We start from the raw sequence: 56,812 nt of genomic DNA, 5'->3' as shown, positions 1-56,812 counted from the left end.
TTCCGGCATCGCCAGGCGGCTGCGCTCGGTGACCACTCGCAGGTCGGCGCCTTGCACCAGGCCCATGCCGCCGCCGAGGACAAAGCCGTCCATCAGGGCCAGCACTGGCTTGCGGTAATGGTGGATGGTCAGGTCCAGGGCGTACTCCTCGACGAAGAAATCCTCGTGCAGGGTATCGCCGCTCTGGTAGCTGTCGTACAGCGAGCGGATGTCGCCGCCGGCGCAGAAAGCCTTTTCACCGGCGCCGCGCAGCACCACCGCGTGAATCAGCGGGTCCTGGGCCCAGGTATCCAGTTGTTGCTGCAAGGTACGCACCATCGACAGGGTGATGGCATTGAGACCGGCGGGGCGGTTGAGGGTCAGGTGACCGATGTGGTTGCGCACCTCGACCAGTACTTCGCCGGGGGTGGCGTCGAGGTCCTGTGTCGCCTGGGATGAAACCTGAGCAGTCATCACTAACTCCCTGCTTTTATTGTTTTTTATATAAGGCTCGCGCGCGAGCATCGACGGATCGTAACAGTGCAATTTTGCCCAGTACAACCCCGAAAACTGCAGGTTGACTGTGCATTTTTGCATGTTGAAAAAGCCGCCCTCAATCTTGCGCCAGCGCTCTGGCCCGCAGCGCCCGTACCGATCCGGCGAATGTCCGCGGCCTAAGGGCACGACGGCGCGAGCGCCGCTACAATGGCGCTCGAATTTTTTTGCCGGCGAGGCACCATGGACATCGATCTGGCCCGCACCTTCCTGGAAATCGTCCGCAGCGGCAGCCTGATCGCCGCCGCCGAACGCCTGCACCTGACCCAGACCGCCATCAGCGCCCGGGTGCAGAACCTGGAAGGCCAGCTCAACTGCAAACTGCTGGTACGCAACCGCGCCGGCGCCCGACCCACCGCCGATGGCGAGGCCTTTATCGCCTATGCCAATCAGCTGGTGCAGACCTGGGAGGCCGCCCAGCGTGACCTGCCGTTGCTGGCGGGCTATCGCAATGTGCTGCACATCGGCGGTGAGTTGAGCCTGTGCAATCCGCTGATGCTCAATTGGGTTAGAGGCCTGCGCCAGGCACTGCCCAACCATGCGGTACGCACCCAGATTGCCGAAGGCGCGAGCCTGCAACGGCAACTGGAGTTGGGCGTACTGGACGCGGCGCTGGTGTTCCAGCCGCTGTATTGCGCGGGATTGCAGGTCGAGCAATTGCTGGAGGAGAAATTGATCCAGGTGCGCCTGGCGGGGCGTCCCGAGCCTTATGTGTACATCGACTGGGGCGATGATTTTCGCCGTCAGCACGACGCCGCATTGCCGGAACAGGCCAAGGCCGCGGTGGGCTTCAACCTTGGGCCCCTGGCGCTGCAGTTCATCCTCGACGCCGGTGGCAGTGGCTATTTCCGCACCCGGGTGGTGCAGAGCTACCTGGACAGCGGTGTGCTGGAACGAGTGGAGAGGGCCCCGGAGTTCAGTTTTCCCACTTACCTGCTGTATGCCCGGGAGCGCGACTCGGCGCAGCTGCAGCAGGCTTTTGCGGTATTGCGCGAGGTGATCGAACAAGACCACGACTGGTCCCAGCGCTGGTCGCCGATGGTTTGAACCAACTGACTTGAGCCTGGCATCGCACTTGAGCGCGCCTGCGCTGGCCAGCCAGTGGCTGCGCCTGGCGCGCAATCGACGATGCCTTTGCAGGAACCGGCTTGCCAGCGAACAGGCCCTTGAAGCGTGCGCCGCTTCTGAAGCTGTCTTGGCTGGCAAGTCAGCACCAGCGAGGGCGAAGGTTAGGGCGCTATCAGGGCCGCGAGGACAGGACCTGGCCAATGCTGCGCCGGCGGGCGTGGGCTTCGCTGGCGTGGATCAGTTGCTCAAGGTCTTCAGGGGTGACGTCGAAGAATTCTTCCATCTCGGCCAGGGCCTGCTTGAGGTCTTCGGCGGTGATCGCCAGGCTGTCGGCGGGGGCCTCCGAGGGCAGCAGCATTGGTGTATCGCTCGGGCCCTTGGGGTAACGAATCCGCGTCAGGTTGTTGTAGGCCAGGGCACTGGCCAACAGGCTGGCCGCCGCGAGCATCACCGGACCCAGTTCCCGCCACTCCAAAGCGACGCTGGCCGGGTCTGCCAGCACCAGGGTCAGGGCCAGGGCGCCGGCCGGGGGATGCAGGCAACGCAACCAGCACATCAGCACCAGGGCCATGCCCGCCGCGAGGCAGGCGCTGCCCAGGGTCCGCCCCAGGACATGAGCCACCAGCAAGGCCACGACCCCGGCGCACAGGTAGCCGCCGAGGATCGACCAGGGCTGGGCCAGGGCCCCGGAAGACACGGCAAACAACAACACCGCCGAGGCCCCCAGCGGACCGATCAGGTGCAGCGCCACCGGCATGCCGAACACCTGGGCGCAGAGCCAGACACTGAACAGGGTGCCCAGGGCCATGCCGATGGCGGCGCGGCTCCATTCCAGGGGGCGGGTATTGATGGCGGCGGGTTTCCAGCGGGCAAACATCGGCAAGAACGGTCCAGGGCTGAACGACGGGCAAAAAGAAGGGCTTGCCTGGATCACCAGAAAGCCCTTGAACGTTCCAACATTTGGGGGAGGAACGGGCACAGTGTGCCGAGCATTGGTGCCGCTGACAAATTCATAATAATGCCGTTTAAGTGCATTTATTTTGCTGTATGACGCACCGGCTTGCCGGCGAAGGGAGCTAAGAGGGCTTGGAGTTGGGGGCGGGTCTTGAGGGCGCTTTCGCTGGCAAGCCAGCTCCATAGCCAGCTGTGGCAGTGCGTTTTTTACAAGGTCAGGCGCATGGCGCAGCGGCGTGATTCGGGCAGACCGTGCTGTGTTTCGTCGGCCAGGACCTGGCGCAGGCGCGGGCTCAGTTGTGCAGGTTGCAGAGTGGCAAAGCCCTGGCGCTGGTAGAAAGGTTCGTTCCACGCCAGTTCGCGGAAGGTGCTGAGGGTCAGGGCCGTGAGCTGCTGTTCCAGGGCGAACTCGCGCGCCGCCTGCAACAGGCGCTTGCCAATGCCTTGGCCCTGGTGGCCAGTGGCAACGGAAATTTCCCACACATGCAGTTCCTGGTCGCAGACCTGGGCAGTGAGAAAGGCGCAGCGGGTGCCGTCCTTTGTCAGCGCAACCCAGACCGGGTGCTGTTGGATGTTTTCTCTATGGCTCTGGGCATCGGCCACCTCGGCGTCGGCCAGCCAGGCCAGTTGCGGATCACTGCGAAACAGTGCCGCAGCCGAGGTTTCAATGGCGGGGAGGAAGGCCGCGTCAGCCACCCGCGCCCGGCGGATCTGGATAGTCATGGGCGCGAGTGTAAGGAGCCGCCAAGGGGTTGCGCAACGCTTTCAGGGTGGCGTGGCAGCGCTCTTGGGCAGGTGCAGCAAGACGAAGTCGTTCTTGTCGAAACGCCCGCTCAGCACCGGAGTCAGCCCGGCCAGGGGCGTGCCTTGCAGGCTGGGCAGGTCGCTCTGATCAAGAATCACCCAGGCCGGGGCCGGCACTTGGGCCAGGGCGGCAGCCTGATCGGTGAACTGTGGCTGCAGGTCTCGATCCAGGTTGACCATGAACTTGATCGCCTTGGCGTCCTTGCCCATGCGGTGCAGGACTAGCGGTGCCGGGTCGGCCTCGATCAGTTGCATGGCGCCGAGGCTGAAGGCGCGAGTGTCATAGAGGCGGTGCTCCACCGGTTCGAAGACCCCGATGTAACAGGCCCAGACCGCCAGCACCGCGCTGTAGGCCAGGCCCACGGCGCGCCACTGGCGCTTGAACAGCAATCCCAGTGACAGCGCTTGCAACAGGCCGAGGATCAGCAGCATGGGCAAGAGGTGGGTGAGCTGTTCAGGGAATTTGCGCCGCAGTACCAGCAGTCCCACCATCAGCAACCCGGGCAGCAGCACCCACAGGCCCTGGATCAGCACCCGCAGCCAGCCCATGACCCGCCCGCGTCCGGCCTGGAACGGATAAGCCGCAACGATCGCCGCCATGGGCAGCATCGGCAGCAGGTAGCGGGCCTTTTTCGCTTGGGGAATCGACAGGCCGATCATCACGATCAGCCCGGCAGCAGTGCACAGACGCAACAGTTTCAGGGCCGGGCCCTGTTCCGCAGGGCGATTGAGCAGCACCGCAACCCAAACCAGGATCGCCAGGGGATAGGCCAGGGCGTAGTTGCCCAGGGAACTGGTGAAGTAGTAGAAGACGTCGCTGGAGCCTTCGCTGCCGTCCATGCGTCCCATGAACTGCATGCGGATCACCTCGTCGACAAAGGCCTGGCCACCGCTGAGCTTGGCCAGCCACAGCAGCAGGCCGACGCAGGCCACCAGCAGCAACAGCGCGCTGAAACCGACGCCGAACAAACGGCGCCATTGACCGCCCAGCAGGTAGTAGCTGCACAGCATGCCGGTGGGAATCACCAGGCCGATGGGGCCGCGAATGGCAAAGCCCAGCACCAGCAAGAGGAAGATCCAGCCCAGGTGCCGACGGGCACCGAAATGGTCGTGGGCATAGCCGAGGTAGAACACCGCCAGGGATACCGCGGCGAGCATCTGGTCCAGGGAGACGGCACGGGTTTCGCTGATAAAGGTATTGCTCAGCAGCAGCAAAGCCACGCTGAGCAGGGCCCAGGTGCGGGAGTAGGGTGCCAGCAGGCGATAGATCAGACTGACGATCAGCGCCGAAGCAATGGCCGTCGGCAGCCAGGCGGTAAAGCTGGTGACCTGCCCGGTGGGCAGGGAAAACAGCCACACCAGCAGGGTCGAGGCACTGGAATAGTCAGCGTAGGGCTGGCCATAGGTGGTAGGGAAGAACCCCGGCCCATGGCGCAGCATCTCATTGGCGAAGAGCACAAAGCGCGAGTCGAAGCCGATGACCGAATCGTGGCCGGCGCCGGCGCAGAACAGCAGCAAGGCCAGCAGCCCCAGCCCCAACGATTGCCAAAGTATTGTGTTCGCAGGGGAACTGGAGTGCGGGTTCATTCAGGCCTCGGTGGACCACTGCTGGTGCGGAATCGGCAGGTTGCGCGATTCACCGCGACCGATCGGGAAGTAGGTGAAACCGTTGCGCGCCAGGCGCTCGGCGTCGTACAGGTTGCGTCCATCGAAGATCACCGGGGCCTTGAGACGCTGCTGGATCAGGTCGAAATCCGGCGCCTTGAACTGCTGCCATTCGGTGCAGATGATCAACGCGTCGGCGCCATGGAGCACCGATTCCGGAGTGCCCATGAGCATCAGGCGCGATTCGTCCGGGTACAGACGCTGGGTTTCCTGCATGGCTTCCGGGTCGAAGGCCCGGACTTCAGCACCGGCCGCGAACAGCGCGTCCAGCAGCACCCGGCTCGGTGCGTCGCGCATGTCGTCGGTGTTGGGCTTGAACGCCAGGCCCCAGAGGGCAAAGGTCTTGCCTTCAAGGTCGCCTTTGTAGAACGCCTTGATGCGTTCGAACAGCTTGTGTTTCTGCCGCTCGTTGATGGCTTCCACCGCTTGCAACAGGTCACTGGAGCAATGGGCTTGCTCGGCGCTGTGGATCAGGGCGCGCATGTCCTTGGGGAAGCAGGAGCCGCCGTAGCCGCAACCGGGGTAGATGAAGTGATAGCCGATCCGCGAGTCGGCGCCGATGCCCAAGCGCACCGATTCGATGTCCGCCCCCAGGTGCTCGGCCAGCTCGGCGATCTGGTTGATGAAGCTGATCTTGGTGGCCAGCATGCAGTTGGCCGCGTACTTGGTCAGCTCGGCGCTGCGCAGGTCCATGAACATGATGCGGTCGTGGTTGCGGTTGAACGGCGCGTAAAGGTTGCGCATCACGTCGCGCACTTCCTCGCGTTCACAGCCGATGATGATCCGGTCCGGACGGCGGCAGTCGGTGACGGCCGAGCCTTCCTTGAGAAATTCCGGGTTGGAAACGATATCGAACTGCAGCGGACGGCCGTCCAGGACCTTCTCTATGTGCGCCTTCAAGGTGTCGCCGGTGCCCACCGGCACCGTGGATTTTTCCACCAGGATCACCGGCTTCTCACGGTGGCGGGCCACTGCGTCGCCTACCGACAGCACATAGCGCAGGTCCGCCGAGCCGTCTTCGCTGGACGGCGTGCCCACGGCAATGAACAGCACCTGGCCGTGTTGCACCGCGAGCTTTTCATCGGTGGTGAAGTGCAGGCGCTTGGCTTCGAGGTTTTCCTTGACCAGGCTGGCCAGCCCCGGCTCGAAGATGCTCACGTAGCCTTGTTGCAGCTGTTTGACCTTTTGCTCGTCGATGTCCATGCAGATGACATCGTGGCCGACTTCAGCCAATACGGCGGCTTGTACGAGGCCGACGTAACCACTTCCAAATACACTGATTTTCATGGGGTATTCCTGGGACTTGTTGCGGGTGCAGATCGAGAGTTGATGGTGATGACCCCAAGGATGACCAGGGCCACCCCGAGGCTTTTGCCAAGCGTGAAGGGTTCGTTGAACAGCGGCAGGCTGGCGGCCAGCAGGTAGACCAGGGCGTAGCTGATGCTGAGCAGCGAATAGGCCCGGCCCAGCGGCAGGTCGCGCAGGGCCAGGAGCCAGCAGAGCATCGACAGGGCGTAGGCACCGATGGCCGTGATCACCACCGCCAGGGCGGCGAGATCGACGTTGCCAATACTCAGCGCCGACAGCCACTGATCCGGGGCGGGCAGGCGGGTCATGCTCCAGCGCATGCCCAACTGGGCGCCGCTGACCAGCGCCACACTGCCCAGGGCGAAGGCAAAACCCTTGACCCGGCTCATGCGTGGCGACTCAACAGCAGCACGCCACCGATGACCAGGGCCACGCCGAGCCAATGGCGGCGGTCGATGGGCTCATGGAAGACGAAGCGGGCGATCAGGGTGATAAACACGAAATTCAGGCTGAGCATCGGGTAGGCCACGCCCACCTCCATGCGTTGCAGCACCAAAAGCCACACCAGCAGGCCCAGGCCGAGGCTGAACAGGGCCAGCCACAGCCAGCCCGAACGCAGTTTTTGCAGGATGCCGGAGGGCTGGTCACGCCAGCTTTCCACGGCGAACTTCTGCGCCACCTGGCCCAGGCAGGTCAGAGCGCAGGCGAGCAACAGCAACAACAGGCTCATGGCTGACTCTGGGGAATGATGAAGATCACGATATTGCCTTGCTCGTAGCGCTTGGCATCCTTGGGCAGCAGCTCGACTTCATGTTCCTCGTCGCTGCTCTTGACCCGCATCACCACGCCGATCGAGCCTTGCTTACGGGCTTGCTCGATCCACGGCTGGACTTGGTTCAGGTCGACCTTGCGCGCCGCAGTGTCCTCGTAGCCCAGGCCGTACTTCACTTCGCCCTGGGTGTTGTAAAGGGTCACGTCGGGGCGACGCAGGCGCCAGGCCAGCGCAGCGGCAGCGCCCAGGTCGTTGCTCAGCAGGGCCTTGGCCTGGCCCAGTTCGGCCACGTGATCGATGATGAACTGGTCGGGAATCTTGTTGTAGACCACCTTGTTCGGCAGCGCCGCCGGGGCCAGGGCCACCAGCAGGAAGCTGCCCAGGGCCGGGGCGGCCCACAGGCTCAAGGGGCGCATGGCCTGCAACAGGTTGCTGATGATCCAGCCCAGCAACAGGATGTACACCAGGACCAGGTGCTGGGGTTCGTCCACATACACCGGCTTCTTCAGCTGGAAGTACACCAGGGCCAGCAGGGCCATCAGGCCGGCCAGCAGGTTGAGCACACCATTGAGGCTGAGGATCCGGGTCGTGCCGGTGGCCAGACGGTCCGTCAGGGTGTGCCCCATCAGCAGGGCCACAGGCAGCAGGCAGGGCAGAATGTAGGCCGGCAGTTTGCCTTTGCTCAGGCTGAAGAAGGCCAGGGGCAGCACCAGCCACAGCAGCAGGAAGCCGCTGCTGTTCAGCCGCCGTTGTTCCCAGGCCTGCTTCAGGCTGGTCGGCAACAGCAGCACCCAAGGCACGCAGAAGCCCACCAGCAACGGCAGGTAATACCACCAGGGCGAGGCGTGCTGCGCGTCTTCACCGGCAAAGCGGCGGATGTGCTCATGCCAGAAGAAGAACCGCCAGTAGTCCGGCTCCTGGGCATGCACCGCCAGGGCCCAGGGCAGGCTGACCAGAATCGCCACCAGCACGCCGATGCCGCCATAGGCCAGCAGCGAGCGCAGGCGCTTCTGCCAGATGGCATAGGGCAGGGCCACCAGCACCGGCAGCAGCCAGGCCAGAAAGCCCTTGGTCATGAAGCCCATGCCGCAGGCCAGGCCCAGCAGCACCCAGGCGCCGATCTGTCCGCGTCGGCTCTGGCAGTCGAAGGTGAACCACAGTGCCACCAGGCTCAGGTTGACCCAGAAGGTGAACTGCGGATCGAGGTTGGCGTAGCCGGCCTGCAGCGCCACCACGCTAAAACTCATGTAGAGCAGGGCGCTGGCCAGGCTCTTGCGCGGGTCGTTCCACAGGCGCCGGGCCAACAGGTAGGCCAGGACCACGCTCAAGCCGGTGCTCAGGGCCGACGCCACGCGCACGCCAAACAGGTTGTCGCCAAACAGCGCCTGGCCGATGGCGATCATCCAGTAGCCGGCCACGGGTTTTTCGAAATAGCGGATGCCCATGAAGTGCGGCGACGCCCATTTGCCGGTCAGGAGCATTTCCTGGCTGATCTGTGCGTAGCGGGTTTCATCGGGAATCCACAGGCCGTGGCTGGCCATGGGCAACAGGTAGAACAGACCGAAAGCGATCAGCAGCAGCGGCAGGGCCCAACGTCTGGTCATGCGCCTTGCACTCCCAGCCAGCCTTCCCGGCCTTGCAGTGCGCCACGCACGACCTTGCCTGCCGGCAGGCTGGCCAGATCCGCCGGGAGCATCTGCCCCAGGGGTTGAAAGTGGATGTCGCGTTGCTTGGCGCTGGCCAGCAACTGGCGGAAATCATTGGCCATGAGAATCCCTTCTACTTCTGCATGCACGGTGTAGACATTGAGGTTGTCCGGACTGAACCGGTCGAGGATGTAGCGGTTGAAATCCTTGGCGGCCACCACCGGCCCGACCACTTCGTCGAAGGTCGGCAGGTCCACCGGAATCTGTGGGGCGCCCAGGCTGCCGTCCGCCAGTCTTGGCCGGAACAGGCTCTGGCCACGGCAGTCGCTGTTGTAGCGAAAGCCGAACTGTTGCTTGGCTTCGATGACGCGTTCATCGGCGCGCCAACCGGCAGACGCCGAGCAGCTCACCGCTTGCCCGAGAATATCGTTGAGGCTGTCGACGCCACGGCGGATCTGTTCGATCAGCTGTGCCTGACTCCAGCGCCCGGTGTTGGCCTGCCAGCCGTGATGATCCCAGGCGTGCAGGCCGACTTCATGACCGGCGGCCAGGGTCTGGCGCATCAAGTGCCCCAGGTCGCGGCCGATGGGTTTGCCCGGCCAGGCCGTGCCGGCCAGGAGAATGTCCCAGCCGTACAGGCCCGCGGCATTGGAGCGCAGCATTTTCCAGAGGAACTGCGGACGGATCAGGCGCCACAGGTGGCGCCCCATGTTGTCCGGCCCGACGCTGAAGAAGAACGTGGCCTTGACCCCGGCTTCCTCCAGCGATTCGAGCAGCCGTGGCACCCCCTCCCGGGTGCCGCGGTAGGTATCGACATCAATGCGCAGACCTGCTTGCATCAGCGAGCTTCTTCTTTGGAACGATCGGCGATTTCCAGCATGGCTTCGCGCAGGAAGAAGTCCAGGGTGTTGCCGATGGTTTGGCTCATCTCCACGGTCGGCTCCCAGTTCAGCAGGCGCTTGGCGTTGGCGATGCTGGGCTTGCGGTGTTCCACGTCCTGGTAGCCGGCACCGTAGAACGCCTTGCTCTCGACGTCGCGGAAACCGGCGAACGGCGGGAAGTTGCTGCGCAGCGGGTGAGCTTCGAACTGACGCAGCAGTTCTTCGCCCAACTGGCGGATGCTGGCTTCGTTGTCCGGGTTGCCGATGTTGATGATCTGGCCGTTGCAGCAGTCGTTGTCGTTGTCGACGATGCGCGCCAGGGCCTCGATGCCGTCGGCGATGTCAGTGAAGCAGCGCTTCTGCTCGCCACCGTCGAACAGACGGATCGGGGTGCCTTCCACCAGGTTGAGGATCAGCTGGGTGATGGCGCGGGAGCTGCCGATACGGGCCGAGTCCAGGCGGTCCAGGCGCGGGCCCATCCAGTTGAACGGACGGAACAGGGTGAAGTTCAGGCCCTTGGCGCCGTAGGCCCAGATCACACGGTCCAGCAACTGCTTGGACACCGAGTAGATCCAGCGCTGCTTGTTGATCGGACCCACGATCAGGTTGGAGCTGTCTTCGTCGAAGTTGTTGTCCTGGCACATGCCATAGACTTCCGAGGTCGATGGGAAGATCACCCGCTTGTTGTACTTGACGCAGTAGCGAACCAACTTGAGGTTCTCTTCGAAGTCCAGCTCGAACACGCGCAGTGGGTTGCGGGTGTATTCGATCGGGGTGGCGATGGCCACCAGCGGCAGGACCACGTCGCACTTCTTGATGTGATATTCGATCCACTCGGAGTGGATGCTGATATCGCCTTCGACGAAGTGGAAGTTCGGATGGCTGCGCAGGCGCTCGATGGCGTCCGAGCCGATGTCCAGGCCGTAGACGTCGTACTTGTCGTCACGCAGCAGGCGCTCGGACAGGTGGTTACCGATAAAACCGTTGACACCGAGGATCAGCACACGGGTGCGGCGTGGCTTGCGGCCGGACTCGGCACCGCGCAGCAGGGAGCCGTCCACCAGACCCAGCTCATTGGCCAGTTGCGGGCCACCCAGGTACAGGCCGTTGGCGTTGCGCTGGCCGGAGGTGATCACCAGGGAGTCTTCGCCACAGGCGATGCGCAGCGGGTCGACGCTGATGACCCGCCCCGGGGCCTGGCCTTCGTTGCCCTTGGCAACTTCGGCGCTCCAGACGATCAGCTTGTGCTCGCCGACGGCGCAGAAGGCGCCCGGGTAAGGCTGGGTCACTGCGCGTACCAGGTTGAACAGCTCTTCGGCGGGGCGCTTCCACTCGATCTTGCCATCGGCTGCGGTACGGCGACCGTAGTAGCTGGCCTTGGATTCGTCCTGGGCGGTCTCGGTGATCTTGCCCTGGGCCAGCGCCGGCAGGGTGTCGCCTAGCAGGCTGGCAGCGGCGTCACGCAGTTTGTGGTGCAGGCTCAGGGCGGTGTCGCTGCGTTCGATGGCCACGCGCTGCTGGGCGATGATGGCCCCGGCGTCGGCACGCTTGAGCATGCGGTGCAGGGTCACGCCGGTCTCGGTTTCGCCCTTGACCAGCACCCAGTTGGCCGGAGCACGGCCGCGGTAGCTCGGCAGCAGCGAGCCGTGCAGGTTGAACGCACCTTTGCGGGCGGTGGCCAGCAGGGGTTCGCTCAGCAGATTGCGGTAGTAGAAGGAGAACAGGTAGTCCGGGTCGAGTTTGCTGATGCGCTCGATCCACAGCGGGTGGTTGGCATCTTCCGGGGCATGCACGGCAATGCCTTTGCGGGCGCACAGCTGGGCGACGGAGCCGTAGAAGGTGTTCTCCTTGGGATCGTCGGCGTGGGTGAACACGGCAGCGATCTCGTAGCCTGCATTGAGCAGGGCTTCGATGCCCGCACAGCCAATATCGTGGTAGGCGAAGACAACAGCTTTATTGCTCATGGCGAAACCTGATCAGTATGAGTGGAAGTTAAACCGTCGACAGTGACAGCCGGGGCGGGGACCGCCGGCTGGCTGCGCAAGACTTTTTCGATGAAGAAGCGCGGGCGGGCCCGCACGTCGCTGTACATGCGTCCCAGGTATTCACCCAAAAGACCCATGCCGATGAACTGGCCACCGGTGAACACGAACAGCACCGCAAACAGCACGAAGGTGCCGTCGCCGGCCCAGGTGGCACCGAAGATCAGCCGCAGGATGATCAGCATCAGGGCAAACAGCGCGCCGACGCCGGCCATGCCGAAACCGATGATGCTCAGCAGCCGCAGGGGGGTGGTGGTCATGCAGGTGATCAGATCGAACATCAGATTGATCAGGCGCATCGGGCTGTACTTGGAGTCGCCGTGCTCGCGCTCGGCGTGCTCTACCAGCACCTCGGTGGTGTGCCGGGCGAAGCTGTTGGCCAGGATCGGGATAAAGGTGCTGCGTTCGGTGCAGGCCAGCATCGCGTCGATGATGGTGCGGCGGTAGGCCCGCAGCATGCAGCCGTAGTCGCTCATGGCCACACCGGTGGAGCGCTGCACCGCGAGGTTGATCAGCTTCGACGGCCAGCGACGGAAGGCCGAGTCCTGGCGGTTGTTGCGCACAGTGCCGACCACGTCGTAGCCGAGCTCGGCCTGGGCCACCAGGCGCGGGATTTCTTCCGGCGGGTTCTGCAGGTCGGCGTCGAGGGTGATGACCACGTCACCGCGGCACTGCGCGAAGCCGGCCATGATCGCCGCGTGCTGACCGTAGTTGCGGTTGAGGATCACCGCCACTACGGGGCTGCCTTCGCGCTCGGCGGCTTGTTGCAGGAGGGTCGCCGACTGGTCGCGGCTGCCGTCGTCCACCAAAACGATTTCAAAGTCGTGCTTGAGCTGGCGGCAGGCCGCTTCGGTGCGGCGCAGCAGCTCCGGCAGGCTCTGTTCTTCGTTGTAGACCGGAATCACGATCGACACGAACTGGATTGGGTAAGGTTTCAAAGGCTTCAGTCCAGGAGGTTGGCAATGGCATCGGAGACCCGTTCGACATCGTCGAGGGTCATGTCCGGGAACAGTGGGATCGAGCATAGACGCGCCGAGTTCCATTCGGTGTGTGGCAGCCGCACATCGGCGAAGCGCTGTCGATAATAGGTATGCAGGTGAGTGGCGATGAAGTGGATGCCGGTGCCGATGTTCTGCTCCTGCAGGCCCTTCATGAAGGCTTCACGGTCCAGGCCGCAGCGTTCGGCGTCGATGCGCAGGATGAACAGGTGCCAGGCGTGCTGCTGCGGGTACTGGGGCAGGTGCAGGGGTTGCACCGGCAGGCCTTCGAGGCGCTCCAGGTAAGCCTTGGCCAGCACTTCGCGCTTGGCGTTGATGTCGTCCAGGCGCTGCAGCTGTACCAGGGCGATGGCGGCGTTGATGTCCGCCAGGTTGTACTTGAATCCGGGCTCGATCACTTGGGCCTGGGGCTTGCGACCGTGGGTCAGGCGATCGTAGGCGTCCACCCCCAGACCGTGGAACTTGAGCATGCGCACCCGGTCGGCCAGGGCTTGGTCGTCGCTGACGAACATCGCACCTTCGGCGCAGGTCATGTTCTTGATGGCATGGAAGGAAAAGATCGCCGTGCCCCGCGCGCCGATGGCGCGGCCGCGATAGGTGGTGCCGGCGGCGTGGGCGGCGTCTTCGATCACCGGGATGCCGTGCTTGTCCGCCAGGGCGTACAGCGGGTCCAGGTCGAAGGCGGCGCCGGCGTAGTGCACCGGGATGATGGCCTTGGTCCGTGGCGTAATGGCCGCCTCGATGGTGGCGGCGTCGCTCATCAGGGTGTCGGGATCGACATCGACGAATACCGGGGTCGCCCCCAGCAGGCAGATCATGTTGGCGGTGGAGACCCAGGTCTGCGACGGAGTGATGACTTCATCCCCCGGACCGATGCCCAGGGCCAGCAGGGTGATGTGCATGGCGCCGGTGGCCGACGACAGGGCCACGGCGTGGCGGGCGCCAACACGGTCGGCGAATTGCTGTTCAAGTTCCTGGTTTTTCGGGCCGGTGGTGATCCAGCCGGAGCGCAGAACCTGCTCCACTGCAGCTATCTCTTCGTCGCCGATACTCGGGCGCGAGAAAGGAAGGAAAGCCTGGTTCATGGTTACCTCGGGTTTAGCTGATGCCGGAAATACGGGGTGATGCGAACGAACGATTGATGGAGCGCGGGGAGGTCATGCAGTCATCAAGGCTCATCCAGTTATTGGGCCGGGGTGGCGATCCATGCGGCGTTTGAGTAAAGAAGGTATTTGTTAAAAGTAAATGCAGATCAAGGTGTTATCTTGACAACCTGATAAAGCACTGCGTTCGGCAGGAGGCTTGTTGGTGGCTGAGATTAAGCGGAAAAATGTGAAACGAATATGAAAAATAGGGCAAAAGTCCGTTTTTCCGCGGGCCAGACAGCTAGTGTTCAGTTTGTTGTCAAGGTTGTAGCGCGACGGGGTGCCGGCAGCCATTTCAAGGGCTTGAAGAAGCACTTTAAAGCGCGCTTGCAGGAGGCTTTGAACGGTGTCTTGAACTTGGCCATGAACGGCGCAGGGAACTGCGCTCCGGCATCGTCTTTGCCTTCGGGGGGAGCATGACTTCGCAGGAACAACCGGCCGTTGCCGACAACGCGCACAAGGCCAACCCGTTGCGCCTGTACCTGGCCCGTCTGGCGCCGTCCAGCCAGTCGACCCTGCGTTACGTGCTGCAGGACGCCGCCGATCGCCTGGGGTATGACGAACTCAACCTTGAGGACATCCCCTGGCACCACCTGCAACCCGAACAGGTCACGGCCCTGGTGGCCACATTGCGCCGTGACGGCTATGCCCCGAATACCTCGTCGCTGTACGTCAATGCCCTGCGCGGGGTGATGAACGAGGCCTGGCGCAGCAGTCTGATCAGCCAGGACCATCTGCTGAAAATGCGCTCGGTCAAGGCCATGGGCGGTACACGCCTGTCCCGGGGGCGCAATCTCAAGCGTGGGCTGATCCAGGACCTGATGGCGGTGTGTGCCGCCGACCCGCGGCCCCAGGGCGTGCGCGACGCGGCCATCATCGCGGTGCTCTATGGCTCGGGCATGCGCAAGTCCGAATCGGTGAACCTGGACCTGGCCCAGGTGGACTTCGTCCAGCGCAGCCTGCAGGTGCTGGCCAAGGGCAACAAACAGCTGATCAAGTACGCCCCGGCCTGGGCCTTCGACAAGCTCCAGGCCTGGCTGGACCTGCGTCGCGCAGACTTGCCGGCGGGCCTTGAGGACGACGCTTTCCTGTTCAACCGGATTCGTCGCGGTGGTCATATCACCCGTGAACGCATCAGCAAGCACGCCATCTACTACATCGCCCGCCAGCGGGGCGCCCAGGTTGGCGTGCGCATCATGCCCCACGACTTTCGCCGTTCGTTCATTACCCGGGTGATCGAGGAACATGACCTGTCGATCGCCCAGAAGCTGGCGCACCACACCAATATCCAGACCACCGCCAGCTACGACATGCGTGATGACAATGAACGACGTCGGGCCATCGACCGCTTCGACCTGTGAGTGTCAGCCGTTCAACAGGTCGGCCGGGAAGGGGACAGATGCCCGGTCAGGTCCCAGGCCTCGAGCATTTTGGCGTACTCAAAGGCGTGGCTTGGGTCACTCTGCAGCCAGTCTTCGAACGCCTGGCGTTCATCCAGGCTGCAATCGGCCTCACGCAGGCGGATGCACCAGTGGGCGGCCTGCATCATCAAGTATTCATCTGCTTCACTGGCAGGACTGTTCATCGTGCGGTCCTTGTTCAAAGTGGCGCCGCTCATGAGGAAGAGGCGCGGCACGTAGAAATCACTTGCAATCTAGAGTGTATAACGAGAAAAAAGCGTCAATTTTTTGCCTGAAATCAGTCATTGGTATCGATGAGTAGGCCTGAGGCAAGGCCTGGATGCTGCTCTATAATCGGCATGTTTCACCTGTGGCAAATGGAATCGACCAGTCAAATGAGGGAGCAATCTTGAGCGCCAAACTGTGCAACAACACCAATGCCGTGACCTTTGTCAGCAAATACAAGGCAGCCTGCCAGCCGATCGCCGATCAACTGGACCTGCCGGTGGAAAACATCCTTGGCCTGGCGGCCCAGGAGAGCCAGTACGGCGCCGGACGCATTGCCCGCGAGCTCAACAACTATTTCTCCTTGCATGCCCCAGCGCCCCTGCAGAGCGGGGCCGAGGCGCCCCAGGGCAACGCCAGCATCAAGGTGGCGAAGTTCGACTCGTTCCAGAAGTGTGCCCAGTCCTTCGCCTTGCGCTATGGCTCGTCGGTGCGAAGCAAGCGCGACCCCATGGAGTTCGCCCAGGCCCTGGTGCGCAGCGGCTACAACAGTGGCGATGCGGCCTCCGGTGGCCGCAACGGATTTGCCGAGTACCTGGCGAAGATCATTGTCGCGGTCAGAGGGCGCATGGCGTGCTGAGAAAAAATCCCCACGCATGGCTGCTGGGCCTGCCCCTGGCCTGCGCGGCACTCGTCGCCTGTGCCGGTACCGTGCTGCAGCCGGATGAGGTCAAGGCCACGGGCCTGACCCGCGAGCAGGCCCAGGAAGTGCTGCTGGTAGCCTTGAAGCATCAGGACTATCAACTGAGCAAACCCGGGGTCTTTGTCGATGGTGACCTGCAGGACGACAGCGGCCAGCCGCCGCATCCGGGCTACTTCGACTTCAGCCTCGGCTACAACGATCCCAAGGCCGGCGCCACTGAGTACTGGGGGCTGTTCTCGGTGAGCACCGCCACCGGCGATGTCTGGGAAATCAACAGCTGCAAGCGTCTGGACGGCAGTGAGTTGCGGGCCTTGCAGGGGCAGATCATGGCCCGTACCGGCAAGACCCTGGCGGACGAAGAACCCCAGCGCCAGGGACTGGGTTGCGAGGATCAACCATAGTCCCGAAACCGGTCTGCATCAGGCCGCAGCGCTTAGGTGCAGGACCGTAAAATAGGCCGCCGTGCCAATCGCCGCGGTGCTGATCAGGCCCAGGCTGTTGCTCAGGGCAATGAGCCCCACCAGCAACAGGGACACCGAGGCTGCCAGGGGCTCGCGGCTCATCTCGCTGAAGGCGATGTACACCGCAAAGTTGATGAACACCGCCACCGGCAGCACCCGCTCCAGGCAACGCTGCAGGCCGGGTTGCAGGCGGATGCTCACGAACGCCGGAATGATCCGTACCAGGCAACTGGTGGCCAGTAGCGCAGCGATGGTGACCCAGGCCGAATCGCTCATAGCTTGGCCCTGGAAAGCAGGACAGTGCTGATCAGCACACTGGGAATCCAGAAGTACAGGGTGCCCAGGAGCATGATCAATACCAGGGTCACCGCGACACAGAGCGCCACCATCGACAAGACGGCCAGACGACGTTCGTGCGCAAGGCTCAAGCGGCTGCGCAACTGCGCCAGCGACAGGTACATCAGCACCACGCTGGCCGGGTAACCCAGGTTGACCTCGGTGCCGATCCACTGCAGCGGCAGCCATTTGCCCAGCCATGCCCCCAGCACCCCGGCCAGTGCCCAGGTCAGGAAGATCGTTGCGCGTATCACCAGCACCGTGACCGGATTGTCCCGTTCGTGCTCGGTGGCGTAGGCCTCGTCCCCCAGCATATGGGCCGCCCCGGCCTTTTGCAGGAACCCCCGGGGCAACCGTGTGCTGGAGGTGAAGGCAATGGGCAGGTAACGGCTGTTGATCGAAGCCGAGACCAGCAGCAGGGTGAAGAACCCGGCTCCCGACTGGGCCAGGGGCAGGGCGGCGAACTGACCGCTGCCGGTGAATCCCAGCAGCCCCACCAGTGCCACCTCCAGCAGTGACCAGTCGGCGCGACCTGCCAGCAGGCCGAACAGCATGCTCACCGGGACAATGGCCAACGCGGCCGGGGCCACCCTGCGCAGAGCACCTGACGTGCTTTGTGTGAACGGCATCTGTTGCTCGACCTGCATAGGTTTGCTCGCCTTTTGCTCATTACCGAGGCAAAGACCCGGAGCGGCGCCCCAGTCATTGGTCGATGGAGTCTAGGAAAGGCAGCGGGACAGCGTCTTGTACGATTGTGCGAGTTTGCCGGGGCTCAGAAGCGGTAGCCGACGTTGACCATCACTGCGGCAGCGCCCAGCACCACCAGCTCGGTGCCCACCGGCCCGTAGTGCACGCCCACCGCCGGAATCAGCACCGGTGCCACGCCAAAGTGGTTCAACGGGATCTTGTCCTTGTAGTCGCCCTTGTAACCCTGGATCAGCCCGCCGCTGAGCTTGGCGTAGACCGGCCAGTCGGCGTGTTCCCAGGCCTTGCCCACGTAGGCGTAGTAGGAGCGTTGGGAGAAGGAGTTGCGAAAGGTGCTCACGCCCCACAATTGACCGTCGGCGTAGTTGCGCTCCAGGCCGATCAGATCCTGGTGGTTGTTGTGGTCGGGATCGTTGCTCCAGTGGTTGGTATAGACGCTGCTCTGCACGTACCAGTAGTCCTGTTGCGCGGCGGCTTGCAGCGTCTGGCTGGCGGCGGCCAGCAGCAGGGCCAGGCCCGCGGCTTGGGTTCGAAGCATTGCTTTCATCAGGGTTCCCTGCCATCGCGGCAGTCGTGCCCCCTCGGAAATCAAGGGGGGGGAAAGGGGGCAGACGCTAACATCCGGCTATTCAGCGAATCAATGATTGAACTGTTGCTTGATCTATATCGGCTTCGATGCGCTGGATCAGGTAGGGGAAGAACGGGTTGGCGGTCAGGCGCATCAGCTCCTCCATGGGCACCACCAGCACGCCGCGTTCACCGCGGGCGGCGATGGTGCCCAGGTGCACGCCGAAGTCTTCTCCGGGAGCGGGCTGGGTCCCGTACAAGCCGTCGTCCACAGGGAACGGCAAGGCCACGTGGGACAAGGAAAACACCCCCGCCGGATAGGCCAGGTCCAGGGGCCGTCGCTGGCTGTCCAGGCTCAGGGCGGGGGTGCTGACTTCGGCCAGGGTCGCGCCGCCGCTGCCTTCATTGGTCAGCACCCGGGTGCTGTAGTTGCGCGGCGGTGCCGGCAGCAGGCTGGCCAGGGAGGTGAGGCTGGCGGGGTCCAGCAGGCCTTCGAAGTCCCGGTCCCGGTTGAGGTCGAAAATCACCAGTTCACTGCCGTTGGCCGGCAGTTGCCGGTACAGGCCGGTGACCAGGGCAGGGGTACTGACCGTGGCATCGGTCAATGACTGGAAGCTGAGGATCGGCGGCAACCGGTTCAGGCGCGGGTCGCCCACCAGGGCCAGCAACTGGCTTTGCAGGGCATCGGTCAGCAGCCACGACTGGCGCGCGGCATTGACCGGAAACGAGTTGTACTTGAACGGGTTGTACTCAGGGCGCAGGTTCAGCCAGGCCGCCTTGCTGAAGGCCGGAAACACCGCCGGCCAGCCGGCCACACCGGCAAAGCGCGCCGACGGGGCCACGCCGATCATCGGCGAAATCAGCACCAGGCGCTGGGCCTGGGGCAACTGCGGATTGTCCAGGGCGTCCAGGGCGTACTTGACCGCCAGGGCACCACCGTTGGAGTAACCGACCACATGCAAGGGTGCCGGCGCCGGGACTTCGGCCCGCGCGGCACGCAGGGCCAGGCGGGTGGCGGCCAGCCAGTCCTGCCAGTGGGCGTCGGTCAGGCCGGCCGGCACGGTGCCGTGGCCGGGCAGGCGCAGGCCGATGGCCAGGTAACCGTGCTCGACGTAGCGCCGGGCAACGTGGCGCAAGCTGTAGGGCGAGTCGGTCAAGCCATGCAGCAGCACCACCACGCCCCGTGGTGTGCCTGAGGGCCGCAGCAGGTAGGAGCGGTTCCAGTCAGTGGCAAAGCGGGGCGGGTAGACCCGGCTGTCCACACGATAACGGTTGAAGGGCGGGACCTGGGTCGGGTCCAGGCGGTCGCTGACTTCACGCCGGACTTCGGCAAACAAACGCTCCTCGGCCTGCAGCCAGGCCGCCCAATCGGCGCTATCGATCTGTTCGATGCTCAGTTCATGGGGCACCCGCAGGTGCCAGGGTTGCAGCGCCGGACCCCGCTCGCTGTCGTAGGCACGCCAGGCCAGCAGGGTGAGTGCGGCAACGCCGAGGATCAGCGCGCCACCCTTGAGCAGGCGCGACAGGGGCGGGGCAATCACGGGCAGGGACTCGGTTGGAGGGCGCTGATGCGATAAACGCAGCGTCGACCGCCAGTGATCAGGTGCTCCACGCGCCGCACCTGCCCAAGGTCGCCAATGGCGGCCTGGAACACTTGCAGTTCGGAGCGGCAGAAGCCCTGGCACTGCTGGGCCGCGACACAGATCGGACAGTGGCTCTCGATCAACAGCCAGCCCTCGCCGTCGGCCTCGACACTGGCCATGTAGCCGGCGACTTCACGGATCTGCGCCAGGGCCCGGACCCGTTCTTCCAGGGTCGGTAGCGGCGCGCAGACGTCGAGGTACTGCGCGGTGTTGACCCGCTCCATGTCAGTGACGATGCGTTCCACGCCGTCGGCCCCATAGACCGCGCGAATCGAATCGATCAGTTGCAGGGTCAGGTGGGCATGGGTGTCGGGAAAACGGGCCTGGGCCTGCTCGGTCAACACCCATTTCTGCGACGGCCGCCCAGCGCCCTGGGCCGGCATCATCTGCCCGGCGATCAGTTCAGCGTCCAGCAGTTTCTGTAGCTGCTGGCGGGTGGCTTCCAGGGACACCTTGAGCAGCGGGGCCAGGTCGGCGGTTTTCAAGGGGCCGCGGGTTTTCAGCAGAAACAGAATTCGCTCGGCGGTGGCGCCGGGGTTCTTCTTCTCGGCAGGGGAGGATATCGAGGACATGCTGGGCCATTAACCAATGCGCAAGTGGGGTATCGAGAGCGTGCAGGACGCGGCTTACTGCGCAAGCATAACAGGCTCCGGCCAAGGGGCCCGGCGATTGTCGCGCTTTGAACGGCGGATTGGGCAAGAGAGCGAGACAATGAAAAAATAATTATCAAAGTAATTGCTTGTGTAATACAGTGCAGCTTTATCGAACACCCTAAGGGAGCAAGGCATGGCTTCGACAAGCGGATGGTCAGCACTGTTACTGGGCAAGAACGGACTGCGCTCGGCAGCCCTGGCCGGTGGCGTGGCGCTGCATGCAATCAATGTGTACCTGGTCACCACGCTGTTGCCTTCGGTGGTCAAGGATATCGGCGGCCTGGACTACTACGCCTGGAATACCACCTTGTTCGTGGTGGCCTCGATCATAGGTTCGGTGCTGTCCACCCGGGCTCTGGGGATACTGGGGCCGAAGCTCGCCTATGCCCTGGCCGGCCTGGTGTTCATGCTCGGTTGCGGCCTGTGTGCCCTGGCCCCGGACATGGGCTGGCTGATCATCGGGCGCAGTGTCCAGGGCCTGGGCGGAGGGCTGCTGTTCGCCTTGCCCTACGCGATGATCCGCCTGGTGTTCGATGAGCCGCTGTGGCCCCGGGCGATGGCGCTGATTTCCGCCATGTGGGGCGCGGCCACCCTGATCGGCCCTGCCGTGGGCGGGGTCTTCGCCGAACACGGAGCCTGGCGTGCGGCGTTCTGGGTGCTGCTGCCCTGCACCTTGCTGTTCATGCTGCTGGCGATCGCCCTGTTACCGGGCAAAAGCCGCGAAACGGCGCCGCGCAGTCCTATTCCCGGGCTGCAACTGGTGTTGCTGACCGCAGTGGTGCTGGCGATCTCCATCGGCAGCATCACACCTTCGCCCGGGTACAACGTCCTGGGGCTGGGCGTCGGTCTGGGCCTGTTGCTGCTGGTGGTGGTGCTGGAGAACCGTTCCGGCAAACGTCTCTTGCCCCGCGACAGCCTGAAGTCCGGCAGCCCCTTGCTGGCGCTGTACCTCTCCATGGCGCTGCTGGTGGTGGGCATGACCAGCGAGGTCTTTGTGCCGCTGTTCCTGCAAGAGCTGCATCAGCAGACGCCCTTGCTGGCGGGTTACATCGCCGCGCTGATGGCGGCCGGCTGGACCCTGGGGGCGATCTTCAGCTCCGGCCTGAGCCCCCGGGGCGCGGCCCGGGCCATCGCCAGCGGGCCGTTTCTGGTGGTGGCCGGCCTGCTCCTGGCCTGTCTGTTCATGCCTGCCACGGCCACGCCGCTGCTGAGCCTGGGGGCGGTGTGCCTGGCCATGTTGCTGGTGGGCACAGGGATCGGCCTGGCGTGGCCCCATCTGTTGTCCCGAGTCCTGGAAAACGCGGCCGATGACCAGAAGGAACTGGCGGGCGCTTCGATCACCACGGTGCAACTGGTGGCCACGGCCCTGGGCGCGGCGCTGGCGGGGATGATTGTCAACCTGGCCGGACTCAGCTCCAGCGCCGGTGTTGCCGGTGCAGCCCAGGCCGCGGCCTGGCTGTTCGGTCTCTACGCCGGGGTATCGGCCCTGTTGTTTATCAGCATGCGTCAGGTCCGGCGCCACCATACCCGGGCGCTGGCCGAGGCCTGAGGCCTGCCTGACTCATCACACTTCAAGGACATACAGATGAACAGCCTCAATACCGCTTGCCAGGAACAGGGCTTCCTTTTCGATCCGGGAGTCGCCCCATTGTTCGCGCACCTGGACCTTCGCCTGCTGGGGGGGCGCGCCATCGGCATTGCCGACAATCAGTTCACCGATCTGCTCAGCGTCCTCGGCGGCCCCGGTTGCGGGGTGTGCAATGGCAACCTCCGGGACCTGCGCCGGGAGAACCTGCGCCAGTTCAGTTATCGCCTGGACGGTTCGGGCGAACTCAGCAGCGCAACGCCGGCGCTGCGGGAACTGCCCCGGCAGTTGCATCAGCGACTGGCGCCCGGCGCAGGTGTTGCGCCGCTGGAGCTTGGCTTGCAACCCTGGCGCCTGGGGCCCCACAGCCCCTATGGATTCCTGCCCCTAGGCCAGACCCACAGACGATCCAATATCTCCCTGGATTCCATCGACAATCCGGCCACCGTGCTGACCCTGTCCCATTGGCCGGCCAACAAGACCCCCAGCGCCTACAAGGCCAACCTGTCCACCACCAGCGCCCTGATCTTTCTCCAACAAGGGCTGAGGGTGGAACAGGCGCAGGTGATCACCAGCGATCATTTCGATCTTGACGGGCTAGCCTCGGTCTACGCCTTCCTGGCCCCCGAGCAGGCCCTGCGGCACCGTCAATTGCTGATCGATATCGCACGACTCGGCGACTTCACCCGGGGCACTTCGCCCCAGGCCCTGCACTGCGCCTTTACCCTGCATGCCCTGGCCGCCCGGGTGCGCAGCGACAGCCAGGGTGGCAACGACCGGCAACTCATGGCGCGTTTCACCGCACTGCTGCCGCAACTGGCCGATGTGCTGGATAACACCCGGCGTTACGCCGAACTGTACGACCCGGCCATGCAGGAGCTGCAGCGCAGCACGGCGCTGGTGGAGCATGCCGCCACACGGATCGAAGAGTACCCGGGCATCGATCTGGCGATCTTTCGCCTGCCTGACGGCGCATGGCAGGGCGAGGGCGAGTACTTCGGCCTGTCGCCGGTGGCGTTGCACAATCGCACCCGCTGTGCGGTGCTGGCCATCGTCAATCAGGGGCGTATCGAAATCCGCCAGCGTTATGAAAGCTGGGTCGAGCGCAGCAGCGGCATTCCCCGGGCCCGTCGGGACCTGGCGATCTTCGCCCGGGCCTTGCAGGAAACGGAGCGCACTCCTGGGCAGTGGCACTACGACGGGGTGCAGGCAATCATGCCGGGCCTGAGGTTTGTCGCCGACCGGCCCAGCAGCCATTCCAGCGACAAGCTGCTGGCCGAACTGCGTCAGTTCCTCGGCCAGGCCCCGGTGGCCTGGGATGCCAACGGCCAGGCCACATAACGCCGTACCGCCAACTTCGCTTTGCCTGGCGCCCTTGTGCTGTAATCCGCGGCCACCAAACAGCACAAGGAAGCCTGTGGATGCACGAATCCGCACGTCACATCGTCGATCTGTACCAGCGTCATGCCCAGGCTTGGGACCGGGCGCGCCGGGCCAACACCCAGGCATTTCACAGTGAACAAGCCTGGTTCGAACGCTTTCGCCAGGTCATGGGGGCTGGCCGGCAGGTACTGGACCTGGGGTGTGGCGGTGGCGAGCCGGTAGCGCGCTATCTGGTGGAACATGGATACGCGGTCACGGGCGTCGACAGCAGCGCCGCCTTGCTGGATCAGTGTTGCCGGCGCTTTCCCGAGCAGCAGTGGATCAACGCCGACATGCGCGGTCTGGCCCTGGATCAGGACTTTGCCGGCATTCTGGCGTGGAACAGCCTGTTCCACCTGAGCCCGGACGATCAGCGCGCCATGTTCGCCGTGTTCGAACGCCATGCCGGCCCAGGCTGCGCCCTGATGTTCACCAGCGGACCTGCAGCAGGGGAGGCCATCGGCGAGTTCGAAAGCGAGGCCCTGTACCACGCGAGCCTGGACCCGGGGGAATACTGCACCTTGCTCGATACCCACGGTTTCGAGGTGGTGCAGCAGGTCAGTGAAGACCCGGAGTGCTGCGGGCTGACGGTGTGGTTGGCGCGGGGGATTTACTGAGGCTCAAAGCGCCTTGAGGTTTTTGGCGATATCCAGCAGGCAGATGCCCAGAGCACGTTTTTCAACGTCATGCGGGGCGAAACCTAGGATGAACAACGGACGTATCATCAGCTTTTCAAGGACAACATCACTTTCCTCCAGGATCTGGATGCGCTGGAGCATGTCGTTCATTTCGGCGCGATGCCATTGATAACGCTCTTGCAGGCGAAAGAATTCGGCGAAATTCTGCCAGGCGCCATCGCCGGTGACACTCAGTCCGAGCTCTTCATCAGTGAGTCCGTGTATTCCCAGTGCGGAGCCCTCCACCTTGAAACTCATCCTGAGAGCGGAATCGTCGAATGGGTGCGGAATCGTCTGCTTGGGGTCCTTGGCGCCCTTGATCGTCGTGGAGTTGCAGCGGTCACAACAGGGGATGAGGTTGTACAGCGAAACGGCCAGGTACGGGTAGATCGATTGAGGCAGGAAATGATCCAGAGGTGGGCGCAGCTCCAGCTCCCCTGAGTTCTTTGCCCGTTGTTCGTGGTAGTTCACATGGTTCATATGGCAATAAGGGCAGATACGGAGAGAGTGCTGAGCTACCAGCTTGTAGGCATTCCATCCGTCATCCTTATCGTCGAATTTCGCGTAGTTGAATAGTTCATTGAGCTTCTTAATCAGAAGCTCCATTTGCGGATGATCTTTCCTTTTCTTGCCTCGAGGACGCTTTACTAAATACTTCAATAGATCTGGCGCATCGTCTTCGACTTGATCAATCACACTCCGGAGTTCCTGCACGCCGCCGACGAGAATATCCCGGCGCCTGTCTTTCAACCTTTCGCGCAATTTAGTGGCACAGGCCGGGTAGTCGTCGAGTTCCGTCCAGTGATTGAGTACCTCGTCGAAACGTTTTCCCAGGGTTTTCAAGTGCAGCTCTTCGACCTCGCGAGAGAGGGCCTTAAACTTGAGCATCTGATTTCATCCCCAGCACCAACAGTTGATCCATGACGTGGGATTGCAGCGTTTCACTGGCCAGGGTTTTGGTGATACTCAAGGCCCTGTTCATTTGCTGGGAGTCGAGCCTGCCCCGGTTGAGGAGCCTGGACAACTCGCTCAGTCGCTGGGCGTTGCAGGAACCGGTGAAACTGTCGACCTTAAACACCTTCGTCAGGGTCTGCTTGGCGGTGTACCCGAACGCATTGTCCAATCGCTTGCAGTCCAGGTCGAAGAGGCGATTGGCGGGGGTGTCCGCTACAACAAGCAACGAGTGGGTTGAAATGAACAGGTGGGTGCGTTTGGCAACGCTTGCGAACTGCTGAATGAATTCCAGCAAATCGTGAACGTAAAGGCTCTGCCATTTGGGGTGCATGAACAACTCGGCTTCATCCAGGCATAACACCAGGCTGCTGGCTTCAGACTGGAGCTCGAACTCACCGATGGCCTTGGCCACCGAACAGTAGAGGGACATCATGCTGGCCTGGCCGCAGCTCAGTGCTTCAAAGGAGAGCTCCAGCAGACCGAGTGCCGCGACTTCAGAAAGCAGGCCTTCATGCCGGCGGATCTGCCGACCGATCTGTCGATTCAGGTATGACAGGCTTGCTCTGCGGTTCCATTGGCGAAGACCGTCAAAGAGTTTCGCGACCACCTCCAGGGCCTGTTGTGCCTCGAATAACAGTTCCATCAGCAATGGGTCGTTCGAAAGCAGGTTGAGCTGCTCGAGGTTGGATGTCAGGTGATCATCCAACCAAGGCTGGTTTTCTCGGATCATCGTTACCAACGCATCTATCAACTCATGACGTTGATGTTCATAAAACCTGTCGGCAGCCCTCAACAGGGTAAAGGACAAGATGAACTTGGTTGCGAGCGAAGCGCTTCGATCCAACTCTTTCATATAGGACTTGAGTTCTGGCTGCAGATCGCTGTACGTCCGAGTACCGCGCCTGCCGTAGGTCCTGAGCGCTTCTACCAGAGAGATCGGCTTGACCGTTATGTTGACCTGGGTCTTGGAAACAAAATCGGCTCGCCCCTTGAGGTAGGGATAGGCACTGAATGCTGCGATCGGGTCCGATTGCCTGGCCTGCCACGCTTGGGTGCTGAGGTTCTTGACTCCCCGCGCCTTCAAACGATTCAGTCTGGCTCTTTCAAAAGGAGAGGTCGTATAGAAGGCCGTGAAAAAGTCAGGCATCGCGGATCTGTTGAGCTCTTTCATCACCTCACCAGCTTGCAGTTCGACGCCTTGAAGCGAGGTGCCTTTTGCCAGGTGCAGGCCAGTCCGGTCCTCCCAAAGCACACTGATGTTCGAGTCGTTACTCCAGTTGACCAGGCCCTCGCACAACTCAAGCAGCATCGCGGTTTTGCCACTGCCATTTTCGCCGTAAAGCGTGGTGAATGACGCAACGCTCAATTCGGCAGAGACTGCCGGCGTCGACCGCCGTGCAATCTGCAGGCAGTAAGAAGGCTGGTCGGTGATCGGAGATGTTTTTTCAAAAGCCACTTCATAGTCGTCGGTGAGCGGCAACACCACCGGTTGCCCTGGCTTATCGGCGAAAAAAAGCACATGAATCACTGTGCGGTCTGGCGACATATCGAATCCTTGATGGTGCTTGCCCAGGTTGTGGCGTGCTCGATGATCGATCGGGTCAACACGGGGAAATGGCTTTTAGCCATGTTTTTTGGCGAGTGGCGCGTAGAGTGGCATACGGATCGGCGTGGGGAAATAGCTCCGCGCGGTTGAGATCCAGGCAAAAAAAAGCCGCGCTTGCTGTCTCTGGCGCGGCTTGTTTATGGCCCGGGGGCCTGTGTTTCAGCTCACTTTAGTGCTTCATCATGCTGTGATCCGGCGCATTCAGCGCTCGGGCTTGGGCTTGGACCTTGATCGACTCCTTCTCGCCCTGGGCGTTTTCCACGATCAGGGTCAGAGGCACGGTGTCGCCGGCCTTGATCTGGCCGGTGAGCTCCATGAGCATCACGTGATAGCCGTGGCTGTCCAGGCTGACCTTCTTCCCGGCCGGCAGGGCCAAGGCGTCCACTGGCTGCATGCTCATCACGTCGTTGTGCATGCTCGACTGATGGATCTGCACGTTCTTGGCCACGGGCGACTGCACTTCAACCAGCTTGCTGTCGCTGCTGGCGGTGAGGTCCATGAAGGCGCCGCTGGCGTGCTGGCCAGGGACGGTGGCGCGGACCCAGGCGTTGTCCACTTGGGTCGCGGCGCTGGCGGTGCCGGCCAGGCCCAGCAGGGAGAGCATCAGCAGGGCGGATTTGATCCGGGATGGGCGACGTTGCGAGTTCATTAACAGACCTCCATGACGGTGAGCAGATCTTCCGCGCACTCTTGGGCGTTGAGGGACTGGGACAGACCCAGGCGCAAGGTGCCCCGGGAGTCGTAGACGAAACTGGTGGCGGTGTGGGACAGGGTGTAGGTCGAGCCGCTGGGGATCTTTTCGTAGAACACGCCAAATTCCTTGGCGGTGGCCGCAGTCTCTTCCAGGGTGCCGTACAGCGCTTCGAAGCTCGGGTCGAAGGCCTTGACGTAGGCGTCCAGCACCTCGGGCGTGTCGCGCTCGGGGTCCAGGGTGATGAACACCACTTTCAGGCGGTCGCCGTCGCGGCCCATGAGTTTCTTGGCCTGGGCGGCGCGGGCCAGGGTGGTGGGGCAGACCGCCGGGCACTGGGTGAAGCCGAAGAAGATCATCGGCATCAGGCCACGGTAGCTGGACAGCGACTTGGTTTCGCCCTGGGAATCGGTGAGTTTGAAGGTGCGGCCGAGAATCTGATTGCTCAGGTCCTTGCCATATTTGAAGGACAGTCGGGGACTGTTGTCGCAACCGGCGAGCAGGCCCAGGCCGAGCACCCCGGCGCTGGTAAGCAGGGTGCGGCGAGTCAGCAAAACACTCATGAAATAACGCCCTTTGAACAGCCAGACAGGCAAAAACCCGCGCATGGTAGCAAACAGACGAAAGCAGCGGCGGGCTAATTAGACCAATGCCTGCGGCCATCGGTCGCAGTCTGGGTGGTGGATTGAGCCGGACTCACGGCCAAGTGTCGAGCGCTGCCCGGAGGCGGGTCCTGCGGTTGCAACCATGCCCCGGACGATCAACCTCTGGGCCTTGGGTGATATGCGCCTTCAATCTTCCAGCGCCGCGATCTGCACCAGCGCCCGCACGGCAGCGCGGGTGGCCAGGGTCAGGGGCTTGGGCAACCGGTCCAGCTCGAACCAGGCGATGTCGCTGTGCTTGTGCGGCTCGTTGTTACGCGGCTCCATGGCCGGGGCGGAGGCCAGGTACACCGGGCAAACCCAATGTTCCTGCCGTTCGGCGTCGATCTGGTCTGCCACGCATAACAGGCTGACGCCTTGCAGGGTCAGTCCGAGCGCTTCGAGGATTTCACGGCGCATGGCCTGCTCCACCGGCTCCAGCCAATCGACCTTGCCTCCGGGCAAGCCCCAGCAACCGGCCTCGGGGTCCCGCAGGCGCTTGACCAGCAGTAACTGGCCATCGCGGACGATAGCGGCGCCGCATCCCAGGCGAGGCTGTTGTGGCATGGCTGTACTCCTGTGCGTTGGGGAGAAGGGCAAGCCCCGTGGTCCTGCCCGGCAGTTGCTGTGCGCCTCGCACACTATCGACTGTCAAGGATGACAACCGCGTGTTGCTTTGTTGTTTATTTGTAACTTTCAACGTGCAGGACGGCCGTCGATTCAGTGCCCGGTTCAAAACCTGACTCAAGTGCCCGGCTCAGTGGCGCAACAGGGTGGCCGCGATCACGGCCAGTGCCATGAGGATCAGGATCACCCCGGTGATTCGTTCCAGCCAGGGCAGGGCGCGGGAGAAGCGCCGCCGCACCCGGTCATTGCCAATGGCCAGCGCCACCAACACATCCCACAGCAGCACCACGCTAAACATCCATACGCCATAGACCAGCTTCCAGGCGGTGCTGGTCTGGGTGCCCACCAGGGACGCCAGGCTGACATAGAACAGGGCGTTCTTCGGGTTGAGCAGGCCCGAAAGCAGACCCGCGCCCAGGCCGCGCCACCAGGTGGCCCGGTGCAGTGCCAGGCTGTCGCCCTGGGCAGCCACCGCAGCCAGGGAACGGGTGCCAGCGTGACGGATGAACAGCCAGCCCAGGTAAAGCAGGTAGCCACAACCGGCCAGTTGGATCGCCAGGAACAGCCAGCTGTTGGGGCGCAATACCGAGACCCCGCCAAAGGCCAGGACAATGAACAGACCGTTGGCCAGGGCGATGCCCAGGCAGGCGCCGGTGGCCGGTTTCCAGCCGCTGGCCATGGACAGGCGCGCCACCAGGAAGAAGTCCGGTCCAGGGGAGAGCAGGGCGAGAAAATGCGCGGCGGCGACCAGCAGGAACTGTTGAATCATGAAGGCAGACTTCCAGAGGCGAGAAGGGGCTGGAAGTCTGCCGGGCGTCAGCACTGGGGTATTGAAGAAAATTGCGCGGCCTTCAGCGCTTGTACAAACCCGGGGTGACCCCGACATGGGCCTTGAACACCCGCTGGAAGTGCGCTTGATCGGCAAAGCCCAAACGCTGGGCCAGGGCCGCCGGGGCCTCGCCGGCCTGCAGCGAGGTGCGGGCCTGGATGATGCGCTGGTTCAATTGGTAGGCGTGGGGCGTCAACCCGGTGGCAGCGCGAAAGGCCCGGATCAGTTGGTAGCGGCTGAGGCCCGCCAGCGTTGCCAGGCGCTGCAGCGGGTGAGCCTGTTGCGCCTCCTGTTGCAGGAATTGCATGACCCGCCGGACCCCGGCGCCGGCCAGGCCCGGATCGGCGGCCAGGGCAATCACCGGCTGCCCCTGGAGTGGAAAATCGCCAATGAACTCGATCAGCGCTGCTTCCTTGTCTTGCCAACTGGCGGTGGAGAACAGCAGGTCGTTGAGGCGGCAAAAGCGCTGGTACAGATCCCCGTCGTGACTCAACAGCACCTGGCCAGGCGCCAATGCCGCCTGCTGCTGTGCTTCCAGGCGCACACCTTCGACCCAGCGCGGCTCCAGGTGCAGCATCTGGTAGCTCCAGGCCGTGTCGGGCTGGGGATTGCAGGCATGGGCGCAATGAGCCGGGACAAACACCACGCTGCCGGCCTGGATCAGGGTGGGTCCCTCGGCGCCGCCACTGAACAGGCTGATGCCACGGTCCACGGCGCCGATGGACACTGTCGGGTGGCTGTGGGCCCTGTAGTTGGCGCGGCTGTCACAGGCTCGGCGGCTTTCTACGTAAGGCAGGTTCGGGTCGCGCCAGAATTGCGCTGAGGGCGTCATGCTGCAGCTCTGTGGTCAGGGGACGGATGAGCAGGCTAACAGGGTGGATTGCAAGGGTGCCAGTTTGCGCTGAGCGCGGACGCCGGACGGGAGCGCGCGCCAGGGCTGCCTATACTGCACTCGGGTTTCGCTCAACCGCGCCACGACCTGCAACAGGAGCTGCCATGAACTTCAAGGAAATCGCCTACGAGCAGCACGGACCCGTAGTGGTCATCCGCTTCAATCGCCCCGAGCAGCGCAACTGCATCGGCCCTGTGACCCACCTTGAATTGATCGACGCCTGGACGCGTTTTCGCGACGATGACACGGCCCTGGTAGCGATCATTACCGGCACCGGCGATCGGGCCTTTTGTGCCGGCGGCGACCTCAAGGCCGCCGCGCAACTGGTGCCGTCGAGCGCCGAGGAAATGGCCGCCCATGATCGTGGCGAACGTCCCGGAATCATCGGCCCCAGCCGTTGGGTCGACGTCTATAAACCGGTGATCGCCGCCGTCAATGGCGTGGCCTATGCCGGTGGCCTGGAGTGGGCCTGTTTTGCCGATATGCGCATTGCCGAAGAGCATGCCTCGTTCGGCGTTACCTGCCGCCGCTGGAACATCGGCCTGGCGGACGGCGGCACCCAGCGCCTGCCGCGGATTGTCGGCATGGGCCGGGCCATGGAATTGATTCTGACGGGCAAGGTGATTGATGCCCAAGAGGCCTACCGTATCGGTCTGGTCAACGAAATAGTGCCCAGCGGACGCTCCCTCAAGCGCGCGCTGGAACTGGCCCAGGTGCTGGCCGGTCTGCCGCAACCGGCGATGCGCTCGGACAAGGAAGCGGCCATCCGCGGTTACGGATTGCCCTTGGCCGAAGGCTTGAAGATAGAAGCCCAGTGCTTCAATCGCTCAATCCATGCCCCTGAAACCCAGGAAGGACTGCGCCGCTTCATCGAGCGCGATCACCCTGATCGTGGAGGCCGCCCCGCGACAGGCATGGTCAAGCACTGAGCCCCGTCCAGCCCCGGGACTCAGGCCTGGCCGCGCAATGGCCGGCAGGCTTCTGCCAGGGCGGCGCGCAACGCCTGGCACAGACGCTGGGGATCGCCGCCCTGGCGAAACCCCGCGACCTGCCGTTGCAGCTCGGCGAAACAGCGGCCCTCGGCACTGCGGGCCAGGCTCAGGCGCGGATCGGGCTGGACGTAGCGCGGATCGTCCGGCGCCAGGTACAGGCCGTTGAGGTTCTGGTAATCGGCGTCGATCCAGGCATACAGGTGATGTTCGAATCTTTCGGCAAACCGATAGCGGCCAAAGTCCATCACCTGCAGTTGCAACGGTGCCACGCTGGACACCCCCGCCAGTTGCACATTGACCCCATCGATCAGTAACGGCGCCCCCCGGTTGGCGCTCAACAGGCGGTGCAGCGTCTCGGCCACCTGAGTACTGACCGCCAGCCTTTGCTCATCGCGCCTGACTTGCAGTTCGCCGTTCTCCTGGCACAGGTGAAAGCGCACCGCGCCGCAGCTGCTGGCGGTCAAGCCATAACGCCGCAGCAGAAGCTCGGCCTGCATCAGGGCCCCGGCCAGTTCGGGGCCCTGCCAATAGCGTTGCCACTGGCAGCGCGGACGGGTGCAGGCCCGACGCAACAGCAGCACCGCCGGTTCCGCCGCACGCCCGTCATGCCACAAGGCATCGAAGCCCAGGTCGATCAGGGCATAGGCCGGCAATGGCGTGATCGCCGCGCCGGCGTGGTTCATGGCGGCGAACACCAAGTGCTCCATCAGTACTTCATGCACCGCCTCGGCCAGGGTCAGCAAACCGTTGGAATGGGGCAACTGCGGGGCTTCGTCCGGCGGCACGCCAATGCCCTTGATGTCGAACAGCACCTGCTCGCTGGCCGGCGCGCACAGCACCGCGGCGCGCCCATAACGCGGCGGACGCCAGGCCGTTACCCGTCGGTCGTCCAGGACGATCGGGGTGTTGATGCCCTGGGCCGCCGCCTGGCTGGTGGATATAAAAGCCGCGTGGTCCAGCAGCCAGCGATCAATAGCCTGCTCCGTTGCCCCCTCCCAGGGCGCGTCGAAGTCGGCGCGCAGCACCGGGTAGTTGGCGAACAGCACCCGCGCACCGGCCACCCCGAGCAGTTGTTCCGTGCTCAGCGTCTGACCGCTCTGGGCGTAGTCGGCCAGTTGTTGCACCCGTGGGCCCGGGGCAAAAGGCTGGTTCAGATCGTGCCGGGGTTGCCAGGCGGCGGGACTGTTCATCGAGTGTCTCCGGCCCAGGCATCCAGGCGCCCGGGGTAGTCGAGGGCGGCGATCGGGTCCAGCAGGACCCAGTTGCGGCGCAGTTCCAGGCTGGCTTGCGGCCCCTGGGCCACCTCGCCACGGCCGCGCAGCATGGGCAGCTCCCGCAGCGCGCCGGGCGCCGGGGCGCAGACTCCCAATGCGTCGGCATGGGGGCTGTGGCGCAGGCGCTCGAACAACTGCGGTTCGCGGGTGCGGATCGCCAGGTATTGACCGTTGGGCGGCGCCGATCCGGCCGGTGCCCAGGGCTCAAGGCCGGCATCGCGCAAGCGCGCCAGCAGCCCGGGCATCTGCTGCCGCAGGCGCTGGCTACGGGCCTGGGCCCTGGCGACAGCAGGCATCAGCGCCGGCAGGGCATGAATCGACAGGGCCGGGCTCAAGGCCGGGCAGGCGCGGGAACGCTGGCCGGGCGACCAGACGTCGATGTCGCCATCCACCGGCAGATCGCCGAACAGCGCGCCACCGCCGCCAATGTCCAGGGCCTTGCCGTGGCCCAGGGAGGTGACCACCAGCGATGCGCCGGGACAGCACAGATCCCAGGCTCCGGCGCTGTCCTCGATGATGGGCAGGCGCGGGCCCAGTAACTGGCGCAAGGCCGGGATGTCGCAAGGCAAGCCGTATTGATGGACCGCGATCACCGCGTCCAGGCCATGGATATGGGGCGCCAGCGCCTCGCTGCTGAGCAGCAGGTCGGCAGCGTTTTCGATAATCACCGGTATCGCGCCGGCATTGAGGACGGCGGCCACCACTTGATGGCAGGTGGCGGCGGGAACCGCGACCCGCCAGGTGGCGGTGACCCCCAGTTGGCGCAACGCCAGTTCCAGCGCCGCGGTGCCGGAACCGACCAAGGCACCGTGGCGCCGCTGATAAAACTGCGCGAGCCAGGACGAGCACGGCAGCCGATCGGCCTCCCGTGCCCGCCACTGGCCATCGGCAGGACCTGGAACTACTTGCACTTGTCCATGGCGCAAGCGGTCAGGGCTTCGACCTTGCATTTATCCATGGCGCAGGCGGTGAGGGCTTCAACCTTGCACTTGTCCATGGCACAAGCAGTCAGGGCTTCGACCTTGCACTTGTCCATGGCACAAGCAGTCAGGGCTTCGACTTTGCACTTGTCCATAGCGCAAGCAGTCAAGGCTTCGACCTTGCATTTATCCATGGCACAGGCGGTCAGGGCCTCGGCCCGAGGGCCGCCAATGCGCCAGCTGGTGAACTTGCTCTCCGGCAGCGCGCCGCGCTTGACCACATCCAGGTGCAGGGTGCGGGCTTCATGGTCGTTGCATTCGAGCAGGATCTCGTCCTCGGCGACCGCGAAGTGATCGTGCAGCAGGCAGAGTCCGAAGCGATCCAGGTTGCCGTGGCGCTCCAGTAGCTCATGCAGGTCATTGATGAATTGCGCATCAGACACCCCCAGTGGCATGGCTTCGTCAAAGGAGGGATTGGTGTGTCCGTTCATGTGGTGTACTCCAATAGGTTTGATTTAAAGCGGTCATCTTCATCAACAGTGCGCGGTAGTGGTGGCCTCATGCACCTCCTTGTTCCGGTGGAACCTTGCTTGCGGATACCCAGAGGGTTTCGATGCTCAGCAGCGGTGGCTGGTTGTCCGCGGCCACCGCCCCTTGCGCCAGTTGTGCTGGATCGTCGGCGCTGAAGGCCCGCAGGGTCAGGTCGACCCGGGCGTTGCCCTGCACCGTGACCTGTTCGGCCAGGCGCCAGCGATCGATGGCCTGGCTGAAGGCGCTGGTGAAGGCCGGTGGACTGTTCAGCGAAGTCGCCACCGGCAACAGCAGCGCCGCCGGCAGCACGGTGCGCGCGACCACGCCGGGCGCGGCGACCTCGTAACTGTAGCGGCCCTCCATGCCGACCTGCACCGTGGTGCCGTTGCTGCCGGCGCCCAGGGCGGCGAAAAACACCTCCAGGTAGTCGTCCAGGCTGGCGTTCGGCACCTGCAGGTTGTCCAGGGAGAAAGCGCCTTGGCTGATGTGCGGGCTGATGCTTTCGACAAAGCGCACCACCGGCGTCGAGAAGCGGAACAGCGGGTTGGTCTGCAGGGTGCCGATGTCCGCCGCGGGGAACAGGATGCGGTTGCGCTCCACCGACAGCGAGGCCCAGGCGTTCTGGTGGTCGAACAGGTTGAGGGCCGGCAGGCTGGTGCGGCGCTCGTCGATCAGCAGTGCATCCGCGTAGTCGAGCCACACGGCTGGCTGGCTGCCCTTGAGTCGGTAGCGGTAGGCGATCAGCCCCGGGTTGCTCGGATCGACCACGCTCACCGCGTCGTACTGTTGCGGGGCGATCTGCACCAGCGGCAAGGGCAGGCTGACCTTGCCGAGCTGGGGCAGGGTGGCGCTGATCTGCCCGCTGGCCGCATCGTAGCTGGCCGCCACCTGATTGATGCTGACATCCAGCAGCAGGGTTTCGGCCCGCTCCTGGCCATCCACCGTCACCGGTGCCAGTACCTGGCTGAAGCTGCAGGTCAGGGCCTGGGGCGCGACAAACGCCGCCGCGCTGCGCAGCAGCGGCCGGGCCCAGGCATCGTAGGCCTCGGTGACCTCCTGGACGATGTAGACGAAGGCCTCCACCGCCTGTTGCGCCGCGGCAATCTGCACCGCGGTGGGCTCGCCGAAGTTGATCGCGCTGAGGTTGTCCTGCATCGCCACTTCAATGCTCGGGTACACGCTGACGAATTGCGCCAGGGCGGTGACCAGGCTCTTGTTGGCACTGCGCAGCGCGCCATCGACGGTTGGCGTGTTGAGGGCGATGGCCACGTTCAGGCTGTCTTGGGCCGTGCCGCGCACCAGCGAGTCGAAGGCGTAGGTCCATTTGCTCAGGTCCGAGACCTGCTGCGGCACCGGGGCCCAGGCCGTCGCGGTCTGCCCCTGGATGGTCGGCGGCTCGGGCAGGGCCCGCAGCAGCACCGGCAGGTTCAGGGTCTGGCCGTCGGCCAGGGGCACCCGCAAGGGGCCGGAGATCAGCGAGATCCAGTTCGACTGGGTGTAGCCGCTGATGCCCGGAACGTTGCGCACGTCATGCTCCAGGTGGCTGATCTGCAGCTCCAGGTCCAGCGGCACGTAGCTTCTTGCCGCCTCGTTGCGCGAGTTGAAGACAAACGCCAGGGCGCTTTCCCCAGGGGCGTCGGGCAGGGCGATGCGCCCGCTGCCAAAGGCATAGTTGTCGTTGCCGGCCACCTCGGGGTCGCTGGTGCGCGCCGCGGGTGCGGCGCTCGCCACCGTTGGCTGGCCGTACAGCGACAGGGGCTCGCCGGTGGCGCTGCCTTGCACCGAGAAACCGACGATGGCGGTGGTGCTGTAGGCCGAATACAGCTGGTTGAGCAGGGTCTGGCGCAGCTTCTCGCCCGCCGCGGCCCGCGCCGGGCCGTCCTGCGGGCCTGCCGAGAGCACCGGCTTGATGGTCGATGCAATGGCGTCGGCCAGGGTCTGCTTGGCGCTGAGGATTTTCCCCAGGTTGCCGTCCTTGAGCGGGTCCTTGCTGCCCAGCAGGGTGTCGAGCAGAAACACCGAGGGCGCGTAGGTCGGCGCGAGGAAGCCGTCGATGGCCTTGAGGGCGGTTTCGAACCACAGGTTCTGATCGACCCCGGTCAGGGTCAGGGTCACGGGATCGCCGCTCGGGAATGGCTGGTCCGGCTGGTAGTTGGGGTAGATCTGCACGCTGTCGGAGGTCAGGCTGCGGGCGATCGGCTGGGCGGCGAAGTAGCCCGGGGCCGGATCGATGCGGTAACGGATGCCGTCGTTGCCGTCGCTCAGGGCAAAACGCGCGGCCCACAGGGTCTGGCTGCGGCCGTCCGGGGTGCTGCCCGGGTCCGCGGTGCCGCTGCCGACCCGGGTCATCCAGGCCCCGGCCCGCTGGAACAGGGCCTCGAAGGCCCGGGCGAACTGGCTGTAGCCGCTGGTGCTGGCGCTCAGCGCGTCGGGGACCGGCAGCAGGGTGCTGGTCACCGCCACACCACCTTCCAGGCCGGCGACATCCGGCTCCACCAGCGCCGCCACCCGGCGCAGGCTGAGGGTCAGGCTCAGGGGCAGGATCGAGCCCGGGGCCAGGGCGTCGATGTCCACCGCCAGCTTCAGTTGCACCGTGGCCGGCGCGGCGGGGCGGGTGCCCTGGACCACTTGGGCGAGGTACAGGATCACCCCGTTGACATAGTCCAGCAGTGGCTGCGCCTGGTTGTCATCAAGTCGGCTCAGGGGCTGGGCGAACAGGCTGTTGACCAGCTCCACGCTGACTGCGCGGCCCTGGCACCAGGGCAACTGCAGATCCTTGTAGGACTGGTTCAGCTGGTAGTAGATCAGGTTGAACATCGCCAGGTCCTTCTTGGCCTGCTCCTTGACCTTGTCACCGCCGGCCGGGTCATAGCCGGAAGTGTCGAGGCTCAGGCTGATCACCAGTTGCGCGCCGCCGGCAACGGCTTCGTAGGTATAGAAACTGCGGGTGTTGGGCCAGGCCGACAGGGCGATCAGCCGGTCGCAGTAACGCAGCGGCAGCGGCGGATGATTGAGGCTGCCGGGATACCCGGGCGCGGGGGCCTGGAAGGGGGTGACGGTGATATTGCCGAAGATGTCCAGCCAGGTCAGGTTGACCTGGGCGAAGCTGCCCACGCCACGGTAGGGGTTGTCCTCCGCGCTCGGCAGCCCGGGCCGGGCCGGCGTCGGTGCGGCATTGCTGGTGGCGCGCCGGGCCAGGCCAAGGGTCTGCTGGTAGCTGTACTGGCTGTCCTCGGCCAGGTCGTTGAGGGCCCGGGCGCGGCTTTGCGGATCGCGCATGGCCCGCCGGCGGGCCTGGGCCTCGGGCGAGTCGACGCCACTGTCCGGCCGCTGCGGGCCGAAGGGCAGGGCCAGCTCGCTGGCGCTGAACCAGGGCGAACCGTCGAGCCCGGCGGACAGCACCGAGTACAGGTTGTACAGGTAGGCGCTGGCGTAGCCGTCCGGGTCCTGGCTCGGCGAGTCCACCGGCGGTGGGTTGCTGCGCAGTACGCTGAAGGCCGCGTTGCCCTGTTTGAACACCGCCTGCAGATCGAAGGTCTGGGTGTCGATGCTCAGGCTGCTGCCGACGCTGAACAGCCCGGTGACCTGCGCGGCGCCCACCGCCAGGGCGTCCAGGTCGAGGCCGTAGTAACTGGCCAGGGATTGCAGGCTGTTGCCCGGCGCCAGGCTGGCGTCGACGACATAGGTCAGGGCCGGGATGAACAGCGCCACGCCGTTGGCGGCGCTGACCCCGGGGTTGAGGTTGGCGATCTGCGTGGCGCTGATCGGTTGCAGCGCGCCCACCGAGTAGTAGCGCGCCAGGTTGTCGAGAATGCTCGCGCTCTGGCCGTTGCCGGCGCTGGCCTCGGCCGGGGTCACCAGGTGGATGATGCCGTCCACCGGCACCTGCACTGCCTTGCTCAGCGTGACGCCGGCATTGAGCTCGGCGATGCGTCCAGTGCCGATGCCGTAGAAGGCCGCGAGGCTGTCCAGGCTGTCACCGGCGCTGGTCGGTTGGCTGCGGTCGGCGGTGGCGGCCGAGCGCAGGGTCATGTGGCTGCCTTGCTGGATCACCGTGTCGGTGCTGACGAAGGCGTTGACGAAGTTGCCCAGGCGGCCGTCGAGGGCGTCGCGGGGGTAGGTCACCACCAGGGTCAGGGTGGCGGTGCCGCTGTCGTCGAAGATGCTGTCGGGCAGGCCGGCGGCGGCGATCGCATCGTAGTAGCTCAGGTAGTAGCCGCCGGAACGCACGGTGGACAGTTCCCAGAGCAGCTTGACCACTTCCTCGGGCGGATTGAGGATGCCCCGCGGCCCGGCTTCTTCGGCCAGGCGTGCGGCCATCAAGGCCGGCGGCGGGTTGGTTTCGGTGGACAGGTTGGTCTGGGTCAGGAAGGCCAGGAAGTCGCTGGCGGCCTGGCTCAGCAGGTTGCTGGCCTTGGCGTTGCCCTGGGGCATCAGCAAGAACTGGCCGCTGATGATCGCGCTGCCCAGCTCACTGACCGCGATCAGCAAGCGTTCCAGCAACTGCGCGTCGGTGGCCGACGGGCCGAGCAGTTCGTAGGTGTAGGACAGGTTGCTGCCGCTGCCGGCGATGGCCCCGGGTTCGGCCTGGGGCAGGCGCTTGATGGTGAAATCGACCCGGGTCGCGTAGCTGTAGGCCGGGATCTCGCGGCTAGTGGTTTCCAGGGTCGCCGGGTCGGTGGACACCTCGCACGGGGTGAACGCCGGCAGGTAGGGTATTTGCTGCGCCAGCTGCGGCAACTGCCGGGCGAGGTTGCCAACCCGCTGGTTGATCAGCTGGATCAGGCCGTCGGGCAGGGACCAGAGCATGGGCTGCACGCTGGCGCCGCCCTCGCTGCTGGCCCGCAGCCCCGGCTGGCAGAGGTCGCGCAACTGCTGCAGGTCGGCGGTCGACCACAGGGACACGCTTTTTACCGCGTAGTCTTTCGGGCTGCGGGCCACGGTGGGCAACAGGTCGATGCGCGGCGCCGGCTGGAACTTGCCTTGCCGGGCGTAGGCCAGCACCCCGCTGAGGTTGCTGTAGGCCTGGTTCAGGTTCATTGAGCCGCTGCTGGCCCCGGCGATCTGCACGAACGACAGGTCGACCCCGTGGCTGGTGGCGGCCCGGCTCAGGCTGATGGGCAAATCGCTGCCGGACAATTGGCCGGCCGGGGTCGGGAACTGCTGCCCGGTCAACTGGTACAGGCCATAGGCGTTCTGCTGGGCGGGGTAGAGAAACGCCGGGCTCAGGCTCAGGCCGCCCATGCCCGCCGGGTTCGCCGGCAGGCGCAGGCCGTAGGCCAGAAAGCGCGAGAGCATGCCCGCCAGTTGCGACAGCTGGTCGGTGGCCACCAGCAGATTCCACAGGTCCTCGGTGTACAGGCTGTTGAGCGAGGTGAGGGTGATCTGCGGCGTGGCGAACAGGGGCGCCACCCCGAAGTTGGCCGATGCCGGGTCGCTGAACAGGGTCATGGCACTGACGCCGAAGCGCGCGCCGGCGCTGTTGAGGCTGTCGCCGGCGGTGCGGTACGCCAGGTTCGGCAGCAGCAGCGGCTGGCCGGCAAGCAACAGCCCGGGCATGGCGTACAGCGCACTGTCCTGGGCCAGTTGCGCCAGCGTCACGCCCAGGGCCAGGGCCAGGCTGTTGAAGGTTTCCCCGGGGCCGGTGGTGTACTGATGGATGTCGTTGCCCACCGGCAGGCTGATCACCTGATTGGCGGCGATCACCAACGAATTGCCGTTGGCCAGGATCAGCCCCGAGGCGCTGGTGCTCCAGCGCGCCGGTACGCTGCTGTCGGACCAGGCCGCGGCGACCTTGGCCAGGGTGTCGCTGCTCTGCAGGGTGTAGGCCGGCAGCGGGATATCCAGGGTCAGGCCGTCGCTCAGGGCGACTTCGGCGTTGGGCCGGACGATATCGTCCAGGGTCAGGTTGTTGCCGCGCTGGTCGTTGGTCCAGCTCAGGATTGTGCTGATGGAGTTGCCGTTGGCCGTGGCATAGGCGTAGTCGTCAAAGGCATTCAACGCGACCTGCAACAGTTGCCGGCCGATGACCATGAAGGCGTCGGTGAAGATCACCGCGGCCATGGATTCGCTGTCGTCCGCCGCGGCCCGCAGTGTCGGTGTCGGCGTTTCCTCGTCGGTCACCAGCGCGGCCAGCTCCTTGAACATCTGCGCGACATTGCTGCGGTAGGTGCTGTTGGTGCCCACGTAGTGGGCGAAATCCACGGTCGCGCTGCCGGCATTGGCCAGGGGCACGCTCAGGGACAGACCGTCGAATACCGGGAACAGCACCGAGCCGGCTTGCAGTACCTGCTGGATCTGCGCCTGGTTGGAGGCGTCGGGCAGGGTGATGCTGACCTCGAAGGACGACAGGAAGGTCAGCAGCTCGCTGATGCCGAAGGGCGGGTTGGCCAGGTCGGCCAGGCGTCTGATGTCCTCCACAAGCATGGCCTTGTCCACCAGGGTGCCGAGGATGTCGGCCAGGGTGTCCTGGTCGCTGCTGGCCGAGCCCAGGCTGCCCACGAGCCAGGGCAGGTAGTCGGCGCACAGGCGTTCGAAGCTGCTGTTGCCGGCGCTGTCGGCCGAGGCCCGGGTCGGCGAGGGCGCGTCCATGGTCAGCAGGAACACGAAGGCTCCTTGCTGGTCGGCGTAGTCGCTGGCGCCCTCGTTGCACAGCACGGTGAATTGCGGCGTGGCGTAGAGGTTCAGCAGCGGCTTGCCGGCGGCGCGCAGCAGGGTCATCGGTTGCGGCGTGGTGGCCCGCCGCGCACTGGCCAACTGGACATGGCGGGCCTGGCGCGCCAGCAGCAGGCCGGGTTCGGCCCAGGGCGCCGGGCCGCTCTCGATGGCGTTGATCTCGAAGCGCGCCGAGACGTCGGCATGAAAGGAAAAACTGATGCTGAAGCTGAACAGGCCGAGGTCGATCTTGACCTTGACGCTGACCTCCACCGTGGCCCGGGCGGCAATCGGAATCGGCTTGTAGCTCTCGTAGGTCAGGGACAGCGACAGGGTGATGCGCACGTTGACCGCGGCCGAGATGATGGCGAAGTCGATGCTGCCGTAGAGCAGGCCGATGACCCCGACCGTGCCCTGGATCTTGAAGTAGTAGTCGTCCTGCACGCTCTTGCCGGCCGGCACCAGGGCGGTGGACGGGTGATAGGCGTGGAAGGCGGCGATGGTGCCTTCCAGAATGCCGAACACGGTCAGGGCGAAACCGGCCTTGAGCGGCCCCTTGACGAAGTCGTAGCCCAGGCCCAACTGCAGACCGAGGCCGAAGACGATCACCGGGTCGAAGGTGCCCTGGGTGGTTTTCGGCACCTGGGTGGCGGTCACCGACGACAGCTTGCCCAGGTAGAAGCCGCCGGAACCGAGCACCGGCACGCCGTAGACGATCGCGGAAATCGAGAACGAGCGGGTGAAGTCAAGGTTGTAGGGAAAACCGATGTCGATGAAGAAGTCGCCGTTGGTGTAGATCTTCACCCCGATCTCCGGCAGCACGATGGACACCGCGCCGAAGTTGAGGTTGCGGATGCTGTCGGGGAAGGTCCATTCGATCTGGTACACGCCGACGTCGTCGGTGATCTTCTTGTACAGGATGTCCAGCACCAGGTTGCCCAGGGCCTTGGCCTTCTCCCCGGCCAGGGCCAGGCGCAGGCCATAGAGGTTGGGGTCGTTGAACACCAGCATCAGGTCGACGGTCCAGTCCTTGCCGGTCTTGAGCAGCAACAGTTGCCCGGCGATCAGCCAGTCGCTGTTGCGGTTGTAGTAGGGCACGCCCTTGCTGCCGCTGTCGCTGGGGTTCAGCGGGTTGCTGGAACCGGTGGTCGACGGCACGTCCTTCAGGGCGTCGATCACCGCCTTGGTGTTGGCAAAGCTGTCGTAGCCGCTGATGGCCACCCGCTGGCCGAGGACCAGCAGCGGCAGGCTGAAGTAGTCCGTGCCCTGGCCCGGCACCGTAGGCAGCTTGTCCACTGGCTGGCCTTTGCTCGGGTCCAGCAGGTTGCTCCAGTCCTGCTGCTCCTGGGGGTTGTTGCCCTTGAACACCGAAGAGCCGTCGATGCCCAGGGTGATCTTGTCCACGCCATTGACCTTTTTGCGCTCGAACACCAGGCCGTCGATGCTCATGAACCCCAGGTCGATCTTGCTCGCCAGGGTGTACTTGGCGCTGATGCTCGGCACGCTACTGCCGCTGCTGTTTTCCAGGTTGATGATCAGCGACAGGCCGTCGAGGGAAATCTGGTTGAGCACGTCCCAGGGCGAGCTCAGGGTGAAATACGGGTCGCTCAGCGATTGCATGAGTTTCTGGATCAGCCGGCCGAGGCTCCAGTTCTTCAGGGTGAAGGTCAGGGCCTTTTTGTCGACCTGATAGATCGCCGTCAGGCCTTCCCAGGACAGGGTCAGCTGGGCGTTGCTGCCCTGGTTGTCGGGGGCGAAGCTGTAGCCCAGCAGCACGCTGTCGTTGAGAAAGCTGAAATCCCACAGGGTGGTGGCGCTGCCGCTGTACTGCTGGTTCGCCGGCTTGCTGGCGTCGTAGCTCAGGCTCAGGGTGGCCAGGGTATCGACGCTGAAGGCCTGGCCCAGGTTGAAGGTCCAGCGCAGGCTGCCGGCCACCGTGTAGCTGTCGAGCGGGGTGTTGCCGGTGCTCAGGCTGGCGTCCACCTCCAGGGTGTTGACCAGCAGCTGGCCGGGCAGGAAATCCGGAAAGGTGAAGGTCCCGCCGAAGCTGAGGAACTGGCTGACCAGCTGTTGCACGTCCACCGGCTGCGCCAGTTGCGCGGCGACTTGCCAGGTGGCCGGGGTCTTGCTGCCGTCGTAGTCGAGGCTGGCATTGGCGAAATACGGACCGATGCCCACCAGCCCACCGATCCCCGCCTGGTAGGTGGTCACCGCCGGAGCATTGCTGCCGCTGGCGCTGGTGGGCGTGGTGGCCTTGATGTACAGCTGGCCGTCGGTGACCGAGAGAATCGGCTGGCCAGCGAAGGTGAACAGGTTCAGGTCGAGCTCGAAACCGGCGTTGAAGGCGTAGCTCTTGGCGCCGACGTCCAGGCTCAGGCCGACGTCGGACAGCGAGGCGTCGACGAAACTCTTGGGAATGCGAATCAACTGAGCGGTCAGGGTGGCGATCAGGTCATTGAGGTTGGCCGTGCCGTCGAAGCGCGCCAGCAGTTGCAGGTCGGAATTGAACTGGACAAAGAACAGGCCGTTTTCGCCCGCGGTCTTGCCCTTGAACACCTCGGGCAACAGCAGGAAGCGGGTCTGGAACAGAAAGCTCTGGGCGTTGCCTTCGGGCAGGAAGTTGATCCCCCACACCAGTTCGAAATCGGTGACGCCGAACACCAGCTGGTTGGTCGGGTCCTGCAGGGGCACCCAGGGATGCTCGACATTGATCACCTTGGGGTCGGCGCCCAGGGTCACGCTGGCGGTGCTCAGGGCCAGTTTCGGGCGGGTGACGCCACTCAGGGCGAGGCTGCGCAGGCCGATTCCGGAGAGAAACTGTTGCAGCACCGGCGGCGTGCCGCTGAAGAAGCTGCCGTTGTTGTCCAGCAGGCCGATGATGGTCGCCGGGGTCAGCAGGGCGCTGCCGTCGTCGCTGTGGCCGAGGTAGAAATTGAAGGCGCTGCCGTTGTTGATCTGGGCCAGGGCGCGCATCTGGTAGTCGACGGACTGGCCGTTCTGGTCGGTGAGGCTCAGGTTTAGGCCGAAATACAGGCTGACCTGCTGGTCGTAGAAGGCTTCGGCCGGGTCTTCGCCGTCCTGCAGTTCCGGCGGGCCGATGATCAGGCCGAACACCGGGGTATCGACGTTCAGGTACAGCAGCTTCAGGCCGCCGCTGACGTTGAGGAACGGCGCCTGCAAGGTGGTGGTGGGCATGAACACCTCGACCCCGTCGACCTTGGCGAAGTCCATGCTGCCGGTGAAGGGCAGGGCCAGGGTCGGGAACCCCAGGTTCTGCACCACCGCGACCGCGGTGCTGAGCTGGGGCGGCGGCGTCAGCTGGGCGGCGAAGCCCTGGCGCGGGCCCTGGCTGGCCTTGAAGGTGAAGACCGCGTTGCTGATTGCGGTCCACTTGAAGGGAATGCCGGTGGCGAAGCTCGACAGGTCGGCCCAGGTCCAGCTGGCCGGGGTGGTGACGATTTCCAGGCTCAGGCTCTGGGCCCCGGCAGCGCCCGTGAGGCCGAAGGTCAGGACCAGCCCCTGCTGGATGTCCTGTTGCAGGAAGCGCGCGCTGACCCCGGTGACCTTGAAGGTCTGGGTGGCGGGATTCAGCGGCTGCACGCTCTGCGCCGTGAGGTTGACCGTGAGCCCGGCGACCGGCGACTGGAAGGCCGCCTTGAGGTCGTTGTCCAGGGTGGCGGACACGCTGACCGTGGCGTCCGCCAGGCCGGCGATCAGGTAGTCGCGGGTGAGGACGATCGGCGCGCCGGCATCGCCGGTCAGGGCCGCGGCGAGGTTGCTCAGGGGGCTGTTGGCCATCTGTCTTCTCCTTGTTCAGACCGTCACAAACAGGGCCAGGTGATCGCTGGTGGAGCGGATGTGCCCCAGGTTGCGCCAGCCGCGGTAGCGTTGCCGATCGCCCGCGGCGAATGCCGGGGCGGGGGCGGGGGGCGCCGGGACCCAGGCGGGCGGCGGCGCCTGGAAATCGCTGGCCATGGCCACCAGGCCCATGGGCGCACCGCCGGGCGCGGGGTTGACCACGTTCAGCGGCACCCCGACCACGCTGTTGGCGATGGTGAAATTGCCCGCCGCGCCGCCGCGCACCAGGATGTTGTCGATGGAATACAGGCTGCTGCTGTTGGATGAACCGATGTAGCGGTAGCCCGGATAGGGCACGGCCCCGGCGTTGGTTGACCAGAAAATGCTCGCGTTGCGACTGCGCAGGTGGGTGGCGAAGTAGCCGGTGTAGGCCTCCAGCGCCGGCGGTGGAGCTAGGGCCGGAGGTTGCAGTTGCAAGCCGTAGCCCAGGGCGGTGAGGGCGCCATAGCGCCCCGGATCGTTGCCGTTCTGGCTCAACAGGTTGACGTTGAAGTCGCCGGTGATGATCCGGGTTTCCAGCGCCCCCAGGGCGGCACTGATGTCACGCACATTGGCCAGGGCGTTGAGGTAGGCGTTGGCCGCGACATATTGCGGTGGCGAGTGGATGGCAAACAGCGTGAGGTTGCGCTGCACCACCACCGGCGGGCCGTCGACGGTTTCGCAGAAGGTCACCATGTAGGGTTCGCGCAAGCCGCCGTAGTTGATCGCCGCGCCGAAATTGTCGACGAACGCGACCCGCGCCGCGCAGCGGCTCTCGTTGAGGTTGCCCGGGTTCAGCGCCGTGGCCGGAATGGCCCGGTTGGGCACGCTGAAGCAGGTCTGGGTCTGCAGCAGCGGGTAGTTGCCGGCGGCCGGCGGGGCCGCCGCGTGGGGGTTGAAGCTGATGCCATTGCCCGCCGGCGACCAGGCGTTGGGGCCGGTGAACAGGCGCTTGCCCGCCGCCACGCCGCCGCCCGCCGGGATCACCGGTTTGTAGAACACCGCGACGCCCTCGGCGCGCCCGGCCTGGCCGACCACCAGGGGCGGCACCAGGTTCCAGGGCACGCCGGTCTGGTTGCGGATGCGCAGCAGCAGTTCGGCGCAGCCCTGCCAGCCGCCGGTGGGGGAGATCAGCGATCCGGGGCCGTGGCTCGGACCGCTGGCCGTCTCCACCACGACGAAGATGTCCGGGTTGAACGCGGTGATGTGGGCCAGGATCAGGGCCAGTCGGTCGGCGGCGTCGAGGTCGGGAATGAAGGCACCGTTGCGATCGCGCTTGGTGCTCAGCGGGCGGATCTTGTTGTAGCCGAAGCTCTCGATGTTCCAGTACAGGACCCGAGTCATGGCGTCACCTCCGATGGTCCGGTCAATGCCGGTTGCGTGGACTGGCCCGACTCCATCGCTAGCAGGTTGGCGGCCTTGCTCTGCGGGTCTTTGACGTAGGCGGCGTACCAGCCCAGGCTGCCGGAGGACTGCGGGTCGCCGAACAGGAAGAACTGCAGGGTGGCGCCCGGCGGCAACTTGGCGATGCCGAGGATCTTGATGCCGATATCGGTCAGTTGCAGGTTGAAGAACCTGGCCTGGGTGTCGGTCTGACCGGGGATGGTCTGGTACAGCAGTTTGATCGGCCCGGTGGAGACCTTGATGATGCCCTGCAGGGAAAACACGCTGGCCGACGGCGCGGCGCCGGGCAGGCTGAGACCGACAAACAGCATTGGGCTGGCGTCGCTGCTCTTGCTGCCGGGCGACCAGGCGATCAGCAGGTCGGACTCGAAACCGGTGCCCGACACCAGGGACCCGGGGGAGCCCATGGTGACCTTGTAGACGATGCCCGACCAGGCGCCCGACAGCGCCTTGAGCGCCAGGTTCTGCGGCAGCACCGGGAGGAAGCCATAGTCCGCGGGCTTTTTCTGCGCCGGTGCCTGGATGAACTGCTTGAGCTGCAGGGTGAAGCCCTTGTACAGACTCTGTCCGCGCACCTGGCTGGTGGCCGGGTCGAACCCGAGGTTGTCGGGGTTGAAGGCAAAGTCCACGGCATTGGGCGTGGCGCTGGGGAAGGCCATGGCGATTTCCAGGTTGGTGTAGGCCAGGCCCTGGTTGCTCGGGCTGCCGTCGGCGCTGCCGAAGGACAGCAGGTCGAATGGCCCGTCCGCGGTCTTGAGCAGGGTGAAATCCAGCTTGCCCCACAGCAGGAAGCGGCTGGCGGTGGTGACACCGCCGTCCGGGCTGCCCAGGGTGTTGAACTGAATGCGGTTGACCGAGGCGGCCGGCAGCACGTTGCTGTCGAGGTTGAACAGGTAGCTCTGGCTCTGCTCGAACACGTAGGTGGTGGTGTCGTTCTGTTGCAGGGCGCTGCCGTCCAGGACCATGGCGTTCACCGCGCTGGGCTGGCCGGCGCGCAGGGTGGCGCGGATCGGCGAGCCGAACAGCAGGTCCAGGCTCAGCTGGATGCGACTGTTGAAGGTCACCAACCGGGATTGGCGGAACAGCGCCTGCAGCTGCAGGACACTGAAGGCGTAACCGTTGCTGGTGCTCAGGGCCACCGGCATGTCCGGGGCAGCGCCATTGGCCTGGGCCTGCTCATAGGCGGGGTTCTGGTAGTCGATCAGGCCGAACAGGGTGGAGATGCCCTGGATATCCAGGGTGTCGCCCTGTTGGCTGATGCGGCTGACACTGGCGCCAAAATGGTGGGCCAGGAAGCGGCTGTAGTCGATGCCGGCGGCGATGCCCGCCAGTTGCTCGGGCAGGCTGTCCAGGGGCAGGTCGGCGTTGAGCACCATGAAGCCGTTCCAGGCCGGGTCGCTGACCTGGGCCACGAAGTCGGCGTAGAGGCTGTCGGGGCTGGCCGCGGCCTTGGCCTCGGCGACAGCGATGAAGTCCTGCAGCCACTGGGACAAACCGGTGTAGGCCAGGGTTTCCAGGCCCGGCGCCAGGTCCGCGGTCTTGGAGAACGTCTCGGGCATGGTCCAGCGATTGGGGTTGTCGATGCGCTCCTTCAGGCTGCCGGCGCAGTACTTCAGGATCAGCACATTGCGGTAGCTGGTGGTTTGCACGCCGACGCCGATGTTGGCGATAAAGCGCCAGTCGGCGATGTCCATGCGGTTGCTGAAGCTGGCGCCCTGGGTGAAGAACGGCTGCGGATTGACCCCCACCAGAAACAGCTGGTTGGTCTGCAAGGCCTCGTGCAGGGCCTCGCTGGGCTGCACGAAGGCAAAGTCCAGCGGTCCTTGGGTGGATGGCGAGCGGGCCAGCAGCACCTTGGCGTAGCCGATGCCGTCGGCGTCCAGGTCCACCAGCAGGCCTTGCGGGGTGGTCGCCCGATTGGGTGGTGCCGCGTCGGTGGTCAGCAGCCGCTGCAGGCGCCGGGCCCGCGCGGCTTGTTTGCCCGGCAGGGTCGCGGCGCTGATCAGGCTTTTGCGCGAGGCGGCGAGGATCTCGCTTTCGAATTGGGTCAGGTTGAGGCTGGCATTGCTACTCACCCCCGCATACGGCACCAGCGGGAAGGCAAACCCGGCGTCCTGGGGCAGCGGGGTGCTCGGCGCGGCCGGAGCCAGCAGCGGTGTGGCGCCGTTGCCGCGGCCCTGGCCATAGAGCGGACTGCCGTCGGGCTGGGCACTGTAGGCCGGGGTGGAGGCGCCGGCCACCAGGCTGCACCAGGAGGTCCGGTGCTCGCCGTTGAGCAGGGCGCTGACCGCGCCACTGGTGGGCGTGACCAGGCTGCTGGCCTGGAACGGAAACACCGGGGCATAGGCGGGTTGCGCGGCGAGCAGGCGTAAGCGGTCGTTGTCCTGCGGGCCCAAGGAGCTGTTGTAGGGGCTGAAGCTCAGCCATTCGGTGCCAAAGATCCCGCACAGCAGGGTCTGCCCGGCGCCGGCAGCCGGCAGGCTCAAGCCAAAGTCGCCGGCCAGGGTCAGGCTGTAACTGCCGCCTTGGGCAGAGAACACCAGGCTGGCCGCGTAGGGCCGCGGCCAACCGTTGGCGTCCAAGCCATTGAGCGGGATCAGGCTGATCGGGTTGCCGGCGGTGCTGCGCCACTGGCTGGGCAACGCGGTCGTGCCGGTGTTGGCGAAGCTGATGGCAGTGCGGATCAGTCCGGCGGCCAGTTGCGCCGCGGCGATGTTCTGATTGAGCGGGTCCAGCGGGTCGAGCACGCCACCCATGGTCAGTTTGGCGGGCATGCCGCTGGGGTTGAACACCGGGTAATTGAGCACGCTCTTGCCGCCTGCGGTGTTGGCCACATAGGTAAAGCCGGTCGGGAAATACTTGAGGGCGGGCTGGCTGCTGTAGGTCAAGGCGTAGGTCAGGCTGCCGGCCTGATTGCCGTCCAGGGGCACGTAGGCCAGGGGCTGTTGCGGCGGTGTCAGTTGCAGGCCGCTGTCGGCCTGCAGCTTGTCGCTCAAGCCCATGGTGATGCCGGTAGTGGATTTCAGGCGCAGGGCGTTGAAGTCCGGGTCGTATTTGACATAGGTGCCGAAGTTGACGAAGAACGTCAGGCGATCGCCAAGCCGCAGGTTGAGGTTGTTCTGCACCTGGCTGGGGGCCGCCACACTGATGCGCAGGCCGTAGCTGTTGAAGGCCTGGGGCGCCGGCAGGCTGGACCCGGGCAACCACAGCAACGCGCGGCCGACGAAGTTGCGCTGGTCGACGGCGAACAGAAAGTCGTACAGGGCGTTGATGAAGGCCGTGGGGTCGCTGCGCAGGGCGGCCGGTTCGCTGGGGGCGAACAGGTAGTGACCGGCATATTTGTCGAAGGCATCGGCCGGGCTCAGGCTGGCCTGCAGGCTGCCGGGCGCGGTGCCTTTGGGCATGACATAACCGCGCCAGCCATAGCCGCTGGCATCCGGCAGGGCGTAGGCGGCGCTGTGGGCGATCTGCTGGTAGTCGGACGTGCTGGTCATGTCTATCCCCTGCAATTGTCGGCGCGGCCACGGATCCACGACCAGTCGGCGACACTGCCGACGTAGTGGTTCGGTGGGTTGTGACCGGACTGGAAAGTGCCATCCAGGCTGAGCTGCCCTTGCTGCTCCTGGGTGGCGGGACGAAAGTCCAGGAGTCCGCCCTCGATGCGCACCGGTCCGACGCTGGACTGACGCAGGCTCACCGGGGTGGCGGTGGCCATGAGGGTGTAGCGGTCGATCAGATCGCTGGCGTAATAGAAGCTCACCTGGGCGGTCAGCGCGTTGCTGCTGTCGGCCTTGTAAGGGTCCAGCAGTTCCACGGTCACCTGCAGGTCCGGCAGCAAGGGCTGGCGGTAGCGGGCCAGGACACTGGTGGTCGGGCTCTGCCAGCGGATCAGGTCGCCACGATAGGCCTGGGTCACGGATTTGCCGCTGTCGCGCAGGTTCTCGATGGTGAAGTCGGCCAGCAGGTGCGAAGTGTTGGGTGGTGCGCAGAAAAAGGCGCCCAGGCTGCCCCAGACCCGCTGGCCATCGCCGTTGGCCAGATCGAAGTCGGCGGTGGGAGCGGCGGCGGTCATGTTCAAGCCGGTCAGGGCGGCGTTGCCCAGGGAAACCTGGGCATTGACCCGGGCTTCGTGGCTGTCCACCACCAGCACGAACATCACCGGACCGACCTGGCGATTGACCTTCATCCCGGGTAGCAGCACGGGGCCCGGTACGCAAGGATCATTGGCGGCGGCAGAGGAGGAGGGCGAGAGGTCGACGCAATCCGCGGCGGGCGAGGTGGCATCGGTGCTGGAAAGGACTTGCTCGTGGCCGTTGCTGGACACCACTGGCGCACGGCTGCCGGTGGTCATCAACCACGCTGCAGTCGCCAGGATCGCGCCGAGGGTTGCCCAGAGAATCCGGGTGTAGAGCATCCGTTGCCTGGTCACGCGAGAGTACCGTCCATGTCCCGTATTGCATGAAGCGAAGCCGGCGTTGCCGGCCTCGCAAGTGGGCTCCGGCCTAGGAGCCCGAGTCGATCACGACAGGGTGAAGGTCCCGATGTTGGTGTTGTTGAACGGTGTTTCCGAGCCGCTGTCGACGATCTCCCCGGTGAACAGGATGCTGAACGCCGAGCCCACGTTCTGCAGCTTGACCTGGGCACCCTTGCGCAGGATGACCGGACCGGCGGAGGAGTCGGCGCTGAGAGTCTGGACAGTTGCGGTGTTGTTGACCTGGGTGGCCCACAGCAGGTTGTTCTGATAGCTGAAGGTCACTTTGGTGGTCTGGTTGGGGTCGCCGTTGTAGGTCGCGGTGGACTGGCTGTTGATGGTCAGGGGGGTGGTGACGGTGTTTACCGAGGTGAAGGCGTTCATGTTGAATATCCTTTTCGTGTGTTGGGCATGATTCAGCTGGCTGAACCGGGTGAGAGTCTAGGTGTGCTTCCTGGTCTGTCGAGGTCGCTGACCCAGCGTTCGAAAGGCGTTTTTGACCCTCTGGCGATGCTCCGGACACACCGTGTTTAGCGCTGTAGACCGCATAACTTAAAGGCTCTTGGCCTGAATGCGAGTTCGAGGAGCAAGGCCTCTAATAGCGTTTTGTTATCACTGTTAATACAAAATAGTTGGACACTCCCGAGTTCTGCGTTGGCGTCCCGCACGGGCAGGGTGAAACATCAACTAAGCAGAGAGTTTCGGGATGAGGGGACATGTAGGGAATAGGAGATATTGTTAACTCAACTAAACAACCATTTAGTTGAGTTAACCCATAACCGTGTTCAGAGTAGGAGGGCAGTATTAGCCAAATGCCAAAGTGGCTGCATTTAACGCGCTATCGACAGTGTTGAGTAGTTGCCGGTGATCGAATTCACGCTTGTCATGGTGATGACTACGTTGCATTACGCGTTCAATCGCATAACGATCGACATCCAACCAGTAATGGTCATCAACATGCTCGGCATGTACCATCTTTGCGGCATATTTGCCGGCTTCACCATCAGCTTTCAAATGATGGAAAACACTGCAGAAATCTACCAGTTTTTTGTCTTTGGTGGCTATCCAACAGTCTTGTTGAACTCCATCAAGTCCGTTCTGATCCGTTATATTGGCGGCATGCAGGAGGCGTATATCAGAGGCTCCGTTGAAGGCAATCGCCTTTACATCCGCCACGGTTGTCGGCAGTTTCTCTTCACTAGTTTTGAGGAAGTTATTTCTGACCTTGCGCCGTAACTCAATGGTTTCCCGGGAATGTGCGTCGGGCTCTGCGAAGCAGTATTTGGCGATTTCTATTTCAGTGGCGCTCAGAATATCGACATGCGCCTCAAGGTTGTCGATGAACCATTTGAACTTGTCGAAGGGCTTCAACTTCATTCGATCGGCAACGTTCAGATAAATCAGACTGGCATACGGTACTGCAAGCGTAACCTTGGCGTCAGACGACAAGTCGTCATAACCGTAATCTTTTTTTTTGCCTTGGAACAAGGTGTGAACTGCATTCGGCGTATCAATGAACTGAGGCAGGTGTTGGGCGCAGAAAAGCTCATAGGCGTCACTTGCTTGACGTGCCAGCTCTGGGGCATTTCGCTAAGGGCCAGTCCAGGTGACAAGCAAACACTTTGAGGCGGGCAACGATGCAATAGCTTCACTAGATTCTGCAGGCCTTGTTTTTTGACAGACGCCCATTTGTTGCCATGCTTGACGACTTTTTCCATGCCGATGAGCATGTTGGTGTCCAGCGAGATAGTCGTCTCGACATTCGCCGACTTGTTACGGGCAATGTGAACGGGATCGAGCGTCGACTCAGTGATACGGCTGGCTTTGATGAACAGGGTTCTGGCTTCCATGATCAATCCTTGGTTGGGTCCTGTATTCCTGGTTTCTACCAGAGCAACGTAAGTCAGTCGATTTAATACTATGATACGCATAATGTATATTATGTTAAATCATATGCCACTGAATCGCCCCGGATTCTCTAGACACCTTGCAAACTCATTGCGTAACGCTTTCAAACTCCCCCGGCGACAGCTGATCGTTGAAGCCATGCCGACGTTTTACGTTGTAGAACATCTCGATGTAGTTGCCTCGGCGACTATCACCTCTTGCTTAGGTTTACGCCTCCAAACCGCCATCGCCACACGATGATGACCACAATCCTCACCGACCTCGCGCAGATCGTCATGGATTTTGCGATAGCCATAAACGCCGCCGCTCTCCAGCCAGGAATGCTTGATCAAACCCAGTAATCGCTGATCGTCTCTAGCGCGTGCAGATTGCGGATCAGACAACCAAGTACGCGGCGGCCTTCAGTGACGCGCTTGAGTTCTGGTCGCAGACGACGCAGTTCAGCGTGTCGATCATCGTGACGAGTTCTTTGCACTCAATAAGTCCTGGGAACAGCGAAGACCCTTACAGATTCCTCAGAGCAAACGGCGTCATGAAATCTACTTTCATAAAAATCAAAAGCAGTTTCTACCCCGTAGTTGGAAAAATACCTTTTTACTTCCTGCAACTCCCATGACTCAAGATCTCCATTATTTTTTCGTATTTTTTCCAAAAAACCGACTGAGGCCGGCTTTGGATAAATAAATATATTAGGTATGAGAATGCCTTGTTCCTCCAATCCCGCAAAGTCTGTAAAGGTCACGGCAAAAAACACACTTTCACTTCTAGATACTTCTAACAATCTTAAAGTATTCAAAAGAAACACAGCGAGCCCTGTCAGCAAGTTAGAAGCCCCGCTGTCGCCCAGCTCATCCTTCAAGAGCTTTAAGCGACTGTATCTTGACGCAAGTGGAATTTCTTCAAAGCTTTCATAGCTCTCGAAGAATACATCCATGTCGTTGTACGGTTCTTCGCTGATTATTTTACTGTAGATATCTGTAAGCTTCATTTTCAGGAGGGGCTCCATCCGTACTTGTTAAGTCATTAATTTGTTTTCTTTTGCCCTGCTATAGAACTTTGAAAGCTTTTAATGAAGAGCGAACTTATATTAGGAACGTAAGTGCCACTCACCCCTCCACCGCCTGATAAACCACCCGATGCGCCTCGGTCGGCAGCGGTACTTCCCACTTGAACAACATGCGGCGGATATCTTCGTTGCGCAGTGAGGTGTCGCGCTTCTGGTTGCGCCGCATGATCTCGTCCTCGGGCCGTTCCAGGTAAAGAATTTCCACCTCGGCGCCGTAGCCGTAGAGCAAGTCCAGGGTGCGGTTGCGCATCTGCGCCGACAGGTGCGTGGAGTTCCACACAAAGGGTTTGTGCTCGCGCAACAAGGCCTTGGCCCGGTCGATGGCGTAATGCGCAGCGGCGCCTTCGTTCTGTCCGTGGCGCAGGCCCAGGGCCTGGCGCGCGTCGTCGAACGACACCACCGGTAGCTCCGGGTAATGGTGCGCGGTCCAGGTGTCCTTGCCGCTGGCCGGCAGGCCCGAGAGCATCACCACCGACGAGCCCTGCGGCGGGTGCAGCGGGTAGTCGGGGTGTACCCGGGCGCCACGCAGGTACTGAATGCGTGTGTAGTCGTCGACAAAGGCCCGCGGCCCGTGCAGGCAGCCCTCCTCCCGCGCCAGTTCGCGCCACAGTTCGATGGCGTCCAGTACATCGGCCTTGCCGGCGTAGTTGCGACCCTGCATATCGGCCTCGGCCACGGCACAGAGCATCCACAGCGGCAGTTCCCAGGACAGTTTGTGCAACAGGAACTCAGCGCTGCGGCCGCTGCGATCACCCTGCAGGGCGAAGAACGGCACCTGGTGCACGGCGATGATGCGGCAGATCTGCTCGCGCAACTCGAACGGCACACCGGCGCGCCACAACAGCAGCCGCGCGTCCACTGCGCCCCGGCGTGAATGACCGGGCTGGCCGATACGCCCGGTATCCGGGTCGATCACCGTGGTGTCGGGCTTGGCGATGTCGTGCAACAGGGCGGCGAAGAACAGCACAAAGCGCTGCTCGGCGCTGGCCTGCTGGTAGGCGGGTTGCGCCAGCAAGGCTTCGACCACCAGACGGGTATGAATCCACACATCGCCCTCGGCGTGGTAGGTCGGGTCTTGCGGTGTATCGGCCAGGCGCGCCAGGGCCGGGATGGCCGCCAGGCAGGCGGCGGCGTCCATATCGCGCCCCGGCTCGGGGACCAGTTGTTGCAGTTGTCGAATATCCATATCGGGATGCTCCTTCAGTAGCCGTGGCGCGGGCCCTGCCAGTCCATGGACAGGCGCGGGGCATAGAGGTCGACGCCGCCGGCCAGTTGATTGGGGATGAAGGGTTGGTTGGCATGGTGCTGGTCGGCATCGATGATGGCCTGGACGAAGTCCTGGCGTACCCACTTGAGCCGGCCGAGGGTCTGCTGCTCGTCCTCGAGCTTCAGATACAGGCCTTCCATGCGGCTGGAACGGTCGCACTGGCGCCAGGCACGGGCCAGGTCGAGGCCTTCGCGGCGCACCACCTGCTCGAACACCTCGCGCCAGCGCTCGGTCTTGGCCAGCGAATCGCCCACCAGCGCCATCAGCTCGGCATGCCGGCGCGGCGCCGGGCCTTCGTACAGCACCGGCACCGACAGCACCGGCCCTCCCTCGAGCAGGCACCGGCGCGCCGCGGTGGAGAGAAACAGCCCTGTGGCGCGGTCCCACACATCGAACTCGCAGAAATAATGTGGCAAGCGGTCGTAGAACACCGAGTGCTTCTTGTGCAGCCATTCGCCATACAGCACGAAGCGATCTTCCAGGCGCTCCAGCAACCAGTGTTCGTGAGCCACGGCCCACTGCTTGAACAGATTGAACTGGCGCTCGCGCCCACCGCCGGTGAGGTAGTGACCGCGAGATTGCAGGCGCAACTCACCGCTTGCGCTAAAGCTGATGCCGGCGTTGGCGCCATCGAGTTTTTCTTCCACCACCAACCACTGCCCGGCCAGGGCGGCATAGCGCACCTGGCCAGTGTCAGTGTCGCCATCTTGCAGGCGCGAGCCTTGCAGATGAGGCGTGCGGGGGTATTTGAGCAGTTCCAGGTTGTGCGCGGTGGCACGAATATCCATGTGCATGGGTTTGTCCTCGAAAACAGAGAAAAACCAACGACAGGATCAGGCAGGCATGGCAATCAAGCGCCGCCGCGCATAGGCACGGGCAGCCATCAGGCAGGATGGACCGTCGTCGGTATCAGGCGTGTTGGCTGGCGTAGGGCACTGGCTTCACCACTTGGAGAAAAGGTTGCAGAGGCTTTAGGGCGCGCATTCAACAGCAGATAGCGGCATCAGGTCAAGTCCCGAAAGGGCAAAACCCCCGCGGCCCTGTTTGCGCGCAACACCCGAGCTTTTGTCATGAAAAAAACCGCCTGGTGCTCATAGGGTGCAGCCAGTCATAACCTCGATAAGGAATCGATCATGAAACTTTCAAGCGTGCTGATGGCTGGAATCATTGGCGTGGCCCTTGCACCTTTGGCCCAGGCCTCGTCCGCATCGGACAGCGAAGAAAAAGCCCAGTTACGCAAACTCTTCTGCGAGTCGAAGGGCGGCGCCGATATCACGGCGCTGGGTGAGTTGAAGAAGTCCGACGACGTCGGCGCCGTGGTGGTGTGCAAGCTCCCGCCGTCGCCCACCACCGTGGTGGAAAACCAGGCGGCATCGAGCCTTGCCGCCCTGCCATTGACGCCCGTCACGGCAACGCTTGCGCCACCGTCCGGGGTCTACAAGCTCGCCCCGGGCGCCAGCAGCGTCAACACGTCCTGCTCGGCCAACCTGGCCATCGCCAAATGGGCAGGCTTTCCCAATACCAGCAACGGCAACGCCACCTTGAACTGTCGCGGATACAACGCCGGCGCAGCAGGCGGCACGCTGGGGTGCAAGATCGAATGGACCGGGCCGACCCAGGTCGCCATCGGGGTCACCCCTTACGGTGGCCAGGTGGCGGTGAACTTCAGTTGCCAGGCCCTGTACTTCGGCTCCGTCGGCACGGTGATGGATTTCAGCTACGCCGATCCGACTTATCCGCGCATCCGCTACGGCTCGGTCCAGGCCACCAGCAGCATGACCATCACCCAGTAAGGCCGTGCCGGCTCGGCTGAACTTCGGTCAAGCGCCGGCGGGGTCGCTCCCTGCCGGCCACCCTCCTCTGCATCACTGCTTGCCGCGCATGCTGTTGCGCCATATGCGGTAGGCCCTGATCCCCGAACGCACCGAACTGAACAGCAACTGGCGGTCCATTTCCCGGGTCATCCCCGAGCGTTCCAGCATCGTCAGGAAAGTACCGCGAGCACGGGCGATCGCGAAGTAGATGCCCTGGGCGGCCAGGGTTTCGCGGATTTC

48 protein-coding genes and 1 pseudogene (2 of these 49 only partly in view) are annotated in these 56,812 nt (G+C 63.9%); 9 read left to right on the top strand and 40 right to left on the bottom strand.

From position 1 onward, the window contains the following. Nucleotides 1–453 carry the start of an enoyl-CoA hydratase/isomerase family protein gene (locus tag Q8O96_RS23305; RefSeq protein WP_102864979.1) on the bottom strand. 654 nt of this gene lie to the left of the window's left edge, so 453 of the gene's 1,107 nt are visible here — the first part of the coding sequence; it begins with the start codon at nucleotides 451–453; its stop codon lies beyond the left edge, outside the window. A gap of 264 nt (nucleotides 454–717) precedes the next feature. Here Q8O96_RS23305 and Q8O96_RS23300 point away from each other — a divergent pair, with 264 nt between their 5' ends. Next, nucleotides 718–1,581 (top strand): LysR family transcriptional regulator, encoded by an 864-nt coding sequence (locus tag Q8O96_RS23300; protein WP_110595725.1) that lies wholly within the window; start codon nucleotides 718–720, stop codon nucleotides 1,579–1,581. Nucleotides 1,582–1,774: 193 nt separating this feature from the next. Here Q8O96_RS23300 and Q8O96_RS23295 read toward each other — a convergent pair whose 3' ends face one another. The 11 genes from Q8O96_RS23295 to arnB form a co-directional block, all read right to left on the bottom strand. Beyond that, nucleotides 1,775–2,479: an HPP family protein gene (locus tag Q8O96_RS23295; protein ID WP_207168059.1), complete on the bottom strand. Its 705-nt coding sequence runs from the start codon at nucleotides 2,477–2,479 to the stop codon at nucleotides 1,775–1,777. Between the two features lie 284 nt (nucleotides 2,480–2,763). Then, complete coding sequence (locus Q8O96_RS23290) at nucleotides 2,764–3,279, bottom strand: GNAT family N-acetyltransferase (RefSeq protein ID WP_305949493.1); 516 nt, start codon at nucleotides 3,277–3,279, stop codon at nucleotides 2,764–2,766. A 42-nt stretch (nucleotides 3,280–3,321) separates the two neighbouring features. After that, the gene (locus Q8O96_RS23285; RefSeq protein WP_305949492.1) at nucleotides 3,322–4,947 is read right to left on the bottom strand and encodes a glycosyltransferase family 39 protein; all 1,626 of its coding nucleotides are present in this window, start codon (nucleotides 4,945–4,947) and stop codon (nucleotides 3,322–3,324) included. Next, entirely contained in the window at nucleotides 4,948–6,312 is a 1,365-nt protein-coding gene (locus tag Q8O96_RS23280) for a UDP-glucose/GDP-mannose dehydrogenase family protein (protein WP_110595722.1), read from the bottom strand. After that, on the bottom strand, nucleotides 6,309–6,722 hold the full coding sequence (gene arnF / locus Q8O96_RS23275; RefSeq protein ID WP_305949491.1) for a 4-amino-4-deoxy-L-arabinose-phosphoundecaprenol flippase subunit ArnF: 414 nt from the start codon (nucleotides 6,720–6,722) through the stop codon (nucleotides 6,309–6,311). The genes Q8O96_RS23280 and arnF overlap by 4 nt, the downstream gene beginning before the upstream one ends. After that, a complete protein-coding gene (gene arnE / locus Q8O96_RS23270) occupies nucleotides 6,719–7,063 on the bottom strand; it encodes a 4-amino-4-deoxy-L-arabinose-phosphoundecaprenol flippase subunit ArnE (RefSeq protein ID WP_102864986.1) in 345 nt (114 codons plus the stop codon). The genes arnF and arnE overlap by 4 nt, the downstream gene beginning before the upstream one ends. Further along, nucleotides 7,060–8,709, bottom strand: coding sequence for a lipid IV(A) 4-amino-4-deoxy-L-arabinosyltransferase (gene arnT, locus Q8O96_RS23265; RefSeq protein WP_305949490.1), 1,650 nt, complete (start codon nucleotides 8,707–8,709; stop codon nucleotides 7,060–7,062). Before arnT ends, arnE begins: the two co-directional genes overlap by 4 nt. Beyond that, on the bottom strand, nucleotides 8,706–9,590 hold the full coding sequence (gene arnD / locus Q8O96_RS23260; RefSeq protein ID WP_250330299.1) for a 4-deoxy-4-formamido-L-arabinose-phosphoundecaprenol deformylase: 885 nt from the start codon (nucleotides 9,588–9,590) through the stop codon (nucleotides 8,706–8,708). Before arnD ends, arnT begins: the two co-directional genes overlap by 4 nt. Beyond that, entirely contained in the window at nucleotides 9,590–11,596 is a 2,007-nt protein-coding gene (arnA, locus tag Q8O96_RS23255; RefSeq protein WP_305949489.1) for a bifunctional UDP-4-amino-4-deoxy-L-arabinose formyltransferase/UDP-glucuronic acid oxidase ArnA, read from the bottom strand. The genes arnD and arnA overlap by 1 nt, the downstream gene beginning before the upstream one ends. Next, nucleotides 11,593–12,612: an undecaprenyl-phosphate 4-deoxy-4-formamido-L-arabinose transferase gene (gene arnC, locus Q8O96_RS23250; RefSeq protein ID WP_115580063.1), complete on the bottom strand. Its 1,020-nt coding sequence runs from the start codon at nucleotides 12,610–12,612 to the stop codon at nucleotides 11,593–11,595. The genes arnA and arnC overlap by 4 nt, the downstream gene beginning before the upstream one ends. Nucleotides 12,613–12,617: 5 nt before the next feature. Beyond that, nucleotides 12,618–13,757, bottom strand: a complete 1,140-nt coding sequence (arnB, locus tag Q8O96_RS23245; protein ID WP_102864991.1) for a UDP-4-amino-4-deoxy-L-arabinose aminotransferase — start codon at nucleotides 13,755–13,757, stop codon at nucleotides 12,618–12,620. Nucleotides 13,758–14,233: 476 nt separating this feature from the next. On the opposite strand from arnB, the gene xerC reads away from it, so the two are divergent. Next, on the top strand, nucleotides 14,234–15,178 hold the full coding sequence (gene xerC / locus Q8O96_RS23240) for a tyrosine recombinase XerC (RefSeq protein ID WP_102864992.1): 945 nt from the start codon (nucleotides 14,234–14,236) through the stop codon (nucleotides 15,176–15,178). 11 nt (nucleotides 15,179–15,189) lie between these two features. On the opposite strand, the gene Q8O96_RS23235 is transcribed toward xerC, so the two are convergent. Continuing rightward, a complete protein-coding gene (locus tag Q8O96_RS23235; protein WP_102864993.1) occupies nucleotides 15,190–15,402 on the bottom strand; it encodes a DUF4880 domain-containing protein in 213 nt (70 codons plus the stop codon). A gap of 224 nt (nucleotides 15,403–15,626) precedes the next feature. Here Q8O96_RS23235 and Q8O96_RS23230 point away from each other — a divergent pair, with 224 nt between their 5' ends. Then, nucleotides 15,627–16,082 carry a glucosaminidase domain-containing protein gene (locus Q8O96_RS23230; protein WP_240322003.1) on the top strand — a complete coding sequence of 152 codons (456 nt, stop codon included), beginning with the start codon at nucleotides 15,627–15,629 and terminating at the stop codon, nucleotides 16,080–16,082. Then, nucleotides 16,076–16,546 (top strand): hypothetical protein, encoded by a 471-nt coding sequence (locus Q8O96_RS23225; protein WP_207165843.1) that lies wholly within the window; start codon nucleotides 16,076–16,078, stop codon nucleotides 16,544–16,546. Before Q8O96_RS23230 ends, Q8O96_RS23225 begins: the two co-directional genes overlap by 7 nt. Nucleotides 16,547–16,564: 18 nt before the next feature. Here the strand turns inward: Q8O96_RS23225 and Q8O96_RS23220 are convergent, their stop codons facing one another. The 5 genes from Q8O96_RS23220 to Q8O96_RS23200 all read right to left on the bottom strand — a co-directional run bounded on the left by Q8O96_RS23220 (nucleotide 16,565) and on the right by Q8O96_RS23200 (nucleotide 20,429). Continuing rightward, nucleotides 16,565–16,882 (bottom strand): hypothetical protein, encoded by a 318-nt coding sequence (locus tag Q8O96_RS23220; RefSeq protein WP_102864996.1) that lies wholly within the window; start codon nucleotides 16,880–16,882, stop codon nucleotides 16,565–16,567. Beyond that, a complete protein-coding gene (locus Q8O96_RS23215) occupies nucleotides 16,879–17,571 on the bottom strand; it encodes an AzlC family ABC transporter permease (protein WP_305949488.1) in 693 nt (230 codons plus the stop codon). Before Q8O96_RS23215 ends, Q8O96_RS23220 begins: the two co-directional genes overlap by 4 nt. Before the next feature lie 143 nt (nucleotides 17,572–17,714). Next, entirely contained in the window at nucleotides 17,715–18,185 is a 471-nt protein-coding gene (locus Q8O96_RS23210; protein WP_102865240.1) for a sn-glycerol-3-phosphate transporter, read from the bottom strand. Between the two features lie 91 nt (nucleotides 18,186–18,276). Beyond that, a complete protein-coding gene (locus tag Q8O96_RS23205) occupies nucleotides 18,277–19,761 on the bottom strand; it encodes an alpha/beta hydrolase (RefSeq protein ID WP_371826201.1) in 1,485 nt (494 codons plus the stop codon). Then, nucleotides 19,752–20,429 (bottom strand): metalloregulator ArsR/SmtB family transcription factor, encoded by a 678-nt coding sequence (locus tag Q8O96_RS23200; RefSeq protein ID WP_305949486.1) that lies wholly within the window; start codon nucleotides 20,427–20,429, stop codon nucleotides 19,752–19,754. The genes Q8O96_RS23205 and Q8O96_RS23200 overlap by 10 nt, the downstream gene beginning before the upstream one ends. A 214-nt stretch (nucleotides 20,430–20,643) precedes the next feature. Between Q8O96_RS23200 and Q8O96_RS23195 the strand changes: the two genes are divergently transcribed. From Q8O96_RS23195 to Q8O96_RS23185, 3 genes are all read left to right on the top strand, one after another. Beyond that, nucleotides 20,644–22,059, top strand: a complete 1,416-nt coding sequence (locus tag Q8O96_RS23195; RefSeq protein WP_305949485.1) for an MFS transporter — start codon at nucleotides 20,644–20,646, stop codon at nucleotides 22,057–22,059. 36 nt (nucleotides 22,060–22,095) lie between these two features. After that, nucleotides 22,096–23,436: a DUF6687 family protein gene (locus Q8O96_RS23190; protein WP_305949484.1), complete on the top strand. Its 1,341-nt coding sequence runs from the start codon at nucleotides 22,096–22,098 to the stop codon at nucleotides 23,434–23,436. 80 nt (nucleotides 23,437–23,516) lie between these two features. After that, a complete protein-coding gene (locus Q8O96_RS23185) occupies nucleotides 23,517–24,134 on the top strand; it encodes a trans-aconitate 2-methyltransferase (protein WP_305949483.1) in 618 nt (205 codons plus the stop codon). A 3-nt stretch (nucleotides 24,135–24,137) separates the two neighbouring features. Here Q8O96_RS23185 and Q8O96_RS23180 read toward each other — a convergent pair whose 3' ends face one another. From Q8O96_RS23180 to Q8O96_RS23150, 7 genes are all read right to left on the bottom strand, one after another. Further along, complete coding sequence (locus Q8O96_RS23180; protein ID WP_305949482.1) at nucleotides 24,138–25,082, bottom strand: hypothetical protein; 945 nt, start codon at nucleotides 25,080–25,082, stop codon at nucleotides 24,138–24,140. Beyond that, nucleotides 25,069–26,694, bottom strand: a complete 1,626-nt coding sequence (locus Q8O96_RS23175) for an AAA family ATPase (protein ID WP_207816469.1) — start codon at nucleotides 26,692–26,694, stop codon at nucleotides 25,069–25,071. Before Q8O96_RS23175 ends, Q8O96_RS23180 begins: the two co-directional genes overlap by 14 nt. Before the next feature lie 229 nt (nucleotides 26,695–26,923). Continuing rightward, nucleotides 26,924–27,403, bottom strand: a complete 480-nt coding sequence (locus tag Q8O96_RS23170; protein WP_207816470.1) for a copper chaperone PCu(A)C — start codon at nucleotides 27,401–27,403, stop codon at nucleotides 26,924–26,926. Further along, complete coding sequence (locus Q8O96_RS23165; protein WP_102880055.1) at nucleotides 27,403–28,008, bottom strand: SCO family protein; 606 nt, start codon at nucleotides 28,006–28,008, stop codon at nucleotides 27,403–27,405. Before Q8O96_RS23165 ends, Q8O96_RS23170 begins: the two co-directional genes overlap by 1 nt. Before the next feature lie 228 nt (nucleotides 28,009–28,236). Beyond that, on the bottom strand, nucleotides 28,237–28,653 hold the full coding sequence (locus Q8O96_RS23160) for an NUDIX domain-containing protein (protein WP_102865003.1): 417 nt from the start codon (nucleotides 28,651–28,653) through the stop codon (nucleotides 28,237–28,239). A gap of 190 nt (nucleotides 28,654–28,843) precedes the next feature. Beyond that, nucleotides 28,844–29,479, bottom strand: a complete 636-nt coding sequence (locus Q8O96_RS23155) for a LysE family translocator (RefSeq protein ID WP_305949498.1) — start codon at nucleotides 29,477–29,479, stop codon at nucleotides 28,844–28,846. Between the two features lie 85 nt (nucleotides 29,480–29,564). After that, nucleotides 29,565–30,374 (bottom strand): AraC family transcriptional regulator, encoded by an 810-nt coding sequence (locus Q8O96_RS23150; RefSeq protein ID WP_305949481.1) that lies wholly within the window; start codon nucleotides 30,372–30,374, stop codon nucleotides 29,565–29,567. A gap of 164 nt (nucleotides 30,375–30,538) precedes the next feature. Here Q8O96_RS23150 and Q8O96_RS23145 point away from each other — a divergent pair, with 164 nt between their 5' ends. Beyond that, nucleotides 30,539–31,363: an enoyl-CoA hydratase/isomerase family protein gene (locus Q8O96_RS23145; RefSeq protein WP_102865006.1), complete on the top strand. Its 825-nt coding sequence runs from the start codon at nucleotides 30,539–30,541 to the stop codon at nucleotides 31,361–31,363. Nucleotides 31,364–31,383: 20 nt separating this feature from the next. Here Q8O96_RS23145 and Q8O96_RS23140 read toward each other — a convergent pair whose 3' ends face one another. From Q8O96_RS23140 to Q8O96_RS23075, 14 genes and pseudogenes are all read right to left on the bottom strand, one after another. Next, the gene (locus tag Q8O96_RS23140; protein WP_305949480.1) at nucleotides 31,384–32,616 is read right to left on the bottom strand and encodes a hypothetical protein; all 1,233 of its coding nucleotides are present in this window, start codon (nucleotides 32,614–32,616) and stop codon (nucleotides 31,384–31,386) included. Next, a complete protein-coding gene (locus Q8O96_RS23135) occupies nucleotides 32,613–33,611 on the bottom strand; it encodes a DegT/DnrJ/EryC1/StrS family aminotransferase (RefSeq protein WP_305949479.1) in 999 nt (332 codons plus the stop codon). Before Q8O96_RS23135 ends, Q8O96_RS23140 begins: the two co-directional genes overlap by 4 nt. Further along, the gene (locus Q8O96_RS23130; RefSeq protein WP_102879328.1) at nucleotides 33,602–34,111 is read right to left on the bottom strand and encodes a hypothetical protein; all 510 of its coding nucleotides are present in this window, start codon (nucleotides 34,109–34,111) and stop codon (nucleotides 33,602–33,604) included. Before Q8O96_RS23130 ends, Q8O96_RS23135 begins: the two co-directional genes overlap by 10 nt. Nucleotides 34,112–34,178: 67 nt before the next feature. Beyond that, nucleotides 34,179–44,603: a LysM peptidoglycan-binding domain-containing protein gene (locus Q8O96_RS23125; protein WP_305949478.1), complete on the bottom strand. Its 10,425-nt coding sequence runs from the start codon at nucleotides 44,601–44,603 to the stop codon at nucleotides 34,179–34,181. A gap of 15 nt (nucleotides 44,604–44,618) precedes the next feature. Then, on the bottom strand, nucleotides 44,619–45,986 hold the full coding sequence (locus Q8O96_RS23120) for a hypothetical protein (RefSeq protein WP_305949477.1): 1,368 nt from the start codon (nucleotides 45,984–45,986) through the stop codon (nucleotides 44,619–44,621). Further along, on the bottom strand, nucleotides 45,983–49,540 hold the full coding sequence (locus Q8O96_RS23115) for a hypothetical protein (protein ID WP_305949476.1): 3,558 nt from the start codon (nucleotides 49,538–49,540) through the stop codon (nucleotides 45,983–45,985). The genes Q8O96_RS23120 and Q8O96_RS23115 overlap by 4 nt, the downstream gene beginning before the upstream one ends. Nucleotides 49,541–49,542: 2 nt before the next feature. Next, nucleotides 49,543–50,475 (bottom strand): hypothetical protein, encoded by a 933-nt coding sequence (locus Q8O96_RS23110; RefSeq protein WP_146036438.1) that lies wholly within the window; start codon nucleotides 50,473–50,475, stop codon nucleotides 49,543–49,545. Between the two features lie 90 nt (nucleotides 50,476–50,565). Then, the gene (locus Q8O96_RS23105) at nucleotides 50,566–50,901 is read right to left on the bottom strand and encodes a hypothetical protein (protein ID WP_102865014.1); all 336 of its coding nucleotides are present in this window, start codon (nucleotides 50,899–50,901) and stop codon (nucleotides 50,566–50,568) included. Between the two features lie 420 nt (nucleotides 50,902–51,321). Continuing rightward, nucleotides 51,322–51,966 carry a hypothetical protein gene (locus tag Q8O96_RS23100; protein ID WP_305949475.1) on the bottom strand — a complete coding sequence of 215 codons (645 nt, stop codon included), beginning with the start codon at nucleotides 51,964–51,966 and terminating at the stop codon, nucleotides 51,322–51,324. Further along, the gene (locus Q8O96_RS23095) at nucleotides 51,918–52,367 is read right to left on the bottom strand and encodes a hypothetical protein (RefSeq protein WP_305949474.1); all 450 of its coding nucleotides are present in this window, start codon (nucleotides 52,365–52,367) and stop codon (nucleotides 51,918–51,920) included. Before Q8O96_RS23095 ends, Q8O96_RS23100 begins: the two co-directional genes overlap by 49 nt. A gap of 285 nt (nucleotides 52,368–52,652) precedes the next feature. Continuing rightward, nucleotides 52,653–52,811 (bottom strand): annotated as a pseudogene (locus Q8O96_RS23090) (IS3 family transposase); the annotation flags it as partial. An 89-nt stretch (nucleotides 52,812–52,900) separates the two neighbouring features. After that, on the bottom strand, nucleotides 52,901–53,413 hold the full coding sequence (locus tag Q8O96_RS23085) for an Imm15 family immunity protein (protein ID WP_305949473.1): 513 nt from the start codon (nucleotides 53,411–53,413) through the stop codon (nucleotides 52,901–52,903). A gap of 118 nt (nucleotides 53,414–53,531) precedes the next feature. Next, nucleotides 53,532–54,677, bottom strand: a complete 1,146-nt coding sequence (locus Q8O96_RS23080) for an AAA family ATPase (protein WP_305949472.1) — start codon at nucleotides 54,675–54,677, stop codon at nucleotides 53,532–53,534. Between the two features lie 14 nt (nucleotides 54,678–54,691). Continuing rightward, entirely contained in the window at nucleotides 54,692–55,552 is an 861-nt protein-coding gene (locus tag Q8O96_RS23075) for an RNA ligase family protein (RefSeq protein WP_305949471.1), read from the bottom strand. 339 nt (nucleotides 55,553–55,891) lie between these two features. Here Q8O96_RS23075 and Q8O96_RS23070 point away from each other — a divergent pair, with 339 nt between their 5' ends. After that, complete coding sequence (locus Q8O96_RS23070; RefSeq protein ID WP_250330274.1) at nucleotides 55,892–56,551, top strand: hypothetical protein; 660 nt, start codon at nucleotides 55,892–55,894, stop codon at nucleotides 56,549–56,551. Nucleotides 56,552–56,623: 72 nt separating this feature from the next. Here Q8O96_RS23070 and Q8O96_RS23065 read toward each other — a convergent pair whose 3' ends face one another. Beyond that, a protein-coding gene (locus tag Q8O96_RS23065; RefSeq protein ID WP_102865022.1) for a SulP family inorganic anion transporter crosses the window boundary here: on the bottom strand, nucleotides 56,624–56,812 show its final stretch. 1,503 nt of this gene lie beyond the right edge of the window; only the last 189 of its 1,692 coding nucleotides appear in the window; the start codon falls outside the window, past its right edge — the gene reads right to left on this strand; its stop codon occupies nucleotides 56,624–56,626.

It is taken from the genome of Pseudomonas sp. LPH60, assembly GCF_030718165.1.
GTDB lineage: Bacteria > Pseudomonadota > Gammaproteobacteria > Pseudomonadales > Pseudomonadaceae > Aquipseudomonas > Aquipseudomonas danubii.
This window is presented reverse-complemented; position numbering and strand designations above follow the sequence as displayed.

Excerpts from the sequence above, each read along its gene's own strand:
- Q8O96_RS23280 (WP_110595722.1), bottom strand. The coding sequence starts at position 6,312 with ATGAAAATCAGTGTATTTGGAAGTGGTTACGTCGGCCTCGTACAAGCC.
- Q8O96_RS23160 (WP_102865003.1), bottom strand. The coding sequence starts at position 28,653 with ATGCCACAACAGCCTCGCCTGGGATGCGGCGCCGCTATCGTCCGCGAT.
- arnE (WP_102864986.1), bottom strand. The coding sequence starts at position 7,063 with ATGAGCCTGTTGTTGCTGTTGCTCGCCTGCGCTCTGACCTGCCTGGGC.
- xerC (WP_102864992.1), top strand. The coding sequence starts at position 14,234 with ATGACTTCGCAGGAACAACCGGCCGTTGCCGACAACGCGCACAAGGCC.
- Q8O96_RS23130 (WP_102879328.1), bottom strand. The coding sequence starts at position 34,111 with ATGAACGGACACACCAATCCCTCCTTTGACGAAGCCATGCCACTGGGG.
- Q8O96_RS23080 (WP_305949472.1), bottom strand. The coding sequence starts at position 54,677 with ATGGATATTCGACAACTGCAACAACTGGTCCCCGAGCCGGGGCGCGAT.
- Q8O96_RS23115 (WP_305949476.1), bottom strand. The coding sequence starts at position 49,540 with ATGACCAGCACGTCCGACTACCAGCAGATCGCCCACAGCGCCGCCTAC.
- arnF (WP_305949491.1), bottom strand. The coding sequence starts at position 6,722 with ATGAGCCGGGTCAAGGGTTTTGCCTTCGCCCTGGGCAGTGTGGCGCTG.
- arnA (WP_305949489.1), bottom strand. The coding sequence starts at position 11,596 with ATGAGCAATAAAGCTGTTGTCTTCGCCTACCACGATATTGGCTGTGCG.
- Q8O96_RS23235 (WP_102864993.1), bottom strand. The coding sequence starts at position 15,402 with ATGAACAGTCCTGCCAGTGAAGCAGATGAATACTTGATGATGCAGGCC.
- Q8O96_RS23145 (WP_102865006.1), top strand. The coding sequence starts at position 30,539 with ATGAACTTCAAGGAAATCGCCTACGAGCAGCACGGACCCGTAGTGGTC.
- Q8O96_RS23095 (WP_305949474.1), bottom strand. The coding sequence starts at position 52,367 with ATGGAAGCCAGAACCCTGTTCATCAAAGCCAGCCGTATCACTGAGTCG.
- arnT (WP_305949490.1), bottom strand. The coding sequence starts at position 8,709 with ATGACCAGACGTTGGGCCCTGCCGCTGCTGCTGATCGCTTTCGGTCTG.
- Q8O96_RS23075 (WP_305949471.1), bottom strand. The coding sequence starts at position 55,552 with ATGCACATGGATATTCGTGCCACCGCGCACAACCTGGAACTGCTCAAA.
- Q8O96_RS23085 (WP_305949473.1), bottom strand. The coding sequence starts at position 53,413 with ATGAAGCTTACAGATATCTACAGTAAAATAATCAGCGAAGAACCGTAC.
- Q8O96_RS23200 (WP_305949486.1), bottom strand. The coding sequence starts at position 20,429 with ATGTCCTCGATATCCTCCCCTGCCGAGAAGAAGAACCCCGGCGCCACC.
- Q8O96_RS23070 (WP_250330274.1), top strand. The coding sequence starts at position 55,892 with ATGAAACTTTCAAGCGTGCTGATGGCTGGAATCATTGGCGTGGCCCTT.
- Q8O96_RS23175 (WP_207816469.1), bottom strand. The coding sequence starts at position 26,694 with ATGTCGCCAGACCGCACAGTGATTCATGTGCTTTTTTTCGCCGATAAG.
- Q8O96_RS23170 (WP_207816470.1), bottom strand. The coding sequence starts at position 27,403 with ATGAACTCGCAACGTCGCCCATCCCGGATCAAATCCGCCCTGCTGATG.
- Q8O96_RS23180 (WP_305949482.1), bottom strand. The coding sequence starts at position 25,082 with ATGCTCAAGTTTAAGGCCCTCTCTCGCGAGGTCGAAGAGCTGCACTTG.
- Q8O96_RS23105 (WP_102865014.1), bottom strand. The coding sequence starts at position 50,901 with ATGAACGCCTTCACCTCGGTAAACACCGTCACCACCCCCCTGACCATC.
- Q8O96_RS23220 (WP_102864996.1), bottom strand. The coding sequence starts at position 16,882 with ATGAGCGATTCGGCCTGGGTCACCATCGCTGCGCTACTGGCCACCAGT.
- Q8O96_RS23300 (WP_110595725.1), top strand. The coding sequence starts at position 718 with ATGGACATCGATCTGGCCCGCACCTTCCTGGAAATCGTCCGCAGCGGC.
- Q8O96_RS23295 (WP_207168059.1), bottom strand. The coding sequence starts at position 2,479 with ATGTTTGCCCGCTGGAAACCCGCCGCCATCAATACCCGCCCCCTGGAA.
- Q8O96_RS23190 (WP_305949484.1), top strand. The coding sequence starts at position 22,096 with ATGAACAGCCTCAATACCGCTTGCCAGGAACAGGGCTTCCTTTTCGAT.
- Q8O96_RS23125 (WP_305949478.1), bottom strand. The coding sequence starts at position 44,603 with ATGGCCAACAGCCCCCTGAGCAACCTCGCCGCGGCCCTGACCGGCGAT.
- Q8O96_RS23120 (WP_305949477.1), bottom strand. The coding sequence starts at position 45,986 with ATGACTCGGGTCCTGTACTGGAACATCGAGAGCTTCGGCTACAACAAG.
- Q8O96_RS23285 (WP_305949492.1), bottom strand. The coding sequence starts at position 4,947 with ATGAACCCGCACTCCAGTTCCCCTGCGAACACAATACTTTGGCAATCG.
- Q8O96_RS23290 (WP_305949493.1), bottom strand. The coding sequence starts at position 3,279 with ATGACTATCCAGATCCGCCGGGCGCGGGTGGCTGACGCGGCCTTCCTC.
- arnD (WP_250330299.1), bottom strand. The coding sequence starts at position 9,590 with ATGCAAGCAGGTCTGCGCATTGATGTCGATACCTACCGCGGCACCCGG.
- Q8O96_RS23165 (WP_102880055.1), bottom strand. The coding sequence starts at position 28,008 with ATGAGTGTTTTGCTGACTCGCCGCACCCTGCTTACCAGCGCCGGGGTG.
- Q8O96_RS23185 (WP_305949483.1), top strand. The coding sequence starts at position 23,517 with ATGCACGAATCCGCACGTCACATCGTCGATCTGTACCAGCGTCATGCC.
- Q8O96_RS23210 (WP_102865240.1), bottom strand. The coding sequence starts at position 18,185 with ATGCTTCGAACCCAAGCCGCGGGCCTGGCCCTGCTGCTGGCCGCCGCC.
- Q8O96_RS23150 (WP_305949481.1), bottom strand. The coding sequence starts at position 30,374 with ATGACGCCCTCAGCGCAATTCTGGCGCGACCCGAACCTGCCTTACGTA.
- Q8O96_RS23140 (WP_305949480.1), bottom strand. The coding sequence starts at position 32,616 with ATGAACAGTCCCGCCGCCTGGCAACCCCGGCACGATCTGAACCAGCCT.
- Q8O96_RS23215 (WP_305949488.1), bottom strand. The coding sequence starts at position 17,571 with ATGCCGTTCACACAAAGCACGTCAGGTGCTCTGCGCAGGGTGGCCCCG.
- Q8O96_RS23195 (WP_305949485.1), top strand. The coding sequence starts at position 20,644 with ATGGCTTCGACAAGCGGATGGTCAGCACTGTTACTGGGCAAGAACGGA.
- arnB (WP_102864991.1), bottom strand. The coding sequence starts at position 13,757 with ATGAACCAGGCTTTCCTTCCTTTCTCGCGCCCGAGTATCGGCGACGAA.